The following is a 57,671-nucleotide window of genomic DNA, read 5'->3' as shown; positions in this document are numbered from 1 at the left end:
GTCCTAGACACCAAATATCTGGCGAATGTTTCCCCCTTATAAAATATTTTTTGATTCGCGGATTCTTCATGTTTTCTTAATCCGTTTTCGGAAACAATGATACGAGAAGTCCTTCCGGAAAAGTTTCGGATGCGTGGTTCCCAATAACCGAGGATTTCGTTTTTCTGCTTTAGATTTCTTTCCGGTTTTTCTTCCCAGAAGACGATCTGATCGCATTGTTGTACTAACTTATCTAGCTCCGGTTGGATCACCGGGTTCTTAAAATAAAGATGTAGTATGGAAGACTTTTTTCTAAGTCCTGCGATTGTTCGGATCATGTCGGAAACCGATTTTCCTTTAAACGTATCCATTCTCAAAAGAGAAACATGACCTTCGTGGGATTTTCTCCCGTTATCGACTATGGATTCCAAATGGATCTTAAAATCTTCTACTTCTTCTATAGGGATATGGCATACAAGTCTTCTGGAAGTATGGACGGGGCTGGAAGAATCTTCCATCACCTCTCTCATTCTCATTCCCATCAGCCTCATTAAGTTTTGGGAAAGTATTCTTTCTTTAGCGGCTAATTTTAGAAAATATTCACCATCCAAAACATACAATAATGTATCCAGTATCGCGGTTGCCGAACCTGTATGAGCCGTCCTTGTAAGAACACTATTCTCTGCGAATACGTCGCCTTCTCCCAGATATCGAACCGTTTTGCCTGCCTCGCCTAAGGTAATCATCACCTCGCCATGTCGGATTAGGTAGAGTTCCTTGGAGATCTCTCCCTTATAATAAAGGACAGTGTGATTATGGATATTTCGTTCTTCTATGTGACCATAAAGTAAGACTAGTAATTTTCTCGGGAGACCCTTGAACAAGGGGATAGACGCTAAAAATTGCAACGCTTCCGGAGGAACTATTTTTTTCATGCGGGCAAAATCCTAACCTGGGAAATTTATTTTGTAAAGCGGAACTAGATCGAACTCTGGTATTAGCCGACGGACTTCCAGTAGGAAATCCTCTTGATTTTTGGTCTATCGCGTAAATTCTAGCTCCGATGAAGTTAGAATCGGCCAAAGTGGTTGAGATATTCAAAAATTCCGTCTCGGATTGGCATAAAGAGGAATCTCATTCTGCTAATCCTTTCCCTCCATCCTCCCTAGAATTCCTTTTTTACCAAAAAAACCAGATAGATACCATTCAATGGCATGTGGAGGACGAGATCAGAAGACCGGATCTTCCTGATAAAGACCTCGTACAGTTCAAAAGAAGAATCGACGCTCTGAACCAGGAAAGAACCGACCTAGTTGAGCAGATTGACGATCAGATCTCCGCTATGTTCAAGTCCGTGGAGAAAAAGCCGAACGCCAGAATGAACTCGGAAACCCCGGCTTGGTTGATCGATAGGATGAGTATCCTGGAACTTAAAATTTATCACATGAAAGAACAAACGGAAAGAAAGGATGTAAGCCCCGAACATATCCAAACCTGCCAAAACAAATTGAATGTTTTGCTGGAACAGAGGGCCGATCTTTCCAAATGTTTGGATGAATTGTTGGACGATCTTGCCAAAGGAGATAAATTCTATAAGGTGTATAGACAGATGAAAATGTATAACGACAAAAATCTGAACCCATCCTTATATACAAAACAAGCATGAATCTTTTGGTGCTAAGATTCTCAGCGATGGGAGATGTCGCCTTGATGGCTCCGGCATTGATCGCCGTGGCCGCCAAGTATACGAATATACAACTTACCGTAGTAACCAGAGGGAATTACGCTCCCTTCTTCTATAATATCCCGAACGTTCATGTGATCGGGATCAATCTTAAAAAATACAAAGGTCTTTCGGGCTTATATCGTTTATTCAAAGAATTGAATAAGTTAGGTCCGTACGAAAAGATCGTGGACTTACATTCTAGCGTTAGATCCCGTTTTATCAGTTTTTTCTTTTGGGTCAGAGGAGTTTCCGTTTTTAGGATCATTAAGGGGAGAAGGGAGAAAATGCGCCAAATTCGCAGGACCCGTAAGGTTTTGCGTAAACTTCCCCATACGGTGGACAGATACCTAAAAGTTTTTGAAAAAGCGGGATTTCCTGCGGTCGTGCGAAAAGGTCCTTGGATCAATGTGGACCCTGAATCCAAAATTTACGCCAAGGACTTCCTCCTTGCGAGAAAGATAGACAAAAAAGAAGGTCTTTGGGTGGGATACGCACCTTTTGCAGGCCATAAATTGAAAGAATGGCCGTTGGAAAAAAGCCTAGAACTACTCAAACTGCTAAAAGAAGAATTTCCTAATATTCGGATTTTCTTATTCGGTTCCTCCCAAGAAGCCGTTCAAATGGAAGAATGGAGAAACGGAGACCAGTCCATGACGATCGTTTCCGGAGGTAAACTGGGAATACGAGGCGAATTGGGCATTATGGAAAGAATGGATGTGATCATCGGAATGGATTCTTCCAATATACATATCGCAGCGCTTCTCAAACGCCCCGTGATCGCATTATTCGGGACCACTCACCCGCTTTCCGGATTTGCACCTTTCGGTCAGGAAGATACCGGGGTGCTGCAGATAGAAGATCTACCTTGCAGGCCATGTAGTATTTACGGAAATACGACATGTTACCGAAAAGATTTTGCCTGTATGGAAAGAATTACTCCGGAAGACGTAATCAAACGGATCAACGTCATTAAGAATATCAATACACTTTTCTGAATCAGCCCATGATCCCGAAAGGATCCAAAGAGAAGATCGTATTCAGTAAAGATCTCTTTTTCTTCTTATTTTTTTGTTCTGCGACCGATTTATAAACTTCTTCCATTCTATCCACGCAAGCCTTCATTTCATGACTTTGGGAAATTTTAAGGGATTCCTTAGAGAAAGAAGCATACATCTCGGGATCGTGCAAAATACGAATGGTTTTCTCGGCGATATCCTTTACGTCGAACGGTTTTGCGATAAATCCGTTTACTCCATCATGGACTAATTCCGGGATCGCAAATGAATCCACACCAACCGCCGGAAGACCGCAGGCCACGGATTCTAGGATCACAAGTCCTTGGGTTTCCATAGTAGAAGCCGTTAAGAACAAATCGTATTTCGGATAATGTTTAGGAAGTTCGGCCCTATCTATAAATCCGGTAAAAGTAATCGCATGGTCGATCCCAAGCTTTTGGGCCTGGACCTTTAGAGAAGGTAAAGCGGGCCCATCCCCGATGATCGTAAGAGTTGCGGTCGGGATCTTTTCTAAGATCAATTTGAAAGAATTAATGATCACATCGCAATTTTTCTCGTAGGAAATCCTACCGACGTGTAGAAGTTTAGGACTTTCCGTAAGAGTTTTAGGACTTCCCTTAAATTGAGAAAGGTCCAGACCGTTTGAAATTACAGCGACTGGCTTCTTTAATCCGAACTCCTCTAATTGTTTTTTGATCAGATGAGAAGGAGAAATGATCAAATCGCAACGATCGTATAAATTATTCGTAATTTTCAAAATGATTTTTTTGCGTATGTTGAACTTGTCGAATTTTTCGAACTTCACCAAGTCCTTTATTTTGATCTTCTTATTTAACTTTCCGATCCTCATGAAAAGTTTGTCCAGCTTGAGAAGGCGATAAAAAGAAAGATACATATCCTGTTCGGACATCAATGTATGATAAGTCCCTATGCTTGGGATCCCGTATTTTTCGGTAGCATTGATCCCATAAACTCCCATAAGCCCGGGAGTGTGAATATGCACCAGATCCGGTTGGAATTCCTTGATTGCCCTTTTAATTTTGGAAGGAGATGGTAAAACTACCTTGATATCAGGGTAACTCGGTAGATATCCGCTTCTGAATCTTTCCAATCGGATACGATCCCCCATCCTGTCGAAATCACCTTCTCCATAACGTGGACAACAAATCAAAAATTCATGTCCCCTTTCGGCGAGGGCTTCCGCAAAATTTTTCATCGAAATAGCGACCCCGTCAATTTTGGGTAAAAAGGTGTCCGAAAAATAAAGAATCTTCATCTAGGTTCCTAATGCGGAACCAATCTCGTTTATAATATGGATTTTGCTACTCCATTCCAGAAATCTATGTGAAAAATAATCGAATTTACAAAGAATAGATCGGTGAGATTCTTTCCAGAAACCGGATGAAAGAGTTTTTGAAAAAGGCACATCTATTCTGTTTACTCGCTACCCTTCCTTCGATCGGAATTTCAGTCAGCCTCAGCCAGGGGTTTTTAGTTCTTTCCTTTTTTTTCGGACTAGCGGATCAACTCAAAGTTGGGAATTGGAAGGAGATCCTACCGAATCATCCTGTTTCCAAAATTTCCATTTCCCTTTTTTTTTGGTATGGGATCGTATTTCTGATCCACCTTGTTTTTGGTAATTCCGGACCGGAATACACAAAGTCTGCTTGGAACGGAGAACTTAAAGACTTCTTTTTATTTTTCGGATTACTCTCCGTAGGATTTACTACAAAAGAGGATCTACCCAAAGTATATCGTGCACTCTTTTGGCTATTTTTACTCCTGGTTTTCACTGGAGTGGTGGGAGGTTTTACCCCAGTCCGACTTTCCAGGCTCATCACAGATCTATACAAAACTTCCACAAGTTATAGATTCACTCATCCGTTAGGGTCTATTTCTTCTATCCCTCTGTATATTTCCATAGGTTTGATGAACACACATTTGACCTTCGGAGGTTTGCTCCAATTTTTCTCCGCGTTTGCGGTATTCGGTTTTTTACGAACACTTATCCAAGGAGATAAAAAGAAGATACTCATCGCGGGACTGTTACTCTTTTTATACTGCCTCGTATTCTTATTGAACCAGGCCAGGTCCAGTATGATCGGAGCCGGAGTGACTATCTTCTTTGCAGGAATTCATTTATTCTTTATCCGAAAAGAATTTTCGAAATCCTTTTTAATCAAAGGTGCCTCGTTTTTTTTAGGACTTTTGTTTTTGATCGTGCTCGTGTTGGCATTCAGTCCAGCCGGTAAAAAGATAATAGGCCCACTCTTCGGAAAAGAAAAACATACGGACTCTGGTAGGACTTTTATCTGGGATTCAAGTTTTCCGTTGATCCAAGAACACCCGATCATCGGGGTCGGTCCTGGAAATTATAATAAGGAGATCGAAAAAGTACGAATTGCTCATTCCGAAAAATATCCGGAACTCGCTTACTTTTACGAAGTCACCCAAAGAGGACATGCCCATAACGATTATTTTCATTTAGCATCCGTATTTGGGCTCCCGGCTGTATTGATCTACCTGGGATTGGGTGCCATTCTACTCGGGTATCTATTTCAATCCAGGCAAGACTTTCAGGTTATAATATTCTTTTATGGACTGATCGGATTTTTTGTCTCGGGATTATTCCAATGTTATTTCCAGGATGACGAAGTAGTCATCCTGTTCTGGATCTTACTTGGACTTTTCGTCAAGGGAGAGATCCTTTTATCAAAGAGAGATAACGCATAAATTTTCCTTTCTTTGGTTCGAAAGCCCGGGTTCGGCAAAATATTCCAAATTGGATTTAGAGTATTTTTCCAGAAGGACGGAACCCTCATGGAAATTATAAGCTGCAAATAAGATCTGCTCCGGCCAGTTCAAAGAATAATTAATAGATTTATAACAAAAATACAAACCAAAGTTCTCATATTCGACTAGAACCACACCCGAATTTGAACTTATACTTTCCGAAAGATAAAAAACACGATCTTCTACCGAGATCCCCAATTTCTTAGGGAGTTTTCCCCTTTCTAAGAGCCAAACTTGTTTCGGAGAATTTTCAAAATGAAGAAGGTCCGTTAGTTCCGAGTTTTCCGGAAAAACCCAGGCTCCTTCCGCCGCTAAAAATTGGAATGGTCTTAAAAAATGAGAAGGTTTTAAGATAGCAGTACGGAACTCGGACATCAAATCCGATCTTTGGATAGAAAATCCGATCTTTCCCTTTCGGGAAAAATGCCGAATTCCAAGGTCTTCTGCCTGCGAGCCAGGAAACTCGTTTTTGCCTCCAAAATAACGGGAACTAATGGATTCATAATCTCCCATAGGTTTACAAACTTCTTCTTTCCATTTGTAGAAATGATTCCACCGAAACCAGGCAAACCCGATCTCTAAGAAAGTATCCTCCTGTCGTCTTTCCAATCTACAAATCTGATCATTCTCCGGATCAAAAGTAAAAGTGTTCGATAACAAATCGACTGCCGAGGCTTCGATTCGTTTGGATTTACTCCGTATATTCTCCCATTCTTTTATAAATTCGTTTGCAATACGCGCATCTTTTATTCGGAGTAATATCTCCCGATTGGAATCCCTGGCATTTAAAGAATAATTATAAGATCCTGTCAAAACTTCCAGATTATCAATGATCATAGTTTTATGATGTAGGAGTCCTCCTTTACCGATTGTAGGATCGTCTAAAATATCTTCATTCCCATCTTCCAATATTTCGATCTCAGGAAGGCTCGATAGAATATTTCCTTCCGGATCCACTGGACGATTATAGATTCCGCTAATAGATCCATGATTTATTCGAGTAAGTCCCGAACTTAAAATCGGATCATAATGATCGAAAATCAGATACCGGATAGAATGCCGAGAAGACAAAACGGAATCCAAAAGTCGATTCTGGATGAGGTCTCCTTCTAAAGGAGAATTCCAAAATTCTAATCCGGCAATTCTCAAAACAGGAAATGGATATTCTTCTTTGAGAAAAGAATAAAATTTCTCCCAGTCTCTGGAATCCAATTTGAATTCCAAATATGCGTTATGATCCTGTTCCAAACCATAATAGGTAAAATTACCTGTTCCGATAAACACTAAGGACTGATCTGCAATTAAAACCTTAGTATGCTGCAATCCGGTTCCTTTCCAATATTTCAAAAAAGGAAGAATTGAATCCGGATATACTTTTCCCCATTCTCCCATGAGCTCCAGACGGACCCCTCTGTGGTTTGCTTGGACGAGTTCCGATTCTATCTCGGGTTCATCGAAAGAATAGATATGCATGTAGATTGAATCTTTCGCTTCTCGGATAATACGTAAGATCTCTTCTTTTACATTTCTCTTTTTGCCGACCGGAACAAATCTGCCGGGATAGGAAAAGAAGACCTTAGGATAGAATTCCTCTTCCCAGAAAATAGAAACCTCTTCATCCGTTCTTTCGCAACGAACGAAATAAAGGACCGTAAATAAGAGTAAAAGGAACTTCTTCATTTCCAAACTCCTCCGATTCGAAAGAGCATATACCATTGTTTCAGTCCGGTTGTTTGGTCCGACTCAAATCCTCCTAGATCCAATTCGATCTTGGCGGATCCATCTTCCAAAGGTGACCATGCGATACTTACACCCGCTTCTCTTATAAATTTGTTTTTCATGTTTCCGGAAATTGACCAAAGACCGGAGGAAGAATTCTCCTCTTTTAAAAATCCGATATAAGTAAAATGGATCCCTGGAGAAATTCCGAAAAACGTACCTTCCGCTTTCCAACCGAATAGATTTGCAGGCCGTTTGCCAGGAAAATCGGTTTCTTCTCTTTCTAATCCTCGGTCCGTAATCCAAGCAGAAGGGTAAAATCCCCAGACCTGCTGTAAGATCGGATTCGAAACGGGAGAAGCCCCCATTCCTATAAAACCCGTTTCCAAAATTTCGCCCTGAGAGGATCTTTTTTCTCGATCCGGTACAAATCCAAAAATGGAAATTTTCCCGTAAGTATTATAAAAACCTAAATCGATCCGAAGGGCTTCTCCACTGATCGGGATGGATCGTTCCGTTCGAGAAGGATGATAACCGGTTTTGTCCAATCCTCTGGAAAGGAAAAGATCCCCGGAAATATAAAGGAACTTCCAGAGAAATCCAAATCCGAGCCTCCATTCAACTAAATAGTCTTTGTCCCCTTCTATACTTTCGGCCTTGGATTCTTTCGTATCGGAACCGAACCTTCCCCAGTCTCCCAAAGAAAGATAACGCACCCTACATCGATATACAAAACGATCTTCGATGTTTCCGGTTAAGCTGATTCCGGCTCTATACCTTGCCTGGGAAGAAAACGCAGGATCTTTTTCGGAAATCAGATCATCTCTTGCTTGTTTCGGAAGAAATGACTCTCTTCCTTGTAGTTTCAACCATTGATTTTCGAATAAAGGAAATCCTCTGTATAGATCCAAAGCATCGAACCTGATCTTGATCCGATCCGATTCGGTCTCCGCAAACAGACCTTCCACCCCGTCTTTCCAAGAAGACCATGCTGGAAATTCTTCCGAGTCGGATTTTCTTCCCGCTCCCCATAAAAATCCCTTATAAAGGATCCCAAAATAAGAGTTTTTTCCCGGTAAAAACACCACTCCCGAGGTCGAAGTGGTTATCATTGTCCATTCTAAATTTGTAATGAATTTTTCGTTATACTTCTCGAATTTAAAACCAAGGACTGCTGGAGACGCCAAAGCAGCGATACGAGAATTTTCCTTTTCTTCAGAGATCCGTCCTTGGGTTCGAAATAAGACCCATTGGAAATAAAGCTCCAAAGAGGGATCCCGAACTTCTTGGGAAGATACGATTTGTGCGTATAAAAAAAGAAATAAGAAGACCAATTTTTTCATAAACGAACTTCTTATTCCAGAATTCCCGGATGAGCATCCGTCAAAGCGCAATTCGGGTCTCTGACGGGGCGCCCCGCATAGGAACTTACCGACCAAACTCGAACGTCCGATACTAATTTAGAATATGCAGATTTTCGAATTTTATTCCTTGTATCGTTGATCCCCGGACCGGAAGAACTATAAGAAAACTCGTCCCAAAATTCTCCGGTATACGGATCAAACACTCTGAGAAGATTTGATCCGGAAGAAGGTAAACTAAAACTTGTATCCTGCCAAAACTCGGTTTGTGGAAAACAAATCGCTTTCCCGGAGGAAAGTAAGGTCAAACCTTCTTTTTCTAACGGTAGAAGGATAGAGACTATACTTCCGTTGCCTTGGATGATCTCTAAATACGCGGAATCGGGAGAATTTTCCGTAACGGATGCAAACTCTATAAATCGATCTTTTGAGATAGGTTCGATCCCTTGGTAAGAACCCATCCACGACACTTCTGAAAAATATACCTTGTTTGGGATCTCTGTTTTGGAACAAAATGTTCGCCCGATAGAAGTCCTAGGGTTTTCGGAAAAAATTTCTATACCGGAATAAGAAGTTAGATTCGTATCTGGATCGGCTGCCGTATATGGATGCAAAAACGGCTTTCCATTCCGAAAACAAATACTTACGGTTTCCCCATTTGTTTTTTCGAGTATGATTTTCGTCGGAATTCCTTTGGAAGTCCTAAAGATCCCGTCCCAGAGAACCTTCTCTTTTCCGTTAGAATTCGATAGAGAAACAATATCGATAACGGCGACTGATTTAATATTGGAAAAAGAATATAAAGGATTTCCTAGAAGAAAAGGAAGGTTCCCAACGCTAAGAATCTCACCTTCTGCAATTCGATTCGAACTTTTGATCGGGAAAATATTTTTTCCCCAACGCATTCTTAAAGAAGAAGGATCACAAATTTTCCTTCCTTTATAGATCAGATCTAAATACTTCCAATCATCCTGAAAAATTCCTTTATACAATAATCCGTTCGGGTTGAGCTCTTCGATTTCGAAATCGTTTGGATCGCAGGCAAAATCACTCGCAGAGGTAGAGGTACCATTCTCTCCCGGATCCATACAGAATTTAGAAGTTGTTTCACAGTGAGAGAAAGAAGTCCCCTTCCAAGAATAGTATGTTTCTCCGAATAAATATCCCGCTCCAGGAAGATGGAACTCAAAGGATTGATCCACTCGGGCAAGGTAAATTTTTCCAGACTTCTTCAGATCCCCCCATTTCAGTCCGCTAAGAGATATCCTTTCTAAAGAAGCAGAATCCTCCGCATAGATCCTAGTCTCATAAGGTGAAATAAAACCGGTCGTTATAGGAAGGGAAACCTTGTTTTCGAATAAACTTAATTCCAAACCTTCTTCACAGATCGGAAAAGTATTCGGATTATAGATCTCAATCCATCTGCCAATACTCGAATTCGTTTCTCCGAAAATTTCCGTAATGATCGGTAGAGAAGTTAAACAGTTTTCCGATCCGATTTGGTTTTTGGCTCGGATCAGATTTTGGATCTCTTTTTGTAAGTCGGTTGCATTGAAAGAAATTCCTAAGTAAATTTCAGATCCTTCCGATGGAGAAACCACCAAGAAGGAGGTTCCATTAGAAAGAAAGAATATACTGAAAGTTTTAAAATGATTTTTGAGATTGAATCGAGCCCTATCCCAAACGACTTCTCGAGCGATCAAGGATTTAAGTTGTCTGTCCCCAATCAGGGCAAATTTGGAACCTTCTACCTTCTTCTTGATTTCGGAAAATGGATAGGTTCCGATCCTATATTCTGATCCGTCCGAAAGAACGGAACCGAACTCGGAGACCAATGCACTGTCTTTCCAAGCAGAAAAAATTTGCAAAAATTCGGAAATTCCTTCTTTAGAAATGCAGAGCTGAATTTGAAAATTTGGATCTTCTCCCGAGACAAAACAAGTATTACCATTTTTTTGGACCAGATCTGAAATCGATTTCGGGTTTTTCTTAAAGAATGGATCGTATTGGAATTGGATAGATTTTTCTGCGTCTTCCCAAAGGTGTTCGGAACCGGAGTCCTGCGTACAGGACACCGAAATGAAAAGGATGGCTAAGCCGAAACTGTAAATTGTTGTTCGCATTTTTTCCTCCAGAGCTACTTGTCTGGAGAAAAACGAATCACTCGCGATTTTTAGGAATTAGTTGGAGAATTTTCCGGAATTATGGTTCCGTCAGCACCGGTGTCGGAGCTTCGGATAGCAGAAGATTGGAAATAATTATAAATTTTTTCTGCGAGCGCCTCCCCTATACCAGGGACTTTCATGAGTTCAGCGATATTTGCGTCTTCTATCTTTTTCTGCCCGGAAAATGATTGTAGAAGTAGTTTACTTCTTTTTAAACCAATGTCCGGGACTTCTCGGATGAGACCGGTCAATGCTTCTCGATTTCTACGGGAACGATGATGCTCCACCCCGAATCTATGAGCCTCGTCCCTAAGATGGCGTAATAATCTCATCCCAGTTGAATTCATGTCGAAACTATAAGGAGAATTTTCTCCCGGGAAATATATCTCTTCTCTTTTTTTGGCAAGCCCTACCATAGGTAGATTCGCTGCACCTGCTTCCACAGCAGCCTCGCAGGCTTTCCCGAGCTGTGTAGGCCCTCCATCAATCACGATCAGATCGGGCATTACCCCGTCTTCGTTAATGATCCTTTGCAGTCTTCGGGAAATCACCTCGTGCATCATTCCAGGATCGTTAATCCCTTCATATCCTCGAATATTATACTTTCTATATCCTTGTTTGAAAGGTTTTCCTTCCACAAACATCACACCGCTTGCCACAGGAAAAGATCCCTGGAAATGGGAAATATCATAACATTCTATAATATGAGGAGGTTCCTTCAATTGGAACATTTCCTGTATTTCTTTTAAAGCGACGGTTTGGTCCTTATAATGAGTTGCGAGAAGTCTTTCCGTAAGCCCGAGTTCCGCATTTTTTTCCGCGATCTTTAAAAGGGATTTTTTCTCTCCTGCTTTAGGAAATCTTAATTTAGGTCTAAATCCCGTTTTTTCCTGTAAGAAGTCCAACACCGTTTCCCCTTCTTCTTTTAAACCGAAAGGAACTACGATACTGGCAGGGATCAATCCTGCACCCATATAATAATCCCGGAAGAAGGAGGATAATATTTCCTCTTCCGTGGAATTCTGCACACCTTGCAGAGGAAAAGATTTTTTATTATCCAGAAGTCCGCCCCGAACTTCCATAAGAACGACCTGGCCTTCGTCCTCTTTACGAGCGAACGCAATCACATCCTCGTCCCCGCCGTCCATACTCACCACGGTTTGTTTTTGCCGGAAAGTCTGGAGTCTTCCAAGCATGTCTCTGTATCTGGCTGCGATCTCGAATTCCAGTTTTCCGGAATATTCGTCCATACGTTTCGTGAGCTCGCTTGCTAAGATCTCCTTTTTACCTTCTAAAAATTGAATGATCTGATTTACAATAACTGCATATTCTTCTTCCGGAACCGTTCCTTGGCAGGGCCCTAGGCATCGTCCCATTTGGAAATTCAAACAAGGGCGTTTCGGTTTAGGAAGTGGGAGTTTTTGTCTGACTTTTCGGATCGGGAAAATACGAAGGATCACGTCTAAAATTTCTCGAGTGGTCCTTACGTCCGTATAAGGTCCGAAATATCTATCCCCATTATCCTTTATTTTGCGAGTGATAAACACCATTGGATACGGTTCGGAAAGAGAAACACAGATATACGGATATTTTTTATCGTCCTTTAAACGAACGTTGTAACGTGGATTATGTTTTTTGATCAGTGTAGCTTCTAAAATTAAAGCTTCTTTTTCGGTCGAGGTGGCAAACCAATCCAGATCGAAAATTTCTCTCTGAAGATATCTGGTTTTTAGATCCGTCTGTTTTTCCTTTAAATAGTTACGGATCCTTTTATCTAGATTTTTGGCCTTGCCTACATAGATCACCTCTCCTTCCGAATTTTTCCAGAGATAACAACCTGGAGAACCCGTAAGGTTTTTGAGTTTTTCTACTATCAGAGTATGATTGACTACTTCCGGCATCTTGGACTATTCTTCGCCCCAATCTATTTTTGGAGAGGTTTTTCTTTTTAGACCTGCCAAAGTTTTGGAAGCAGCCTTTCTTTTGGCTTTTCTCGCCTTATCGGCTTTGGCCTTTCTGATCTTTGCAAGTTTTGGATCTTCTATTTTGGAAGCTTCTAAAAGTTCTGCCTCCAATTTTTCGCAGAGAAGGATTCTCGCCTTATATCTGTTTAATCCTTGGGTGCGATGAATGGAACATTTAATTTCGAGACCTGTTTTTTTATACACTAATCGGACAGCAGTCGAAACCTTGTTTACGTTTTGTCCACCCTTGCCGCCGCTTCTTACAAAAGTTTCTTCCAAATCGGATTCTTGGATGCCCAGCTTTTTCATTCTGGAAAGAAGAAGGTTTGCTTTTTCCGGAGAGACAGGGAATTGGAAAGCCATTTTATTTGTTCAAAAATTCTTCCGGATCGAATTGACTGAAATAAGGGAACGGTTTTCCGGAATCGTCCAAACAGACGTAGGTTACCCTACAATCTATAATTTCTCTTATCTCTTTTTTCATTTGGTTTTTGGCAATGGCGGCACTTCGAATGGTAATGGAACTTTTTCCTACTTTTTCTATTTTAGAAAAAATTTGAATGATCTCACCAAGCAAACCGGGACTTTTAAAGATCACGTTATCCATCGTTACCGTAACAAGATTTGAATATCCGATTTTTTCGATGACGAACATCGCACAACCCTCGTCGATCCAGGCAAGCATCTGACCTCCGAAAAGGAAACCGTGTTGGTTTAAGTCCCTAGACATGACTATATGTTGTGTGCTTAATTCCATCCCTTGGAGTTTTTCATCTAAAAAGACTTCTACGCTCATTTTGGCCTCTCTAATCTTTGGGTGAAGTGGAAGAAGGACATTCTTTTCTAAGAATACATGTCTCGCAGAATGTCCTATGCGCCTTACAGTATTTTCTTCCTAAAAATATAAAATACAAGGACAGATCCATCCAGTATTCAGGTTGTACATTTTGTATTAGGTCCTTCTCCACTTTTACCGGATCGGTTTGTTTGGTAAGACCTAACTTTTTAGAAACCCTTTTTACATGAGTGTCTACTACGAATCCTTCCGAAATATGATGGATCTCGTTTAATACGACGTTTGCAGTTTTTCTTCCTATGCCTGGAAGTTTGGTCAATTCCTTGATACTCTTCGGCAATTTGCCGTCGTATTCTTTGAGAAGAAGGTTCGCAAAACCGGAAACCGACTTTGCCTTATTCTTATAAAAACCGGTAGAATAAATAAGCTTTTCTATCTTCTTTAAAGGAGCAGAAGCAAGAGATTCCAGAGTGGGAAACTCGGCAAAAAGAAGAGGGCTTACCTGGTTTACCCTTTCGTCAGTACATTGAGCGGAAAGGATTACAGAGATCGCAAATTCGTAGTCTTTGGAATATTGGAGAGGAGAATTTACGTCCCCGAATTCCTTCCTGAGTAGGAAGTAAATTCGGGATACATATTCAGGGGTCGGAGAAAAAGAAGGACTAGACTGCCTTTTTCTGGATTCCGACGTACTTTTTGGGGGCAAGTGCTTTTAGTGATTCGCCGTTATCTTTGATCGCAGCCTTGATCCCTTTCTTTTTCAGGGTTCTTAAAGCGCGAGTGGAGATACGAACGGTTACCCAACGATTCTCATCTTCTAAGAAGATACGTTTTTTGATCAGGTTGATTTTCCAGGTTCTACGGGTTTTAAGGTGAGAGTGGGAAACATTGTTTCCGGATATCGTTCCTTTCCCTGTCACAACACATTTTCTGGCCATACGCGACCATAATTTTCTCTAAGCCGGGTCTGTCAAGGAATCCAAAAAGATTCGAGAAAAATCCTCGAATTTCTCCCATTTTGGATCTAATCCAGATCCAATGGGACCTTTCTCTTTAATGTTTCTAGGACATCTTCAGGAGTATCACAGTAGGTGATTAGGTCCAAGTCTTCGGCATCTACGAGTCCGTATTCTAACATACTTTCCAAATGGAGTAATCCTTTCCAATATTCGGTCCCGTAAAAGATCACAGGGATTTTCCGATTATTCCGACCGGTTTGGATGAGAGTTAAGGTCTCGAATAATTCATCCACAGTTCCGAATCCTCCCGGAAAGGCCACCACTCCCATGGATAATCGTAGGAACCAAAGTTTTCTCATGAAAAAATAATGAAATTCCACACTTACTTCCGGATCCACATACGGGTTTACGAATTGTTCGAAAGGAAGTCTGATATTCAATCCAAGGCTTGGGCCTCCCGCTTCTTTGGCTCCACGGTTCGCCGCTTCCATGATCCCCGGCCCACCACCTGTGCAGACTGCCATTCTTCTGGTATCTTTCGAAATTTCTTTTCCCCATTCGGTGATGAGGCTTGCCGTTTTTCTGGCATCCTCGTAATAAACCGACATCTCTTTTTGTTTTTGAAATAATTTCTTTTCCGATTCGGAGAGATTTTCAGTTTCTTTTTCTCTACATTCTTCGGGGCTTAAGATCCGAGCGGACCCGAATATACAGATCGTATCCTTGATCTTACCTTCTCTAAAAAGGGATTGGGGATAATCAATTTCCGCGAGCACCCTTAGATGGAACGCATCTATGGATTTTAAAAACTCTTCATGTTCTAAGGACGTTCTTCCCATATTTCTTTCCTTTTTTTTAGGGGAAGTTAGGCTTGCCTTTCCCAACTCTATCTACTAACCTATCTCCAAGAATGATCGGACTAAGAAGTTTAAAAGAAAAAATTTTCTCCTGGTTCCGGTCCTTGTTTTTCCACTTTTCCATCAAATGGGAAGCGGGATGGATCAGACTCCAAAAAAGACTCGATCCTTACGTTACCAGAGAATCTCAATCCTGGTTTTTTCGCAATGTAAACGGAAGGGAATCTGCAACGACCGAGGACTGGTCCGAAAACCTACCGCCCTTCTCCTTCACGGAAACCGAAACAGAAGAGGTATTTCCGAACGCAAAAAGAAAATTCCATAGAGTCCGAAAACATAGGGTATCTCTTTGGTCCTTGCTCTTTTTTCTTCCTTGGAAATCTAAGATCCAGGAATCCGAACCATCTTTTAGAGCGTTTCATCCGGGAGAAAATTTATTCCAAGAAGAACCAAAGAAGAAGGTCCGCAAAAAAGAAAACTTTCACCTCCGAAACAAGCCCTATTTCTGGGAAGTTTGGTTTCCCCAAACAAGCACTCTTACACTTTCTCCATTCGTAATTTGGGAGACCTCCGTTGGTTCCGATCTGTTCCAAGATTGTTTGCCTGAATCCGTTCTTCCTGTAGGCGAACCCGGAAAATGGAAGGTCCGGATCCAATCCATGAGAGTTCTTTCTCACCAATTGGGAAATTTATACGAGGACACTTATCCAAGTCCAAACAGAGTTTATAGAACGGAAGTCTGGGTCTATGGACACACAAAAGAAGAAGAAACCGATCCGGAAAGACCCTTACTATTTCCGTTAGGAGTTTGGATCTCTCCGGAACTTTTAAAAGAAGAAGATCCTAGAGTTAGACAGGGTTTGCCTTTTAGAACAGGCGAGACTTATTGGAAAATCCAAGGAGAATTTCTAAAAATAGGGATCCGAGGTTTGGAATGGAGCTGGAAACCTGCCAGAGAAAATTCTCAGTTCGAAAGTATATTAGAAAGTCCTCATATATTCTTAGGAAAATCCTATTTTACTCTGGAGTCCGAAACTTTTACCCGGGACAGACAGATCGCCTACTTATTCAAAAGAGCGATCAGTTCGGATCCTAAATTACTCCAACGTGCAAGGCCTAGACGAAATCTTTCTTCCGTTTCCCCGAATCCCAGTCGGATATAACCTTCCGTTTCAAAATCAGCGGAAGGTAAAACGAATACTCCCGCCTTTTCATAGAGAAGGTCCGCAAATTTTCTGGAATCTAAGCCTGGTTGCAATTTTGCAAAACCGACAACTCCGCCTCTGGGTTCTTTGAAACTTTCGACGCCTGGGAGTTTGCCTTCGACTGCATGGGCGAAAGTTCGCACATTGGCCCGCAATGTTTCTCTAATCTTACTTTGTAGCACTTTACGATTCTGCAAAAGTTTCAAGGTCAGAAATTCGGAAATGGGAGAAACGGTATGGGTCAAATAATCCTTCATGGATCTTGCTTTTTGTATCCAATCTTTTGGACCGATGAGCCAACCGATCCTTAGTCCCATCACACCAAAACATTTTGTGATCGAGCCGGTAGAGATTGAATTTTCGCAAATTCCAAAACCGCTCCAACCCAGGTCTTCTTCTTCCGAAAGAAATCTGTAATGTTCATCGAATAAGATCCAATTCGGAAAATTTGCGGTGAGTCTCTGGAGTTCTTTTTTATCATCTTCTTCCGCTATGATCCCGGTCGGATTATGAGGGTGATTGAATACGATTAGCTTAGGAGAATTTTGAAAGAGTTTGATAAGGTTCTCTTGTCCAAATCCTAATTTCTCATTTTCTAATCTTGGCAGAAGATCCACTTTTTGGAGATTGGCACCGAGTGATCTTGGGACTTCATACAATGCCTGAAAGGCTGGCCAAAATAAGGAAGTAGTGTCCCCTTTTTGTAAAAGTAAATGAAATGCGATGAATAGCGCTTCTCCGGTTCCGGTAGTTACCAAAACCTGATCCGGAGAAACATGATGATATAATTTTGAAATTTCTTCCCGGAGATCCTTTCTACCTGAATTGGGTGAATCGGCTAGGGAGAGTTTCCCCAATTCTTTTAGATCCAAATCCAGATATTCCGAGAGCACACCCAGGTCCAAATTCCGGATCCCACTTTCTCCCAGATTACAAGGTGCTTCCGTCCTAAATTTTTCCAGACGATCTTCTATGAAAAATTCTCTTAAATCCACGCGATACCTAATTTTCGATCTTGATTCAGTTATTATCTAAAGTCGCGAAGTTTTTTTTCACATAGAGACACAAAGACTTAAGAGGTATTGGCGTTTTAACTCTGTGTGCTCCGTGCCTCTGTGCGAAAAATTGAAAGTATTTGAATTACGTGCATAGTTTGAAAGGAGAGACGAATGAAAAAGGTCTTCTTCTTCATCCTTCCCCTTCTAACTCAGGAAAGAAGCAATGCAAAAGCCCCAAAAAAGGAAAGTAAAAAGAGACCGAGTAAGATCCAACCTAACCCACTTAAGAAAAATCGTAGATCCTTGAGAGCGAATAAGATCTGCTCCGGGTCCTTCTCCTCCAAAACCAAGGATTTACGGAAAGAAAGTGAAGCTCCGTATCCCAAAATCCCCAAGATAAAAAACAAAACCGCCGACACAGCTTGGATTACAATCTTTCCAGGGGCTTCTTTCAAAAAGGCTCCGAATGTTAAAATTCCGGAAAGTAAAAAGAGAAGAAAGGAAATGTTTCTTAAAACCGCTCTCAGTGAGTCCAGTTCTCTATGTTGTTCTCGGGAAATTTCATTAGATTCCATACTAATAGAATCGGCGAAAAAACGTCTTGAACCAGGAAGAACTAGATTTTTTATTCCAAGTATAGGGTGAACTAGAGAAATATATGAGCACAGAATCCCACATAGAATCCTGGACCAAAGCCCCGTTTTCCCCCCAGGTGCAAAAAGAAGCAAAAGAGATCCTGGAAAGATACAAAAAGGGAGAAACAAGCGGTTTAGAGATCGAAGCATTTACCGTCCCCTTAGAATTCGGGACCGGAGGAATGCGGGGAAGGATCGGTAACGGGATCGGCAGAATGAACGAATTCACCGTTGGAAAAGCGGCCCTCGGCTTTTCCAGATACCTGGTCCAAAAATCCAAAAAGCCGATCTTAGTCATTGCATACGACTCCAGAAGGAGATCTAGAGAATTCGCAGAGGTTACAGCCGGTGTGGCTGCCTCTTTCGGGATCAAGGTCATCTTATTTTCCGAAGTAGCTCCTACACCGTTACTATCGTACGCAGTCCGTTATTATAAGGCAACGGGAGGTGTGGTCCTAACCGCTTCGCATAACCCCCCGGAATACAACGGCTTCAAGGCTTACCTTTCCAAAGGAGAGCAGCTTGCTCCTCCCGACGATAAAAAGATCATTTCCTTGATCGATAAGGTGCAAGATTGGAATGAGATCCCGTTTCTTTCTTCCAAAGATCCTAAATACAAGAAGCTCGTCCAAAAAGCGGGAGAAGATTGTTTTTCTTCTTATCTAAAAGCTCTTAAAAAATCCGGGATCGTATCCACAAAGGTGACTCCAAAAGAAAGATCCCAAACTAAACTAGTATATTCTCCCCTCCATGGAACCGGAGGAAAATATATGAAGAAGTTATTACAAAACTTCGGATACAAAAACGTAACCCTGGTCCCGGAACAAAAAGATCCGGATGGAGAATTTCCAACAGTGAAATTCCCCAACCCGGAAGAACCGGAAGCCTTGGAACTAAGTAGAAAACTTTCCGAAAAGATAGGAGCAGATGCTTTCATCGCGACTGATCCGGATGCGGATAGACTTGGTATCGGTGTCAAAAATCCAAAAGGCGGATATACACTTCTGAATGGAAACCAGATCGGTTCTATTCTTGCAGCGTACTTAGCGGAGAAGGTCGGCTCCAAACCTAAAAAGGGAAAAAAACCAGTCCTTGTAAAAACCGTTGTAACTACAGACCTACAAGCCGAGATTGCAAAGAACAACAAGATCGCACTGAAAAACGTTTTAACCGGTTTCAAGTTTATCGCGGAAGTGATGGGAAAACTGGACAAGAGCAAGACTCAGTATTTCCTATTCGGCGGAGAAGAATCCTATGGGTATCTACCTGTGGATTTTGTTAGAGACAAGGACAGCTTGTCTTCTGCACTTCTACTCATGGAAGTTCTTTCCGAAAAAAAAGACCTTCTTTCCTATATGGACGATATATATTTAAAATATGGGTTGTATCAAGAAAGTCTAAAGTCTTTAACATTAGAGGGACTAGCAGGCAAAAAAAAGATCCAAGACTCGCTCCAATCTCTCCGAGACAACGATCTGATCGGGAAATCGATCGGAAAAAGAAAGGTCACCGGATTTTTGGATTTTAAGAATAAGACCGCAAAAGGTAGCGCTTCTAAATCGGCCTTTTCTGGACTTCCTTCTTCCGATGTGATCCAATTAGAATTAGAAAACCAGGCAAAGTTGACCATCCGTCCCTCCGGGACTGAGCCTAAGATCAAAATTTATTCTTCTTTCAAGAGTAGGACTTCTCCTAAGACCAAAGCTGAGCTCCCTAAACTCACGGAAGGTTTACTAGAAGAATTGAAAGAAACAGAGTCCTTATTTTTACAATTGGCGGGTTTATCATGAACGAAACTGCATCCGAATTCCAAAAGACAAAAGAACTTACAGACAAGTATCTTATAGATTTATTCAATCGTTACCCGGTGGCGTTCCGGTACGGAGTGAACGAATTATTATTCGATCAAAACAATAAACAATACATAGACTTTTTAGCGGGAGTCGCAGTTACAAATTTGGGTCATAGCGATCCGGATATTATAGAGGTGATCCGCAACCAAATAGACAAACTGATGCATACTTCCAATTGGTTCTATTCGGAAGAGGCATCTCGTTTAGCGGAACTTCTCATCCTAAATACCTTTCCTGGAAAAGTATTCCTATGTAATTCCGGAACGGAAGCAACCGAAGCCGCATTCAAACTGGCAAGGGCTTATGCGGAACAGAAACAGATCCATGATCCGATCATTATTTCTCTCCACAAAAGTTTTCACGGAAGATCCGTTTCCGGTATCAGTTTGACCGGTCAGAAAAAAATGCATACAGGTTTCGGAAAGTTATTGGATGGAATAGAATTCGTCAGCCCGAACAGTGAAGAAGAATTGGTGGAACCTTTCGAAAGATTTGCCGGTAGAGTGGTGGCATTCATCGCAGAACCCATCATTGGAGAAAGCGGGATCATTCCACTTACTCACGGTTATATGAACCTAGTGAGGGAATTAACCTTGGAGAATGAGGCTCTTCTCATTCTAGACGAGATCCAAACCGGTTTCGGAAGAACTGGTACCATGTTCGCTTTCGAAACTTTCGGCTTTTCTCCGGATGTAATGACTCTTGCAAAAGGCCTTGGTTCCGGATTTCCGATCGGCGCCTTGATCGTTGCGGAAAAATACGAAAACGTTTTAGCGAAAGGCACTCATGGCAGTACATTTGGCGGGAACCATTTAGCTGCAGCGATCGCTTATGAAACGATTAGAGTTATTCAAACCAGGGACGTTCTTGCGAATGTGAACTCTTGTTCTGAGATCGCGTTCAGCCGCCTGAACCAGATGAAACAAAAAAATAAGATCATAAAAGAGATCAGAGGAAAGGGTCTGCATATCGGAATCGAATTAACCGTTCCGTCTAGACCGATCGCGGAACTGTGTCTGGAAAAAGGACTGATCGTAAATGCAACGGGAGATACCGTCATTCGGATCATGCCTCCGCTTACGATCTCCACTCAATATTTGAATGAGGGATTGGATATTTTAGAATCCGTCCTCGAATCACAGAAATAAAAAGGAAAACATATTCTCTATGAAAAAAGTAGCCGTATTAGCAGGGGACGGAATCGGCCCCGAGGTCATGAAGGTAGCCCTATCCGTTCTGAAAAAAGCGCTCGGCTCCAAAGCTTCCGACTTCCAATTTACGGAAAGCTTAGTAGGAGGAATTGCAATCGATAAAACCGGTAGCCCTCTTCCTCCGGAAACATTAAAACTTTGTGAAGAATCGGATGCGATCCTGTTCGGATCCGTTGGTGGTCCTAAATGGGAATCTCTTCCCCCGGAAAAACAACCGGAAAGAGGAGCACTTCTTCCCTTACGTAAACATTTCGATCTATTCGCAAATTTACGACCTGCAATCATTTATCCGGAACTCAGGGGAGCTTCTCCGATCAAACCGGAAATCATTGGAGAAGGTTTGGACATTCTTATCCTAAGAGAATTAACCTCCGGGATCTATTTCGGTCAGCCTAAAGGTAGAGAAGGAAGCGGAGCGGAAGAATTCGCATACGATACGATGAGATATTCCCGCAGAGAGATCGAAAGAGCGGCAAGAGTCGCTTTCGAAGCCGCAAGAAAAAGAAATAATAAGGTCACAAGTATCGATAAGGCAAACGTATTAACCACTTCCGTTTTTTGGAAAGAAGTGGTGATCGATCTGCACAAAAGGGAATTTTCAGACGTCCAATTATCCCATCTTTACGTAGACAATGCGGCGATGCAGCTGATCGTAAATCCGAAACAATTCGACGTGATACTTTGCGAGAATATGTTCGGGGACATTCTTTCCGACGAGGCTTCTATTATCACTGGTTCCATCGGAATGCTTCCTTCCGCTTCCCTTTCGGAATCCGGTTTCGGTTTGTATGAGCCTTCCGGCGGTTCCGCTCCGGACATCGCAGGCAAAGGAATTGCGAATCCGATCGCTCAGATCTTGAGTGGTGCCCTACTCTTACGTTATTCTTTCTCTATGGAAGAAGAAGCACAAAAGATAGAATCGGCAGTCCGTAAAGTGATTTCCGCAGGAAAACGTACCAGGGATATCGCCGAGAAAGGTGCCGAAATTTTGGGAACGGAAGAAATCGGAATAGAAATTGAGAAGGTTTTATAAAGCCTGGAATTGAATTCCATGCTTGGAAAATTTCATATTTTTACGTATATAAATACTAAATATGCGAAACTTTCTGGAAATTTCTTGAATTAACGGGGACGGTGACTGGATGAAAGGCGGAGTAGCTCCATCGGGAAGACCTTATCAGGTAATCATTGCGGAAAATTCTAAATTCCAAGCCAAACAATTGGCTCAGATCCTGGAATCCGAAGGTTACGAAGTGGTTGGTTTTGCGGAAACGGGTAAAGAACTCCTAAACATGTACAAGGAAAACCGAAAGGTAGATTTGATTACCTTAGACCTTCACCTCCCTGTAATAGACGGCTTTGCGGCTTTTTACGAAATGAAAGATATGGGAGTTCTTCCCCGAGTGATCGTGATCACTGATGAAAACACACCTGCAGTCATCAAGGCCCTAACGGAAGACGGTATTATGGACTATCTAGTAAAACCGATCAAAAGGGAGAAGGTTCTAGAAAAAGCAAACGCTACCGTCAGAAAAACGATCAAGATCTGATCCTGATACAATTCGTCCGATCTTATTCCAACCAGATACAATTCAAATTCCTACCGGTATCTCCCCTTCTATGACTGAAAAACTTAGAATTAGGAGACATGGTGCAAACACCGGCAGTTTCCAAAAAAGGTTGGATCCCTAGACTTTTAATCCTATGAAGTAAGAAAGTTTTTTGTTCCAGTAGAAACTTTCCAGGCTCTTCCAAAACTTTCAGCGAGTTTGGGACTTCTTTTCTAAATAGAGAAGCTACATCTTCTCCGACTTCGTAATGTTTGCCGGTCGCATACGGTCCTAAATAGAAATGGACCAATTCAGGATCCACTCCATATCGTTTTTGCACATGGGCCAGGGTTTTTTCCGTAATTCCTGCAAGAGTGCCTTTCCAACCGGAATGGATCACTCCAACTAGTGCAGGCCTTCCTGTCCAAAAGAAGATAGGCATACAATCAGCCGTTTTTACGACTAAGATCTTCTTAGGTTCCGTGGTAAAGAGTGCGTCCCCAGTGGGAATTTCGGCGCTCGGTGATCCGTTTGCCTCCAGGACAGTAGTTCCATGCTCCTGATTCATAAAGAATATATCTGCGCCCGCAACTCCGGAGGCCTGGGCAACCCTTTCCCGGATAAAATTGGGATCGTTCGGATCTCCGGTAGCTTCTCTGTTTCCCAGGATCAAAAGCCTCAGGCTTCTTTTGTCTTCTAGAAAAAATCTATGGTCGATCATACTTGACTTGGGGAAGTCCTGGTCTTGTATAGAAAAGAGAGGAAATATTTCGAGCCGGAAACGGAACCAAAATATAATCCCGGAAAAAAAGTCCCATGTCCCAAACCCCTAAAGTAAAAATCTGCGGTATACGAAAAGTAGACGATCTGAAGGTATGTGTGGAAGAAGGAGCCGACCTAATCGGCATCAATTTTGTTTCTTCCAGTCCAAGACTTGTTTCTCCAAATGAAGCGGAGATACTGATTACCTATTTGTATACTTCCGTTCCTACTTTTTTACGTCCAAAGATCGTATTCCTTTTTTATAAATCTTCAACCCATTATATAGAATCGATTTTAAAAAATTTGCAACACAACTATGTCCAATACGTTAGCGACGACTCTTTGGCTCCCGGGGAAACTTCTCCACTGTATCAAAGTAAAGACACAAGAATAATTTCCTATCGTGTTCGGGGAAAAGTAAACGATGATTCTCTCCATTTCCTAAATTCAGATTTATTGATATTAGATAGTTATAAATCGGATGCAGGCGGCGGAACAGGGGAAAGTTTTCCTTGGGAACAAGTCTCCGAAGTTCGCAGGCCTTATCTACTCGCAGGGGGCTTAACTCCGGAGAATGTGGCACAAGCTCTTGCTCAAACAAAGGCTTACGGAGTGGATGTGGCAAGTGGTGTGGAATCTTCTCCCGGAATTAAGGACCAAGAACTCATTCGGAATTTTATTAGAAATGCAAAAAGATTCTCTTACAACGGAAACTAATTCTCCAGACCTGACAGAGGCCCTAGATACTCCTATGATGAGGCAGTATCTGGAGATCAAAGCCAAGTTTCCTGATTCTATCCTATTCTTCCGGATGGGCGATTTTTATGAGATGTTTTTGGAAGATGCTAAAATTGCTTCCGCAATCCTGGATATAGCGCTAACCAAAAGACAAAACTCCGTTCCGATGTGCGGTATCCCATTCCATAGCAAGGATGGTTATATTTCTAGATTACTAACTGCTGGAAAGAAGATAGCGGTTTGTGAACAATCCAGACCGGAAGATGGGAACACAAAGCTCATGACGAGAGATGTGGTGAGAATCATCACTCCCGGCACAGTCATCGAAGAACATTTACTCTCCGGTTTCCAAAACAATTATTTATGCGTCTTGGTCCCGAAAGCCGCTTTGATCTTTGTGGGAATGGCCGACGTTTCCACGGGAGAAGTTTTACATTTTGCCGTTCCGATCTCCAGGACACAAGTATTGGAGTCGGAGTTCGTAAAATTTAGGCCCAGTGAGATCTGTGTATTCTCCCAAGACCTAGAAAGGATCAGGGCCTGGCAGAACTTCGGGGAAAGAGAACTAACCGTTTTAGACGCATCTAATATCGGATCGGAAAACTCTAACGATCCATTCCAAACGGTTACTAAAACATTAGAATATTATATTAGAGAAAACTACAGGGATGGAACTCTTTCCTTAAGAGAGCCGCGTATTTTGCAAACAGGTTCTTACCTGGAGATGGATAGAGAGACCATCTTGAACCTGGAACTCATCGAAAACGAAAAAGAAGAAAAAGGCCATACCCTATTTTCAGTTCTGAATTTTTGCAGTACCGCCAAGGGAAAGCGGGTATTAAAACAAAGGATCTTATTTCCGGAAACGGATCCAGCCATCCTAAAATCCAGATGGGAAAAACAGGATATCATTAAAAAGATCCCTTTTGCTCATCTAACCCAGGCACTCAAAGATTTAGGAGATTTAGAAAGGATCCTTGGCAGATTTAGAGGAAACAAAGCTTATCCTCGTGATTTTAAATCCATTCTTTCTTCTATCCAAACCCTGGATTCTTTAATCGGTTACCTTTCCCCTCTTGGCTATCCGATCTCTAAACCGGATAAATTGGAAAAACTGAAGAGTTACATAGAAGAAAGGATCCATACCGACGAACTGCCTGTTATATTAGGAAACGGTAAATTTTTAAAAGACGGATTCGATAAAAACCTGGATAGAGCTAGAGAGGCTGGTTCGAAAGGAGCAGACTGGATATTAGAATTAGAAACGGAAGAGAAAAAGAAAACAGGGCTTTCTACTCTTAAGATCAAATACAATAAGATCGTCGGGTATTTTATAGAGATCTCCCGTGTACAGGCGGAACAGGCACCTAAAGAATATCTCAAAAAACAAACTCTAGTTACCTCGGAAAGATTTACCACTGCCCGATTAGAAGAGATAGAAAGAACTATTTTAGAAGCGGACGAGATCATCCAAAAAGTGGAGAAAGCGGAATTCGAAAAAATGGTCCAAACCGTTTTGGAATATTCTTCCGAACTGTTAATCGTCTCCGAAGAATTCGGAGATCTGGATTTCCAAATCTCCCTCTTAAAAGCGGAGGAGAAATTCGGTTGGATCCGCCCCGAACTAAGCGAAGATTCCACTTTGGAAATGAAATCTTCCAGACACCCGGTAGTAGAAGCAAGTCTCCCGGTAGGCACAAAATTCACTCCGAATGATGTAGGTTTGGATGGAAAGGAAAACTCAATCGCCATCTTGACGGGTCCGAATATGGCCGGTAAGTCCACATTTATGCGGCAGATCGCGATCAACCAGATCTTATTCCAGATCGGCGGGAGTGTGGCCGCTGAAACCGCAAAACTCCCGATTTTGGACAAATTATTCACTCGAATCGGAGCCGGAGATAATCTGAATGCGGGAGAGTCTACATTCTACGTGGAAATGAAAGAAACTGCGAATATTCTAAAGAACTGCACTTCTCAATCATTATTACTTTTTGATGAAGTAGGAAGAGGAACTTCCACGTACGACGGGATGAGCATTGCCTGGGCGATCTTGGAATCTCTTTCCGAAATGCATCCAAGGCCTAAAACGGTATTTGCAACCCACTATCACGAACTTACGGAACTTTCCAGGCTCCCAGGTGTTTGGAACCTTCATATGGAAACGGTGGAGAAGGATGATAAGGTAATTTTCTTACGAAAGGTAAAACCGGGTAAGGCTAAAAAATCCTTCGGAATTTATGTGGCACAACTTGCGGGAGTTCCGGAATCCGTCGTCAAACGTGCTGCGGAAATTCTCACAGACATGGAATCCAGGAAGAAGGAAATCCGCATCCAAACCAGAGAACCTTCTCTATTTCAGGATATAGGTTCTCCAAATTCGGACAATCAATTCTGGCAGGACTTTAAAAAGGAGATTACGGATCTTCCGATCGATTCGATGACTCCGATAGAAGCGCTGAAACTTTTGGACGATTGGAAGAAGAGAGTCAGCTCGCGTACTTAAGACTTCGTTGTGGGAATTGCAACGTTTATTTCAAATATCGTGTTGAAGTTCCTACATACATTTTACAGATACTTGTTGGAATTCCTAGATGTGTTCAAACATCTTACTCTTCAAATAAATACAAAAGAACATCCATAGACGCAAAGTCGATCCAATTGGAAATATTGGCTTTAAGACCATCTTTCGCATGAAATCCGATCCCAATCCCGGCAGCCTCTAACATAAGTTGGTCGTTTGCACCGTCACCCACAGCTACGACATTTTCTTTCCTCATTTGGAAACGGGATTGAAGTTCTAAAAGAGAATCCCTTTTGATATTTTTATCCACCACAGTTCCGGAAACAGTACCCAGCAGTTTATCCCCTGCTCTATCCAGATAATTTGCTCGGACCTCGTCTATGGAATATTCTTGTTTAAATCTTTCTAATATGTCGGAGAAGCCGCCGCTGAAGACCGCGGTTTTTGCATTCTTCTTCCTAAGTTCCTGGAATAATTCAGGAACTCCATAATTCGGATGTAATTTAAAATACAAGTCGTCGAAAATGGAAACAGGAAGATCTTTCAGATAAGAACACCTTTTATGGAGAGCTTCATGGAAGTTTAGATTTCCTTCCATAGCTTCCTTGGTCACTTGCGCTACTTCTTCATAAACGCCTGCGTATCTTGCTAATTCATCAATGACTTCTTCCTTAATCAAAGTGGAATCCATATCGAAACAAAATAAGGAAGCATCTTTTAAAAAAGAAGAGATCTGGATGAGATCAATTTTTCTGAATCTTTGTAGTTCTTGTCTTAGATAGATTAGCTCTTCTCTTGGAAGTGTACGATCCGTTTTCCAGACATCGCATACGAAATCTTTGGAAACTTCGGACCTTCTTTCTATAAAAACAGCCTGTCCGAATCTATCGGAAAGTGCTTCGGATAATCTTTGGGGATCCGAATCTTTTTTAGGACTAAAAAATAAAATCACGGAAATTATCGAACGAGAGATTTAATTTTGCGAAGCCAGATGATATAGGCATCTCTATTGATATGGATCGGGTCTTTTTTTCCATCATAAGAAAATGCCAATTCTTCTCGGATGAATGGGATCTCTTTTTGTCGGAACTCCGGCCAGATATCCAAAAACTGGACGTTCTGGTTCTCGTTTGCGATCCTCAACAGCCAGGAATTGACGATAGGAGATACGGAGTTCACATTTCGACTCAAAACCGGCGGGATCCCGAGTATAAGCAGCTTTGTATTCGGCAGACTGGTCCTGATCTTTTGGACCAACTGCTTATGGATCCCTTCTATATAATCCAGACATTTCCCGTCCCGGATATCATTTCCGCCAATCTCTAGGATAATGGTAGAAGGTTTTAGATTTAGTACAGTCGAGTCCAGGCGATTCAAGAGAAGTTCGGTCATATCACCTGCAATCCCACGATTCACGGAACCTGGAAAGTAGGTCTGGATCAGATCGGGCGGAATTGCGGCGATCAGACTATTGCCCACGAAAACTATATTCGCCTTTTTTAATTTTTCGTTCTCATTCGTATAGATCAGAACCGCTTCCTGATACAATTTCTGGTAGGATTCCCATTCTTCCGAATCCCTGATCCCAACCTTATCCACACATTTGAAAGAAGGATTGTAATAATCGTATACTGTCCGGGTTTGGAAAACGGAACAAGAGATTAGGGAAAGGAGAAAAAAACAAATCCCTAATACTTTCATTTAATTTTAGGTCCCTCTAAAATTCTCAGTTCTCGGATTCTTTCATGTGAAATCGTTTATGCCAGTCGGCGATCTGAGCCTGCAGATATTCTTCCGTGTCACAAATACGAAATTCAATTGGGTTGTTGGAAACTGTATCGATCAATTTGGCTTCTATATAGCCGTTTTTTAGTTTATTGATCTCTATTTTATATTTCATCCGACAATCTCCGTTATATCCAGGATTTTCATCCCTACCAGAGTTTCAATCTATTCCGAAATTAATATTGGAAAACCACCAAGCTTGGGAATCTTCCCATACTCGGTCTGAAAATGCTATACGATTTTTGGCTCTCAATTCAAAAAAACTATTTCAAGGATTTCCGATATTTATAAAGTTCCGGGAAATTTTCAGGCGCATATGGATGGTCTTTTCCAAGAGCGGATTCCCAATCGATTTCTTCTCCTACCCCGGAAGAAAATTCAGGATAAAATCCTGAGTCTAAGATCATTCGGATCGTGTCTGCTGCATCGGAACCTTTTACGTTCAAATAGCCGCTTGCAAACAAAGAATTCGCGGCATATAAAGCCATTCCTTGTAAGCCTCTGAGATGCCCCTCTCTCCCGGCAGCAATTCGAACCTCTGAATCGGGATTCACTAACCGAAAAGCGATTAGAGTTCTGAGACAAAATTCAGGAGTTAAACTTTGAGGATTTTTGATCGCATGCCCTGCCACCGGTATGAAAAAATTCACAGGAATAGAGATCACTTTTAAGTTTTTGATCTCGTATATAACATCCGTTAGATCCCAAAGAGATTCTCCCATCCCGACGATCACGCCGGAACACATTCCCACTCCTGCTTTCATCAAATGGGTAATGGTCTCCACTCTTTGTTCGTAGGTGTGGGTGTCACAGATTTCGGGATAGTGTGCTTTAGAAGTATTCAGATTATGATTGTATCTGTCTAGACCGGCAGCCTTTAAACGTTCGGCCTTTTCTCTGTCCAAGAGACCCGCGGACAAACATACTTTTAAGCCTAACTCTTTGCTGATCTTTTCTATCGTGAATGCCAATTTTTCAGTCGCTAAGGAATTTGGTCCGGTCCCCGCAGTGACCATACAAAAACGATATGCGCCGTTCTCCTTGGCTTGGACCGCGTCTTGGAAGATTTCCTCAGGAGACTTCATGGAATATTCCTGAACGCCGGAGCCCGCGTTCTTTCTTTGAGCGCAGTAACCGCAATCTTCCGGACAATGTCCGTTCTTAATATTGTCTAGAACGTGGATACGGACCGTTTTACCGAAGTATTTTTCACGGACCTTGAATGCCTTGTCCAATGCCTCAGTCAACGGGATCTGACCGCTTAGAATAGCATACGTTTCCTCCCGGTCGATTATACTCGGGACCTCCGAAAATACTTTCTCTTCGGTAACTGGGGGAGTTTCTAGACTAAGTTTCATTCTGCCGATAGCTTCCGAGGCAGTGTTTTTCTTGGCAATCTATATTCAGGTTAAAAAACGGGCGTTCGTCAATCTACGATTTTATAAGCGGAAAGACCTTCTCGGATCGCCTGGAATACCCGATCTAAAGACGATTTAGAAATATTGTATGGAGGGGTTATATATATTACATTCCCAAGCGGTCGGACAATCACTCCTCTTTCTTGGCAGATCCTTCGGAACTCTCTAGCGAACGGGTTCACGTAACCTGGTTTCAATTTACCGGTAAAAACCTCTCCCACTCCTACGGAACCAAGGACCCTTGTATTTTTGATCTTGTCGGGAAATTCCGCCCTTAGTCTGGCCCAACCTTCTTCCAAATAGGACTCCAATCGTTTTACGTCGGCTAACCTATTTTCTTCTTTATAAATCCGTAATGATGCAAGCGCGGAAGCGCAACCCGGAGGATATCCCGTCATAGTATGTCCATGATAGAATGCCTTCATAGGTTCCGAGGATAAGAATTCTTTGTAAATTTCCTCCCTAACAAGAGTGACTGCTAAGGGTAAAATTCCGGCTGTAAGTCCTTTTGCAAGAGCAATCATGTCAGGTCGGATCCCCGCTTTTTGGTAGGCAAAATCGGTCCCGGTCCTTCCAAAACCGGTAAATACTTCGTCCAGAAGAAGAAGTACATCGTAACGTTCCGTGATCTCTCTCAGTCTTGCCAGAACGCTCGGCTTATGAAATAACATTCCACCGGCTCCTGCGATCAAAGGTTCCATCACCACACCCACTACTTCCTCCGAGTGAGCGGATAAATATGCCTCTAATTCGTCCAAACAATCTTCCGCACAGGAATGCGGAGATTTGGAAACGGGACAATCGTGGCATGCGGGAGAAGGAAAATTTTTAGTCTGGAATAAAAGGCTTTGGAAAACTCTATTAAATACGGAGTCTCCTCCTACGCTCATCGCTCCGATCGTGTCCCCGTGGTACGAATAGGAGAAGTTGATGAATATTTTTTTCTTTTCTCTACCTTGATTCCTAAAATACTGAAGAGCGATCTTAAGCATGATCTCGAGTGCAGTGGAACCGTTGTCCGAATAGACTACCTTATGAAAATTCCAACCCGTAAATTCTAAAAGTTCATGGGCAAGCTCCAGGGCGGGAGGATGGGTAAAACCTGCGAGAAGTACATGGTCCAAAGACTCCAATTGTTTTTTAACTGCGTCCACAAGTTTGGGATGGTTATGACCGTGGATGCTTACCCACCAAGAAGAGATCGCATCTATATATTCTTTACCGTTTTCATCATATAGAAATTCTCCCTTTGCGGAAACGATCTTTAAAGGAGGATCGGAATCTAGTTGGATTGTATACGGATGCCAGATCAAGGGAAAAGTAATTCCGGGAGGATTCTATCCGGATCGAATTCTTTTGCAACCTTATCCAAGAATTGCTTTCGAGACAATATCCTATCCGGAAGAAGAAATGTCCCTAAAAGTCCGATTTCAGCTGCTTCTATTATGGTCCGGATATTGTCAGACCGAAGAGGGTTTTCAGGACCGATAAAATATACACCCAAAACCTTGATCTCCCTTTTTCGAAGCGCCTCTAAAGATAATAACGTGTGATTGATCGTTCCGAGCTCAGTGGATGCCACCAATACCAATGGTAGTTTTGCCTGTTCCACTAAATCCGCAGTAAAAAAATAACGTTTGATCGGAACGTATACACCTCCGGCGCCTTCCACCAATATTTTAGCGTCCTTGATGCTGAAAAGATGCCTGGAAAGCTCGTCGGTCTCCACAGTCGTATTTTCCATTTCGGCGGCAAGATGAGGAGAAGCCGGTAACTCGAAGGTATAATAATTTTTTAAAAAATAAGACTCGTTTAGTCCGGTAAGATTCATGATCTTCACACGGTCGGAATCAGTACCGGTTTGGATCGGCTTTAGATATTTGAGTCCTAGCTCTTCCGCATATTTCGCCATCATAAGAGAGCAAAAAAAAGTTTTACCGATATCGGTCCCGGTTCCGGTTACAAAAATGGACAAACCTAATTCTCCCGAATCAATTGTACAAACTTTTCCAGATCATTTCTTTGGATCTTCGAATTGAGAGAGACTCTGATCCTGGAAATTTCAACCGTTGGAGGTCGGATTGCCTTGGCCTGGAATCCGTTCCGGGCTAGAATAGAAGAAAGTTCCAATGCTTCTTCTTCCGAACCCAAAAGTATCGGTACAATTTGAGTATTAGAATTTCCTGTATTATATCCTATCCGGTGGAGAGAAGTTCTAAAGAATTCGGAATTTTCCGCCAATATTCTTCTCTCATTCTCCATCCGTTTTGCCAAACGTATTGCAACCCTTCCCGCATGAGCGATCGCAGGAAGTGGGCCGGTCGAAAACACGAAAGTCCGAGCGGAATGAAGTAAATACTTTCTAGCATCCTTAGTTGTGGAGATCACTGCTCCTTCTAACCCTAATGCTTTTCCAAAAGTAGACATTCTAAAATCTATTTCGGAAACTCTGGAAATTTTTTCTTCTAAAGAAACTCCCGCGCCTTCTTTCCCGAAGAGCCCGATTGCATGTGCTTCATCAATGTAGAGAATAGCACCGTATTTTTCTTTCAGATCAATGAGTGCATTTATATCGGTTTTGTCACCGTCCATACTGAATACGGACTCGGTCACGATCATTTTATGTTTGGTTCCGGAATATTTTTTTAAGGAGTTTTCCAGATCGTTTAGGTCGGAATGTTTATAATATACTTTTTTTGCTCCGGAAAGCCGAACCCCATCCATTAGAGAAGCATGATTTTTTCGATCACAAAAGATCGTATAAGAAGGATCGGCAACACAGGAAATCGCTCCTAAATTCGCGGCATATCCGTTCGCAAAAAAGAGAGAATCTTCCGCGTGGACCCAGTTCGAAAAATCGTTTTCCAATTCCTCGAATACCTTTCTATGACCTCGAACTAAACGGCTTGCAGTGGAACCCGCACCGTAGATATCGATACCTTCTTTTAAAGCTTGGATGATCTCAGGATGATTTGAAAGCCCCAAATAATCATTGGAGCATAGGTCTAGGCCGGAAGGAGGATCCAAAACTCGGATCCTATTATGAGATTCTAACCTGGAAAAGAAGGCAGGAAGCTCCGAAAAGAAAGGAAGTTTCGTGGATGGAGATTCCTGCACGGGATTTCCGAGGGATTATAACATCCCTTTAACTTCGTCTCTTTCCGATTTAAGTTCGTCATGAGTGATATTGAACTTCTCTTTTGCAAAGTCGTTCAATTCCAATCCCTTAACGATCTCAATTTTCGTTCCATCGGATTTCACAGGGTATCCGAAAATGAGTCCCTTGTCCGCGCCGTAAGAGCCGTCGGAAGCCACAGCTACGCTGAACCAATCTCCTGCAGGAGTAGGAGTGATGATCTGGCGAACAGTATCCACAACTCCATTTGCAGCAGATGCAGCGGAAGAAGCTCCTCTAGCTTTGATGATCTCCGCTCCACGTTGTTGAACGTTCTTAATAAAATCGCCTTTTAACCAATCATGGTCTTTGATCACGTCTGTTGCTACTTTTCCGCCGATTTTTGCGTTATAGAAATCAGGGTACTGAGTGGAAGAGTGGTTTCCCCAGATTGCAACATTTGTAACGTCTTTAACTAAATTTCCCGATTTGATCGCAAGTTGGGATTTTGCACGGTTTTCATCCAACTTGGTCATTGCAAACCAACGTTCAGTAGGAACTCCTTTCGCGTTATTCATAGCGATAAGGCAGTTCGTATTACAAGGATTACCTACTACTAAAACCCTTACATCGGAAGCGGCGTTCTTTTCGATCGCTTTTCCTTGGTTTACGAAAATCCCACCGTTAATTTTGAGAAGGTCGCTTCTTTCCATTCCCGCTTTTCTTGGAACGGAACCGACGAGTAGCGCCCAATTGATATCTTTAAAAGCTACATCCAGATCCGCGGAAACACTTACTTTTTGCAAAAGAGGAAAGGCGCAGTCTTCCAATTCCATGATCACACCTTTAGCTGCAGGAAGAGCAGCCTCCAGTTCCAACATTTGGATCTCTACGGGAGTATCCGCACCGAACATTTGACCGGAGGCGATCCTGAATAATAGAGAATATCCGATCTGCCCTGCGGCACCCGTAACTGCTACCTTAACTGTTTTTGCCATTTGAAACTCCTAACTTTTTATATACTTGAGCTTAGTTGTTTTTCAGCTCTTCGTCGATGATTTTCGTGAAATTTTGGATCGGCATATTGCCTTCCACTAAAATACCGTTAATGAAGAATGCAGGTGTTCCATTCACACCGTAACTTTGTCCTGCCTCCATATCCGCTTCGATCTCGCTTTTGATCTTGTCTTCGTCTGCGATACAACGATTGAACGCTCCCATGTCCAAACCGACTTGTTGTGCCAATCGGATCACATTCGCTTTTTCTAATTTTCTTCCGTTTTCGAAAAGGAGACTATTGTATTGCCAGTATTTTCCCTGAGGAATAGAACAGTTTGCAGCAACGTGAGCAAACATTGCATTTCTATGGAAATCCATAGGAAAATCCCTAAAGACCCATTTTATTTTATCCTTATATTGTTCTCTAAGAGCCTTAGTTGTGGTTTGGCTCATAGCACAGTAAGGACATTCGAAATCCGAAAATTCCACGATTGTAACTTTTGCATCCGAAGGCCCAATGGTTGGATTTTCACTAGGCTCGATCACAACACGGGTAGGAGGAGGAAGTTCCGGTCCGATAATCTCGGTATTGTATTGTTCTCTCATTCTTCCGAAGAAGGATTGTCTTTCTCTATCAGCCTGAACCGCTTTTAAATATTTTACGATCTCGTCTTGAACAGCAGCTAAAGGTTTACCTTTTAAGCTAGGCTCATTCTTAAATTGATTATAAGCTGCAATAATTTCGTCCTGCACAGGCTCGTAACCTCTTCCGAACTTAGTCAGTTCTTCCACAGGAACTCCTCTATCGGCCGCTTCTTTTTTTAGGATCTCTTGGGAAGCAAGTTGGGAGAAAAGTCTGTACATCTGCTGGTTGTTTTCTTGCAAATACTTACGATAAGCAGCCGGGTTCTCCCTTTTTACATCCGAAAGAGTATAAAATCCGAATGTTCCGATCCTCATATAATGTTCCGGGAGAAAGAACTTCACAATAGGATAAATCGATAATAGAACGTAAGCTAAAAAGATCCAAGGAATTACATCCTTGAATTTCTGACCGAAAAGTCGATCGAACTGAGCGGAAGAAGTTTCTTCAGACATAATATCCTTTCCAAGGGGAGAAAAGTTCCCCTAGCTGCCAATTTAGAAAGCTGAGTAATGGAGGCAAACGAATAATTCAGGGGCTGAAACAGGCCGAAATCCATTCGAATCCCTGAGAAAAAAACAGTTCAAATTCACTCTTATAAAGGAATTATTTCGAAAAAAAATTAAGCAAGCGATTGGATTTCCGATAGGAATTAATAGGGACCTGAAAACGGAGGTTTAGGTTTATGAACATAAATGGGATACATTCGGGACAGTATCCGGCGACTTGGTCTCCGGTGCAGAAAGAAACGAAACCCGAACTAGAACCTGTCGGCGACGTCCTGGAGATCCAAGGCGCCGATTGGAAAGGAATCAAACTCAAAAATGAGCTTGGAACGGATGAATTGGTAATGAAACCGAGCCCAGTAAGTGCAGAGGAAAGAATGAGTCAAGTGATCAGCCCGGAACAAATGAAAGATCTTTTATCTATGATCGTAAGTTCCAGATTTAGCTCCTTCTCCGAAACGAAAACCGGTCGCGGTAAAATAGATCTAAAAGGATAAAAATTGGCTTTCGAGTTAGGCCTTGTATTTTCACCTAAACTGGATTTAGCCTTAGGTGTCCTGACACTCATTGCAGTTTCAGGAATGGGATTCTTTTTTTATTGGGAAGTACTACGTCCTTACGCCGCCAAAACACGTCCAGGCCAAATGGACCCTCCTGAAGAAGGAGACATCTACGAGATCGTAGTTCCGGAAAGTACAAGAATTTATAAATTTTCGGTAGGCCAAGTTTACGGAGATATCCCTACCCTCTGCAAGTCCATACAGGACGAACATCTTGTATTCGTTTTAAAAAAAGGGAAAGATACGGAAGATTACGATATTCTAATCAATCGCTCAGGCCCTGCGATTATGAAACCTCCTCGTATGCAACATTTCGCCAAAATGGAATCCCAGGAAAAACTGGAAAGTCATGAGATCATAGGACAAACCGCGTCTTTCAGGATCTCGGACAAGATCATCAAAGATCGTATGACCCAATACTTCGAGATAGGACTCACTTCCAACTTCTTTATGAATAAGTTAGGAAAAGAAAGAATGAGATTCGTATTCTCCGTCGCAAAGATCCATCCTGGGCTTGCCACCAGATCCAGAGATAAAAAAGGTCTGTATTCTTTCGGAAAAGAAAGAGCTTCGGAAGAAGATTAAGATATTTTTTTAAAAGTTATCTTCGCACCGGTTGTATCCGGAGAAAGTCGCACTAATCTGCAAGAAATCCCCGATTTTTCAGTAAATTGTTTCGTAATCTCTGAGAATTTTTTCTCCAGCCTTTTGGAATCCTTTCTTCTGGTATAAATTAGAACGGCAGGACCACTCCCGGAAAGCGAAACACCGATCGAAAATTTCTGGATCTCTTCTACCAACGGTAAAAGTGGAAATTCGGAATTCATTCTATACGGAGTATGGATCTTATCTTCCAAAGCTCTTTTGAGAAGTCCAGGTTCTCCGGATTCTAAGAACTCCCACCAAGTGGAAATTCTACTCATATTAAAAATGATATCGGAAACCGGATACGTATCCGGAAGGCATTTCCTGGAATGATTGGTCGCGATCTCTAATTCGGGAATGAGAAAGAAACAATGTATATTTTTAGGGAACTTTCTTTTAAAATAATATAGTTTCTCCTCGGCAAAATAAGAGAAAACGAATCCGCCTAAATATGCGGGAGTTGTATTATCCGGATGACCCTCTAATAATGCGAGCTGATACAAGAACTCAGACTCACTCGGAAGTTTTGTATCCGGAAAATACACACTTTGCGCAAACCTTGCGGCAGAAAATCCCGCAACCACGGCGCTTGCACTCGAACCCAAACCGCCCTTTAAAGGAAGTCCAAGCTCCATAGTCACGGAATAAGGAATAGGAGAAGCAGCGGACACGGTTTGCGGAGAAACAAATATGGAAAAATACGTTTTATAAGATTGTAAAACTAAGTCCTCCTCATCGGTAAATACAGGAGCGGAAGAACCTTTGATCTTTCTTTTAAACTCGGTAGTTTTTCCGAATTCAAAACTGAACTCATTGTAAATCTGGAAGGCCAATCCCAATAGATCGAAACCGGAACCTAAATTAGCGGAAGTTCCCGGGACCTTAATCTGGAATTTGTACTTTGGCGCGCTCATAACCGAGTATCCGGATTTTCTGCCATCTTTTGGGAAATTGTCCGATCGTCATTTGCTTTTCTAAAACAAAAAGAATTCTGATTTGCGCTTAGTCTCCCGGAAGAAAGAATGCTCGCGTATGCAATTTGCTTGGTCAGACGCTTTGGTTTTATTTTTCTATTTTGGGATCATTCTCTACTCCGGTTTCAAATCCGGACGTAAAAGTTCCGAATCCAAGGAATTCTTCTTAGCGAACAGATCTCTTTCTTGGGTTCCGCTTTCACTTTCCATTGTAGCGACGGAAACCTCTGCATTGACCTTTCTTTCCGTACCAGGAATTGCTTATGCGGGAAACTTCACATTTTTGCAAGTTGTCTTCGGATATATTTTAGGAAGAACGGTTGTCGCCTTAGTTCTCATTCCACTTACCTATCATCATAATTTTCTTTCCGTGTATGAGTGGGTGGGGACCAGATTCGGAAGAAGATCCCAAAAAACAATGTCGGGGCTTTTTTCCGTAACCCGGATCTTAGGCGATGGGGTCAGACTTTACGCGTCTACACTTCCAGTGGCAATGTTATTAGAATTAGGACTTCCTAAAATTCTACCGTATACATTCAATCAATACTCGATCGGAGTTTGGACCTTAGCGATCGTAACCTTGATCACCGTTTTATACACGATGCAAGGTGGATTCAGATCGGTCGTATGGGTGGATACATTACAATATTTTGTTTATGTATTCGGAGGAGTATTCGCATTACTTCTACTCTACCAATCAAGTCCCGACCCTGTAACGGTTCTCACTTCCGCTTGGGAAGGAAACAAACTGAAAGTTCTAGAATGGGAAAATCCTTCCGCGACTTACTTCCTGCCTTGGGCTGTTTTGGGTGGGGCATTACTCAGCTTAGGAACTCACGGTGCGGACCAGATGTTTATCCAAAGATCACTTGCTGCAAGAAACGTAAAAGATGCCCAAAAGGCGATGATTAGCTCGGGTATCGCGGTATTTTTTCAGATGATCTTATTTTTAGGAATCGGGACATTCTTATTCTACAAATTTAACGGACAAACAATCGTTCAAGACAAGGTATTTTCCAAATTTCTAATAGAAGAAGTTCCTACCCCGTTTTTAGGACTTCTACTTTCCGGGATATTGGCATCTACTATGTCAACATTATCCAGTTCGATAAATTCCCTTTCACTTACTGCAAAAGCGGATTTCGGTTGGAATCTAGGAGGACAAAAGCTTTCTTCTCTATTCTTCGGGATCTTACTTTTTTTTAGTTCCTTCTTCTTTTTTTCCCTACCAGAAAATTATACAAAAGGACTCCTAGAGTTAGGATTAAAAATTTCCTCATTTACCGTAGGTTCTATGGTTGCCGTATTTTTAACGGAAGTAATCCCGTTCTTAAGAAAAAGGGTCATTGTTTCGGATCTGGGTTTGGCGATTGCGTTAGCAGGCTCTATCTTGGTGACCGGGATTTCAGGAACGGTAAAAAACTATAATTTTACGGTTCTTGTTCCGCTTGGAATGGTCTTATTCTGGACTTTCGCGTTATTCGCAGGATTTATTTTTCCGAACCGGAAACGATAGAATCCATAAAGGAAGCGAGTATCTTTCGAAATTCTTCCGCCTTCGTAAAATGGATATAATGATCCCCGCCGGGAATCGTCTCAAACATAGCGTTTGGAAAATACTCCAAACATACGATCTTATCGCTTGTATGGAAATATTCGGAATCGCCCCCTATGATAAATATTACTTTTCCGGAATATTGATTGACTCTTCCGGAAAACTCCGAACGGAACATATTTTTGGAGCGAGAGATGGCATCCACATTCAATTTCCAACGATACTGTCCGGATTCGGCTCGGTCCAGGTTCATGAGTAAAAAATTCCGGATAAACGGATTTGTAACGAACTGAGAAGTAGCCGAATCTATTTCCTGTCTATTTTTAAAGGAAGAAAGATCGGTTCTTAAAAGTGTAAGTTCCCCTTCATACTTGAAATCATAATCTCTGGGAGCGATATCCTGGATGACCAGGTCTTCTACTTTTTCAGGATACCTGAGTGTGAATGTCATGGCGACTAGGCCGCCCATGGAATGCCCAAGTAGAATCACTTTCTCAAGTCCGTGATCCTCTAAAAATTCTTTTATATCTTCCGCCATTACACTCAAAGAATGTTCCGAAGAATGTGGAGAATCTCCGTGGTTTCTAAGATCTAGGCTGTACACTTTGGAATACTTGCTTAAAAAATCGGAAACACTGACCCAGTTTTTGGAAGAACCGAATAACCCGTGTAAAATTAAGATAGGAGTGGTAAGAGTTGCCGTTTCTTTGGGTGGATATTCTTTAAAGAAAAGTTTCACTTCTTTAAACATTCCTCTTCTATCACTCTGAGTTTGGAATAGAACTTTTTTCCATATCTTGCAGGGAGTTCTTGCACTTTATTCCTGAAATTTTTGAGCACTGCTTCTTTAGGAAGTTTGGTATCACAAACCAAGGTTTCCCTATCCTTGGAAAAATGAAGGAGTCTCTTTTCCAAATGGGAAGAGAAGATAGGAGCATAGTTCCCGTTCGGTTGTAAAAGTAGATATTTTAGTCTGCGGTTTTCTTCGTCTTGCAAAACGCAGATCGGGTCTCTTCCACATCTGACCTCGGGCGTGTATTTTACGGCCAGGTATGCTGCAAAGTCACCCGGTTTGGAATTCGGGTACGCTTCCGCTACTTTCCAAAAAGTTTCCGGTCTGACTTTTAATTTAGATCCTTCCGGTGCATTGGAAAGTGTATCCGTCCAGTTTCCTGTTTTGGAATATACTCCGAGTTCCGCGGGATTGTTCTTCAAAAGATCTTCCAGCTTTTGTCTGGCTTTAGATCTGTATTCAGGGGATTGTAAAACTTCCGCGTATCTTTGTAGAACCACTAACCTACGGATTTTCAGGAATAAATACTCGTTTCCTTGGAAGATAGGACCTTCTTCTATTTTTGTTAAATAGGTAAAAACGGATTCTAATTCGTTCGGTCCTGAATCTTGGTAAAGTAGTTTTTCAATTGCCTTAGTGATGACAGGATAACTTCCTTTACTTCCCATTCTAAATAAAGCACGGGAATCCACCCAACCGGTGAGTCCATCCTTGTCCGTAAGTAATTGGAATTTAGAGTCTGCTTCTTTTTGATTTTCAGAAGAGAGTATCTCTCCGAAGGAAAGTTTGCGTAATACTTCCGATTTTTTTTCCGGGAACAGATAGAGCTCGGTTCCCGGATCCAAAACGATGTACTGCTTTCTGCCTTGCGCAAAAATGGAGAATGTACAGCTTACGATCAGTATGAGAACTACTAACCGTCGCAAATACATTCTTTTAAAGGGACAAGTCCTTTACCATTTCGGAGATACGAGAGACACCTTTTTTGATATCTTCTTCTCCCATGGCATAAGATAGACGAAGTGCATTATCGTCCCCGAATGCGATTCCCGGAACTGCGGCCACTTTATACTTATCTAAAAGATGAGCGCAGAATAATTTACTCTTGCTTTTCTCCGAACTAGTAGCCTGCAATTTTTTAAAACCTTCCGTTTCGTAAACTCCTGTGAGGTAAGGGAATACATAAAATGCACCTTGAGGCATATTTACTTCCACACCCGGGATTACGTTTAAAAGTCCTACGATCAAATCCCTTCTCTTTTGGAATGCTTTTGCCATCTCGCCTACACAAGCCTGGTCTCCTGTAAGTGCAGCTTCTGCGGCAGCTTGAGAGATAGAAGAAGGATTGGATGTGGACTGGCTTTGGATGGTATCCATGTTCTGGATAATATGCAAAGGTCCTGCACCGTAACCGATCCTCCAACCTGTCATAGAGTATGCTTTGGATACACCATTCGCAACGAATGTAAGTTCCTTTAGTTCGGGAGAAAGCATTGCCAGATTCGAAAATTGGAATCCGTCAAAAACGATACTCTCATAAATATCGTCGCTTAAAACCATGACCTTATGCTTTAAGATCACTTCTCCGATGGCTTCCAATTCCTTTCTCGAATATGCGGAGCCGGTCGGGTTAGAAGGAGAATTGATTACCACTACCTTTGTTTTAGGTGTGATCGCTTTTTCTAATTGGGCTGGAGAAATACGGAAATTATCTTCTTTGCTAGTAGGAACTATGACTGCCTTACCTTCCGCAAGGCGTACAATATCCGCATAGCTTACCCAATAGGGAGCCGGGATCACGACCTCGTCTCCAGGGTTTAAGGTAGCTAAGAAGAAATTATAGATAACCTGCTTACCGCCTGTTCCTACAATGATCTGGTTTCTGGTATATTCCAGTCCATTATCTCTTTTGAATTTAGTGATGATTGCGTCTCGGAGTTCCACCGTACCGGAAACGGCAGTGTATCGGGTCTGACCCTTATCGATCGCCTTTTTAGCAGCCTCTTTAATATGGGCCGGTGTCTCGAAGTCGGGCTCTCCCGCGCCGAAACTAACGATGTCTTCGCCTTTCTTTTTTAGTTCTGCCGCCTTAGCGCTGATTGCTAGGGTGGGTGAAGGCTCGATCACATCTAGCCTTCTTGCGTTCCATTCCATTTGGACCTCTCTTTTTATTTAAGCTCCGACTTTTTCTTCGAGGGATTCTCTGAATTGGTCTAGAGTGTATATTTCGTATTCGTATCCTTGTTCCGTAAGGAAAAGTTGTCTATTCTGACCGAATCTTTCTTCGTTCGTATCTCTCGAGATCAAAGAATAGAAAACCGCAGTATTGTCCTCACCTTTCGGTCTTAAGATCCGGCCAAGACGCTGTGCCTCTTCCTGACGAGAACCGAAAGTTCCGGAAACCTGGATGGCGATATTCGCATCCGGTAGGTCGATGGAGAAGTTTGCAACCTTACTCACAACAAGTGACTTGATCCTACCCGATCTGAACGCATCGTACAATTCCTGTCTTTCTCCCAAAGGAGTTTTTCCGGTAATCAGTGGAATTTTGAATGTTTTAGAGATTTCTTCCAACTGATTGATGTATTGTCCGATCACGAGCAGATGCGACTCGGAGTGTTTTTTCATGATCATGCCGATCGCTTTCAATTTCTCCGGATTTTCGGAGGCGAGACGGAATTTCTCCCTATCGTCTGCGATAGAATATCTCATACGAAGATCGTCTTCCATAGATACACGGATCTCTTTACATTTTGCTTCCGCGATCCAGGATTTGCTTTCCAATTCCTTCCAAGGCACATCGTACTTTTTAGGTCCGATCAAACTGAATACGTCCTCTTCCAGTCCGTCTTCTCGGACTAGAGTTGCGGTAAGTCCCAATCTTCTTTTTGCCTGTAATTCGGAAGTCATTCTGAAGACAGGAGCAGGAAGTAAGTGAACCTCGTCATACACGATGAGTCCCCAGTTATTCGCACTGAATAGATGGAAATGGGTGAAATCCCCACCCTTCTTCTTTCTATGCGTTAGAATATTATAAGTCGCGATGGTGATCGGTTTGATCTCCTTCACTTCTCCGGAATATTCCCCGATATCCGATTCAGGAATATCGGTTTTGTCTAAAATTTCGTTTTTCCACTGACGGATAGAAAGTGTGTTTGTGACCAGGATAAGAGTTTCCGCTCCCACGATCTGCATCACACCGATCCCTACGATCGTTTTCCCCGCACCGCAAGGAAGAACTACCACTCCGGATCCACCTTCGTTACCACCACCCGCATGGAAAACTTCCACAGAGGCTCTTTGGTAGTCTCTCATTCCGAACTTTCTACCCGACTTGGTAGTTGGCCTGAGATTGAATCCGTATTTGTTTCCCTCGTCGTAACCTGCAAGGTCCTCTACAGGGAAACCGATCTTGATCAGAGCCTGTTTGATATGACCTCTGAATTCCTTTTTGATATAGATCTTTTCGTTCTCTGTCTTTTCGATATACGGCTGGACCGCTCTATGATTAGAGATCTCTTGCAAAAATCCTTTTTCATTGGAGATGATACAAAGATCTCCGTTCTCTTCCTTGACCAGTTTTACTTTTCCGTATCTTCCGATCTGCTCTCTGATCTCGTTGACTACGTTTTTCGGAACGGAGTATCTAGAATATTTTTCTAAACATTCTACGATCTCATCTGCGCTCATCTTAATCGATGCGGCATTCCACAAGGAAAGAGGAGAAATTCTATAAGTGTGTAGATATTCGGGACTTTTTTCTAACTCCGCGAATTTGGATACGACTAGCTGGCAGGCTTCGAATTCAGGATTGTCCACCTCTAAAAGCATAGTCTTATCACTTTGTACGATTAACGGTTTACTCACGGCGTGGAATCTCCCCTAAAACTTAGACTGAAAATGACCCCTTCCTTGTCAAGAAGAAAGCGATTATACGGCCGAATCATAACGATCTCACCAAAATCCTGAATTCTCCGAATGCCTCGGAGTGACCTTTTAGCTCTTTTAGATCCTGTCCGGACAAAAGTGCATTACCCGGCGAGCTACAAGGTTCGACAGCGATCGCGGAACGATCCGGTTTTGTATAAATTTGATAATACTTTAATGGTATTTGTCCTTCTTCCGGTGGAGGACTTAAAACTGTGATAGAGTACTTTTTGATACGGTTTTCCAAAATTACTCTCGGTTCTTTCCCGTAGAATAAATGATCTAGGTTCGGGATCTTTTCTCCATCCAAAATGGAAGAAATTGGATTGGAAAGCAAAGGTTGGATCGGAACTAAGTTCTCCCCTAATTCCAAATTTTTATCCAACTGTATATGTAGTTTCCAATCTTCATCATTTTTTCCTAAATTTAGGTACGGGTGATAACCGTATGCAAATCGGATAGAATCGGATCTTAAATTATTAAATCGAGTCTTCACACTTAGAAGAGTCCCGGAAGAAGTCTCTTCGACTGAATATTCTTCTCGGATGGCAACTCCGGAAAGCGGAGAATCCTTCCATTCTTCCGGGAAGATCACTCTGAACTCCGCACCCTTCTGGTTATTCTTGAGTTTCAAAACTTTTCTTTCTAAAGAATGTACTAAACCGTGAACCGGAAAGCCGTTGGAATCACGGATCAATTCCTTTGCATGCCACTCTTTTCCGTTTAGAACGAATTCGGAGGATGCATGGCGGTTCACCCAAGGGAACATGAGAAAATTACCGGATTCGAATATACTTAAACTTTTATCATACGGGAGAATGATGGGAAAACTTTCCTTGGTAATCGGATGGGTCCAGTCCCAGGAAAGCCATTGGGTACCGTCGGTCAAAAAACGAGAGTTCTCCGTCCGAAATTCATACATTGCGGGAAGGAGGTTGGGAAAACTAGCTGAGAGGGAAAGTAAAAAACGGATCTGAGACTTTTTTTTGGGCGCCAAACAAAATGGAAAGGAATTGAAGCGATACCTAGGCCTCCCAGAATGGGCCCGAGGCTCTCAGATGAAATTCCTATTGCGCAAATCCCTACTATTTGTATTAGGAATCTTGTTCTTAAGCCAATGTTTGTTCCTTTCGTTTCCGAACCAAACTTCACCTATCCCGAAAGAAAAATTAGTCACCGGTTCTTCTACGGATAGCCCTGATAAAATTCTACTTATTCCGATCGAAGGCGAAATTTCCGATAAAAAATCCTCAGGCGGACTTTTATCCGGAGAAAAGGACAGTATTGTCAGCAGGGTCAAAACCTATTTGTCCATGGCATCTAGAGATCCTGAGATCAAAGGAGTGATCCTAAAAATAGATTCTCCCGGCGGATCTGTAACTGCAAGCGATCTAATCCATCATGAAATTTTAGAATTCAAAAAGAAGAAAAATGTCCCTGTTCTTTCCCTATTCATGGACACGGCAGCTTCCGGTGCATATTATTTAAGTATGGCCACGGATCATATCCAGGCCCATCCGACTACGATCACAGGATCCATCGGGGTTCTTAGATTCGGGATCAATGCGAAGGAAGCATTGGATAAATTAGGAATTAAAAGCAGCACGATCCGTTCCGGTCCGAACAAGGCCACCGGAAATCCTGTAGAAGAATTTACTCCGGAACAAAAGAAAGTTTTCCAAGACATTATCATGGAGAATTACGAAAGGTTTTTGAGTATTATCAAAAAAGGAAGACCTAAATTAAAGGAATCGGAACTTAGAAAACTAGCCGATGGAAGAATTTACTCTGCAAACCAAGCGTTGGAAACCGGACTCATAGATTCTATCGGTTATTTCGAAGACGCGGTAGTGCAAGTGACCAAACTTCCGGGTTATAGAGCTTCATCTTCGCAAACTCCAAGGATCGTTTTCTATTCTTATAAAGGAGCTCAGCCGGAAAACTTCTACCAGATAGATAGCGATACCGGCACCGGTCCTACGATATTGGAATCATTATTACCTTTCCGTATCTCTCCGGACCATAAATTGCATTATCTATTCTCACCCGAATAAGGTTCTCATAAAAAAAATCTAAAATGCTTTTTAACTCCCTACCCTATCTAGCTTTATTTTCGCTCACTTTCTTATTGTATTGGTCTCTTCCTCAAAAAGCGAGAAAACCCCTACTTTTAGTTTCTTCTCTTCTTTTCTATTTTTACTCGGGACCTGCTTTTTCCATTCACTTCTTGATAGTGATCGCGCTAAACTTTTATTTTTCACTCATACTTTGGAAGTATAAAAGAGAAGGAAAATCCACGACAAAACCTCTGGTTTGGATCATAATTCTTAATTTTATTAACCTAGCCTTCTTTAAATATTTTTACTTTTTCCTGGACACTCTGGATTTCTTTACAGGTTCTTTGCAGTTTTCCGAATTCGGAAAAGGGATCCATATTCCTCTTCCACTCGCGATTAGTTTTTATACATTCCAGTTGATCGCTCTTCAGGTGGATATTCACAGGGATCATGTTCCGGAAAGGATCTCTGCTTTAGATTATTTCTTATTCATTCTATTCTTCCCGCAATTGATCGCTGGCCCGATCATGAGAACCACGGACTTCCTTCCGAAACTGGACAAACCGGCTATCGATTTCAGTCGAGTACAATGGGGGATCTTTCTCATTCTGTCGGGTCTGTTTAAGAAGGTAGTGATTGCGGATAATATCGCAGGTATCATTTCCGGGATTTATCAGCACCCGGGAGAATATAATTTTTTCAGTTTATATATTTCCACATTGGGATTTATCTGCCAAGTTTATTGCGATTTCAGCGGGTATACGGATATCGCAAGAGGATCAGCATACCTTCTAGGTTATGAGATCCCGGAAAATTTCAGAGGGCCTTTCCTTTCTCCAAGTTTTAGGGAATTCTGGGGACGCTGGCATGTTACCTTATCCACTTGGCTAAGAGACTATCTTTATATTCCGTTAGGTGGAAGCAGAGGCGGTTTTTGGCGAACCCAAATGAATTCCATGATCACTATGACTTTGGGAGGTCTATGGCATGGAGCAAATTTCGGTTATATAATTTGGGGTGCCTATTTAGGTCTAATCTTGGGAGTGGAAAGATTTTTCTCACCAGGAGATCCTAAAAAAGAAGAAGAACCGAAAGGCTGGAAACGGTTCTGGAAAGTTGCATTGATCGTTCATTTATTTGCGATCTCAGGTATCTTCTTCCGAACGGCAGCAGCCGGTAAAAATTCCCTGAATTTAGCTTGGGACTATTTTACAGGATTTTTAAATATCATAGGCGGAAAAGCATTGGTACGCTGGGAAGAATTGGCTGCATTCATTCTATTCACGTTTCTCTGGAATGCCGTTCAATATTACCCGAACATCAAAGAGAAAATACAGATCAGATTCCGCTGGTTATTACCTTCTTTCTCCATCATTATACTTTTATTAATGGGTATATTCGGGGATGGAGGCGGAGAATTTATTTACTTCCAGTTTTAAAATTTGTTCCTAAATCTCCAAGTTTCCTAGTCCGATGAGGAAGGAGAATAATTTCCGGTTTGCCTTTCTCCGGCATTGGAAGGAATTTGGAAGTAGAAGCTGAAAAGGAAACTTTCAAATAATGTAATTTTCTTTTTCTCGGATTTTCCTATGAAAGATAGACTTCGACTCCTCGGAATAATTGTACTTCTTTCACATGTCATTGGATGTTTTCCTCCTTCCTGGATCCGAGAACTACCGGAAAGGCCCGAATCTTCTAACGATATAGTATTAAAAGGTATCTATAACAAAAACCTCCCTCCCTTCTCCCCTTTGACCTCGGTCACTTATAAGGAAAACCAAACGGAAAGATTGGAATTTTCGCATTCGGAAAAAACTTTCCAAAAATACTACTTTAGGGAGATCGAAGAAAAGGGAGAAATCCGTCGGATAAAAATAGAAGGTACCGGACAATACGAGTCCAGAGGAAATTGGCTTCTTCTGGAGACACGAAAGATCAAAAAAGAAGAATCCGTTTGGAAAGATGGAAAACAAATCTCGGGTCCGGAAATAAATTTCCTGGAAACTTCTCACAAACTATTATATCATTACGATCCTTCAAACGATTCATTGATACCTATGATCTATGAATCCGGATATAGGGAAAAACCTTTCGGAGTTGTAGAAGGTACAAATTCTCCGTATGCGGAAGACGAGTTTTTCCGGATTGCTCGCAGGAATTATTCCAAGAAGGAATACCAAGGCCACGCTTATTTTAAGGTAAAATGAGAAGTTCCACTACGATCAAACAATACGTGAAAGATGCCTGGCCGGTTTTGATCGTCCTAAATCTTTCCATTCTTGGCTGTTTAGGAATAGGATTGAAATTTTATACGCCGCCTGTCAAAATACCGATCGTTCTGATCTTAGTATGTTGTTTTACCATATTCATTAATTTTTCCGCATTCGTTTTATTTCTAACCGAGAAGATCCTACCAAGAGAACAGGAATTCGGCAAGATCATCAAACGTTTTCGCAGAGGGGATAGTAGAATGCAAAACTACGTTCTACCTTTGGACTACGTGGATGAAAATTACGAGATCCGCGGAAGATGTATGACCTATAACCCGATCGGCGGCGACTTCTATAATTTCTTAAAGGACAAAGAAGGAAATTATTGGATGGGGATCGGAGATACTTCCGGTCACGGCTATGTCGCCGGTCTATTCAGCCTAATGATCATGAACCAAATGAGCCATCTCGTCCATAAGTTCGAGACCCCTCATGAGATCATAGACCAGATACTGGAACATCTGGAAGAAAGGACGAATACCTATCCCCATATCCACCGAAGCCTATACGCTACTTTCTTATTGATGAAGGCGGATCATAAGGGAAATTTTACTCATTCAGGGATCCACCCAAGTCTCGTTCTATATAAGAGAAAAGAAGATAAAACTCAGGTAGTAGGTACGGACGGAAAATTCCTTTCCACTGTAATGAATTCTCCTTTGAAAAAACCGAAACTTTCTCAAAGTTTCAAAATGGATAGAGACGATATCTTATTCTGTTTTACGGACGGTCTATTTGAACAAAAGAATCGAAGTATCGGCGGATATTATGGAGAAAATTTGTATAAGTTTCTGGAAACCGCTCCGAAGAAGAATATTCGCAAATTGATAGACGATCTGTTTTTAGACGTGGTGAAACATACTGGTGGAAGGATTCAGGACGATATGAGTCTTTTGGTGATCAGAAAATTTTAAGATCCTAATTTACTCTTGAAGAAAGTCAATAAATCCGCGATCCTGTAAGAATGGACCATGAATATTGGGTCGTAAGACTTTCCGGAATCCTACTCTGGAACGAGAGAGATATTCGTAAAATTTTAAGGGTGGTTTCCGACAGTAGTCTTGTCACAGGACTCACGGAAGAAGAAACACTGGACTTTTTACAGTACGGTTTCGAAGAAGAATTGGATTCCTTAAAAGAAACCTATGACTGGACAAATTTTAAAAAACAACTGGTTTCCAAACTTTCCAAAAGAGAAACGAAGGCACCAGGTCTTTCCGTTTTACATCCGGACCTATTAATAGAAGAAGATTAACCTTTTCGTAAGTTCCCATGATTTATTTCGAGGGAGAGAATTATCATTTTCTATTTTGTAATCCGGATTCGGTAGCAAGGGTCCATTCTAAAATTTCTCCTTTTTACGACTTTCCAGTCGCCGAGATCGAAGAACTTCCTTATTTATATTCCCAACCTGCAATTATTCCTAAATTTTTATATGAGCTGGAGTATGATCGTAAAACAACTCCAAGCTCTGCGATACAAACACCTCCCTATTTGAAGTTTACGAATGGGCTACTTTATTCTGAAGATTCGAAATTCCCGAAAGAGTCGGAGGAAGTTTTTGAAGGAGATCGATATCCCATTCGTTCCAATCCCTACAGGGTTGTAGGAACTCCAACAACTCCTATTCTAATCCTTAGGGAAAATCAACAAACCCAAATAGGAAGCGTTCAGACAGGAACGTTTACACTCTACAGAATGTTCCGAAAAAGAATGTTCTCCACCAAATATCTTTCTCTCAGAGATATAGTGAATCCTGAACTGAACGAAGAGAAAGTAATCCAAAAAATAGAAGATTTGTATTTTGATCGGGAAAGTAAAACCTATCTATTTCGTTTGGTAAAGATCTTGTATGCAGGAACTCCAACGGAAGAACAAAGTTTAGTCTCCAATCTTTTCACGTACGAAATAGAATTCGCAAAATTTTTAAGGGATAGGATCTTCTCCATTGAAATACTTCCGCTTATTCACGGACCATTCTTAAATTCTATTTTAAATAAATTGGATGAAAGGATCTTAAAATATTCGGTTCCAAAACTTTCCCCTCCTGTCCGAAAAATCGTAGAGAAAAATGTTTCTAAAAACAAATGGAAACAGATCTTAGAAAGTCCGAGTAAAAAACCGGAACCGGGAGAATCTTTTCCGGAAATCGTGGAAAAAGAGATTTTCCGTCGTTTTTCCAGAAGGATCTATTATGAAGAAGGGACGTTCCCCGTGTATAAGAGTCCTTCCCCAAAAGTAGAGGCCCTTGAAATCAACGTCGCGGATTATAAACATTCCGCCGAAGAGGAAACTTCTAAAATAGAAATAGAATTCAAGGCAATCTCCGGAGAAAAATACAATCTGAATCGCAGTTCTAACCAAATAGAACTCTATACAATTACAAATGACAAGATCCTACTGCGCTTCCTAAAATATATGGAAGTGATCCGGATCGATATTTATCTTTCCAAAAAGGAAAGAGTCCAGTATGAGTTTTTTAAAATATCGGCGGATTCAATTTTGGAAATCCCAAGGTACGATCAGGCGAAATTGATCGTAGGAGCAGGCATCAACTCCGAAAGAAAGCCCTTGGAGTTTAGCCTGCTCTCTTTTTCATACTAATTAGGTTTCGGAAGTAAGAATCCTTTTTACGGCATTTTTCCAAATTCGGATCTCTTTTTCTCTCAAACTGGCGCTTAACTTTGGAGAAAATTCCTTACTCGTTTTTTGGGTCTTTTTCAGATCGTTTACGGAGGAATAAAAACCTCTTTCCAGTCCGGCAAGATACGCCGCACCCAAAACGGTTGTGTCAAGATTAGAAGGTCTTACGATCTTCTTTCCTAAAATGTCCGCTTGGTACTGCATGAGCCAGTTATTGGCAGTAGCTCCCCCATCCACTTTTAGGACTTTCAATTTGGAACCGGTATCATTCTCCATCGCTTCCACTAATTCATAAGATTGTAATGCGATGGATTTTAAGGCCGCTCTGGTGATCTGCTCTTGGGTGGTATCTCTTGTCAGCCCTAAGATCGCACCTCGAGCGTTCATATCCCAATAAGGCGCTCCTAAACCGGAGAATGCAGGCACAAATACTACCTCATCCTCCTTGGTCACGGAAGCAGCCATCTTTTCGGAAAGTTTGGATTCCTTAAAGAATCTGAGATTATCCCGGAGATACTGGATCACTGCCCCACCGATAAAGATGGAACCTTCTAAACAATAGACCGTTTTTCCTTCCGGCCCGCAGGCAAGAGTTGTGATCAGATTATTTTTAGAAATTTGTAATTTGTTTCCCGTGTTGAAAAGTAAAAAACATCCCGTTCCGTACGTATTCTTTGCTTCTCCGGGCTCTGTACATAATTGGCCGAATAGCGCTCCCTGTTGGTCTCCTACGAGAGAAGAAATCGGAATTCCATCCGGCAGACCTTTTACACCTTCCGTTCTTCCGAATAGGCTTGAGGAATTATGAGTTTCCGGCAAGATCGCTTCCGGTATTTGCAGGATCTTTAATAGTTCCTTATCCCATTCTTTCTTTTCAATATTGAAAATGAGAGTTCTACTCGCGTTTGTATGATCCGTTTTATGCGCTTTACCCGCCGTCAAACGATACAATAAATAAGTGTCAATGGTCCCGAATAGAACCTTTCCTTTTTCCGCTTTTGCACGAACACCTTTTACATTGTCCAAGATCCATCGGATCTTTGTACCGCTGAAATAAGCGTCGACGACAAGGCCTGTCTTTCTTCGGAAGATGGGTTCTAAACCTTCTTTTTTTAATCCGGAGCAGAAGTCGGAGGTCCTACGGCATTGCCATACAATCGCATTGTAAACCGGAACTCCGGTATCCTTATCGAATAATACGGTGGTCTCTCTTTGGTTGGTGATCCCGATAGCTACCGCTTTTTCCGGTTTTAACTTCCCGTTGCGGATCGCCTTCAGAATGAGCTTTTCCGTTTTAGCCCAGATCTCTTCAGGATCATGTTCCACCCAACCTGGTTTTGGAAAGTATTGTTTAAATTCGGAATACGCACTTGAGATCACTGTTCCGGATTTATTAAAACAAAAAGTACGTATACCGGTGGTTCCGGCATCTATACCGATAATATATTCACTCATTCGATATCTCCCTGATCGATTGAATTAAAGATTAAATTTGGATTTCCAGACCTTCTCTTGCCATGATGATCTCCAATTGGTTGTCCGGATCAAACATTTCTTTGTATTTAATCGCGCGCAGATATACTGCATCCAATTTTTCGTCATCGTAAGAAGGATCATGATGGAACATTACTAATTTTTTAACATTCGCCCTAAGCGCGATATCCGTCGCCATGGAAGCTGTGCTATGCCCCCAATCGATCTTTTGTAAAGACTCTTCGAAAGTATATTGAGTATCGAATACCAGAACGTCCGCACCTCTGAAATAATTCAGATAATCTTCTATATTTTCCATCTCGTCCAAATTGAATTCGGCATCGGATGCGAAGATCAGTGCCTTACCGTCTTCTTCAAATCGATAGGAAAAACTCCCTCCCGGATGGCGCACCGCTTTGGAAATTGCAGTGACTGAATCCGTTACTCGAAAGGCCCTTCCTTCGGGTACATGACGAAACGTCTTTTCTGCTTGGAAACCGTCGAAAGGAACAGGGAAATGAGTGAACGTATGTTGGTATCTCAATCTTTCTTCCAGATTTTCTACGGAACTTACAAACTCAAATTTATTGCCTGGAGTATACAAAGGAACGAAGAATGGAATACCTTGGATATGGTCCCAATGAGTGTGTGTGAAGATCCAAATCGCTTTTCCTCTTCCGGAGCCGTAACCCTCATGTAAGATGGAGTTTCCCAGTTCTCTGAGTCCTGTTCCTCCGTCTATGATAACAAGTTTATCTTCCTTATCCCGGATCTCGATACAGGTAGTATTTCCACCGTAGGTGCTCCAGTTGGAAAGCGCCAAGGAATCCAAAAAATCCTCGATCGCTTCCGGACTTTGCAGGTCGGACGGAGATGCTAGACTTAGTATCCTCAAAATTTTCGATCGAATCAGGTCTCCCTGAACGGGGGAAGAAATGGAGCCCCGCACTCCCCAGAATTTGATCCGCATACAGTTTTAAATATCGTCCGAAACCTCTAGTTTCGCTACAAAATCGAGCACTTAGTTTTCCCGAATCAGTAGTTTTTGCGAGCGATTTCTTATTTTATTTGAAATAGATTTAGATCGGATTTTGCTCTAAAAAAGAGTTTACCTCCGCTTTGCCACAATTTAGTCTAATGGATCGGGTTCCCTCCCGGTTTGGAAATTTATTCTCAGTTTTCTGAGAAGATCCGTTGTTTTCTTAGCCCGAGGATAGTCAGAGAAATAGAGATCGGAGCCACTCATTGGAAGGTTTTCAAACAGACGTATCCCTGGAACAAGGGTCTTGTGTAGTCAAGATCCAAGGGAATGTAAGCCTAAAGAACGCATTTGCGTTAAAGGAACTCATCATCCGCCAGTTTGACGAGGGGCATAAAGATATCATCTTAGACTTCGAAGGGGATGTTTACTTGGACTCTTCCGGGATCGGCGCCATCTTCAATACCCAAAAATACGTCACAGAAAGGCACGGGCATCTCAAACTCAGAAACCTGAGTAGAGACGTGATGACTATCTTAAGGATCGCGAATCTAGACAAACACCTGGACATTATCCAATAATCACTTTTCTACTCTTGTCTAAAACCCATGTTGGAAGTTCTAAGGATCTATACGGATAGTCCTCTCCGAAATTTTACGTATCTAGTCAGAGAACCGAATTCCAAAAAAACACTTTCTATTGATCCCTATGATCCGGATCAGATCACCCAAGTTCTGGAAAACAAGTCCTGGGGTCTGGATTATATTCTAAACACTCACGAACATAATGATCATACTTGTGGAAACGACGGGCTTGTTTCCAAATATGGAGCCCAAGTTTTGGCTCACCCCGCTGGACTTGGAAAAATCCCTCATGCTTCTTACTCGTTAAAAGAAGGAGAAAAAATTCTAGAAAGTCCGGACGGAAATTCGTATCTAAAAGTTATGTACACTCCCGGACATACTTTCGCGCATGTTTGCCTTTTGCAGATACAGAACGGCTCCCCATATGCGGCATTTACAGGAGATACGATCTTTAATTCAGGGGTAGGAAATTGTACTAGAGGCGGTGATCCTAAAACTCTATACGAAACTGTTCTGAAAGAATTTAAAGATCTTCCCGGACACGTTAGATTATATCCAGGTCATGATTATCTTAAAAACAATCTGAAATTCAGTCTTTCGATTGATCCTTATAATGAAGCGGCTTCAAAGGCATTGTCCAAGGCGGAAAAATTAAAGGAAGACCAAGAATTTTGGACCACAAATTTCTCGGAAGAAAGAACATTCAATCCCTTCTTCCTTGTATTTGACCCGAAAGAAAATTTAGTCTCAGGAATACGTAATAAAATGCAAGACCCATCCTTAGCTTCGGATCCTAAAACATTATTCATTGCACTTCGAACTTTGCGGGATAAATGGTAAAAGATCTTCTTTTTTATTTTTCCGAATTCGGTACAAACAATATCTAATACTATATAATAGCCTGTCCCAGACAAGGGACCAGGCTATCGAAGCCAGCGCAGCGGACTATAAATAAGAGAGAATACTCCGGTAAATTTTTAGGAATTATCTGTGGTTCTCTTTAAAAGAATCCTTTTCGTTTAAAAGCTTCTCCTTCTCCATTGAATTAACCCCATGAAAAAGTATGATATTCTCGTAATAGGCTCAGGAGGAGGAACAAAACTAGTCACACCTCCTTCTAAACTAGGTTATAAGGTAGCCATTTTAGAAAAAGATCGTTTGGGAGGAACCTGCTTGAACAGGGGTTGTATCCCTTCTAAGATGCTCATCCATCCTGCGGAAATTTTAGCCCAGGCAAAGGAAGCTTCTAAATTTCAGTTAGGGATCCCCGGTCCATTCACCGTAGATTTTAAAACTTTGGTGGAAAGGATCTCCGCCACAGTGGATGCCGACTCCGACAGTATCATCCCCGCTTATGAAAAAAATCCGAACATAGACTTTTATCCCTACGAAGGAAGGTTCGTGGAAAATAAGGTAGTAAAAGTAAACGGCGAGTTACTCACCGCTGATCGTATTTTTATCGCTGCGGGATGTAGGCCTTCTATCCCGGATCTTCCAGGCCTCGCGGGAACTCCTTATATGACTAGTAGAGAAGCGCTTAGAAGAACGGAACTTCCAAAAAAACTTTTAGTCCTTGGCGGAGGTTATATCGGTCTTGAACTTGGATTTGCATATTCTGCCTTCGGATCTAAAACCACTTTTATTGTTCGTAAAAGAATGCTCTCTCATGAAGACAAGGATATCATCGACGGTTTCGAAAAAGCATTTTCTAAAAGAGAAGATGTTCGTTTAGGAACGGAAGTAAAGAAGGTAGACTACCAAAACGGGATCTTCCGTTTAGAATGCAAAAATTCTAAAGAAACGTATACTTTAGAAGGAGATGCACTTCTTATTGCTACCGGCATCAAACCGAATACGGATTGGTTAGACCTCCAAAATACGGATATCCAAACCGATGAAAAAGGATATATCAAAACCAACGAATATCTGGAAACTACTGCGGACGGAGTTTATGCTCTGGGGGATATCAACGGAAAGTATTTCTTCCGCCACTCCGTTAATTTTGAAGGAGAGTTTCTATTTAACTCCTTATACGTAGAAAAACATAGAACTCCGGTCGAATATCCTCCCGTTCCTCACTCCGTCTTCACACACCCTCAAGTGGCAGCCGTGGGAAAAACGGAGCAACAATTAAAGGAAGAAGGGATCGAATATATCTCTGCAATCAATCCTTATTCCAGTAGCGCCACCGGAATGGCTAGACTATCCGAAGACCAATTCGTCAAAATATTGGTAAGTCCTAAATCCAGAAAAATACTAGGAGCCCATATATTAGGAGAAGAGGCGTCAAATCTCATTCATCTTTTTATACTCCTGATGACTATGGGTGGGACTCTAGAAGACTTGCTAAAGATGATTTATGTTCATCCCGCTTTGCCTGAAATCGCAAGAAACGCTGCCAGGAAAGCCAAAGAAATCTTAAGCTCTTCCTAAAGCCAAAAGATTGTCGAAACAGGGCTTGTTCAAAATCATAGAATTGGAGCGTTTTTTCGCGGATGAATAAAGCTTTAGAAATAAAAAATTTGGTGAAGACCTACGCCGGGGGAGTGCAGGCCTTAAAAGGGATCGATCTGACTGTGGACGAAGGGGACTTTTTTGCCCTTTTAGGTCCGAACGGTGCGGGTAAATCCACTACGATCGGTATCTTAAGTTCCTTAGTGAACAAAACTTCCGGAAAAGTGAAAATTTACGGAGCGGATATAGACACGGACCTTACATTAGCAAAATCTTATATCGGTGTGGTACCCCAAGAATTCAATTTTAATATATTCGAGAAAGTAGAAGATATAGTTATCAACCAAGGGGGATATTACGGTCTTTCCAGAAAAGTGGCGGTAGAAAGAACCCGTAATTATTTAAGACAACTTGGACTCTACGAGAAAAGAAGAGAAGGTGCAGGCAGACTGTCCGGTGGAATGAAAAGAAGGCTTATGATCGCAAGAGCCTTAGTGCATAATCCGAAAGTTTTGATCTTGGATGAGCCGACCGCCGGTGTTGATATAGAATTCAGACGTTCTCTTTGGGACTTCTTAGTAAAACTGAACGAATCCGGGATCACGATCATTCTTACCACACATTACTTAGAAGAAGCCGAAAATCTTTGTAAGAAGATAGCGATCATAGACCAAGGAAAGATCGTGGAGAATACTTCCATGAAAGAACTTTTGGTAAAACTGGATACTCAAACGTTCGTATTGGATCTACAACAACCGCTCTCATCCGCGATAGATCTGAACGGATTCCATTTGAACAAAGTGGATGATCTCACCTTGGAAGTGGACGTCGGAAAGAACAATTCATTAAACGAACTATTTCGACTTTTAGACAAAAGTGGGATCCAAATCACAAGTATGAGAAATAAGTCGAATCGATTGGAGGAATTATTTTTGAAACTCGTGGAGAAAAAACTGTGAACTTCCAAGAAAAATTCAACGCATTCTCCACAATCGTTCGAAAAGAAACGGTCCGCATCCTAAGGATCTGGATCCAAACATTGATCCCGCCGGGTATTACAATTTCCTTATACTTCCTGATCTTCGGAAAATTAGTGGGTTCTCAGATCGGAGATGTAGGAGGTCATACCTATATCCAGTTTATCGTTCCCGGACTAGTAATGATGTCGGTCATACTGAACGCTTACAATAATGTGGTATCTTCCTTTTTCGGAGCGAAATTCGGAAAGAATATAGAGGAACTTCTAGTTTCCCCTACTCCGGCTTATTTGATCGTGCTTGGATATTCTATAGGTGGAGTGATCCGCGGTGTTTTAGTAGGATTTATCGTAACGTTGGTGTCCTTATTTTTCACCGAATTAAAACTGTACGACGCGGGAATAGTAGTGATCACAGTAGCACTTTCCGCTTTGATGTTCTCTATGGGAGGATTTTTGAATGCTTTATATGCCAAAAAATTCGACGATGTAACCATCATTCCC

General features: G+C 41.8%; 55 protein-coding genes (2 of these 55 running past the window's edge). 24 read left to right on the top strand and 31 right to left on the bottom strand.

Going from position 1 to position 57,671, the window contains the following annotated elements:
* A protein-coding gene (locus tag AB3N61_RS08345; RefSeq protein WP_020768479.1) for a patatin-like phospholipase family protein crosses the window boundary here: on the bottom strand, positions 1 to 914 show its 5' portion. Its footprint begins 841 nt before the window's first position; only the first 914 of its 1,755 coding nucleotides appear in the window; its start codon is at positions 912 to 914; the stop codon falls past the left edge of the window.
* 128 nt (positions 915 to 1,042) lie between these two features.
* Here AB3N61_RS08345 and AB3N61_RS08340 point away from each other — a divergent pair, with 128 nt between their 5' ends.
* Together AB3N61_RS08340 and AB3N61_RS08335 are read left to right on the top strand one after the other, a co-directional pair.
* Entirely contained in the window at positions 1,043 to 1,645 is a 603-nt protein-coding gene (locus tag AB3N61_RS08340; protein WP_367899023.1) for a DUF4254 domain-containing protein, read from the top strand.
* The gene (locus AB3N61_RS08335; RefSeq protein WP_085988898.1) at positions 1,642 to 2,700 is read left to right on the top strand and encodes a glycosyltransferase family 9 protein; all 1,059 of its coding nucleotides are present in this window, start codon (positions 1,642 to 1,644) and stop codon (positions 2,698 to 2,700) included. The genes AB3N61_RS08340 and AB3N61_RS08335 overlap by 4 nt, the downstream gene beginning before the upstream one ends.
* 1 nt (position 2,701) lies before the next feature.
* On the opposite strand, the gene AB3N61_RS08330 is transcribed toward AB3N61_RS08335, so the two are convergent.
* Entirely contained in the window at positions 2,702 to 3,997 is a 1,296-nt protein-coding gene (locus AB3N61_RS08330) for a glycosyltransferase (RefSeq protein ID WP_020768452.1), read from the bottom strand.
* Between the two features lie 125 nt (positions 3,998 to 4,122).
* On the opposite strand from AB3N61_RS08330, the gene AB3N61_RS08325 reads away from it, so the two are divergent.
* The gene (locus AB3N61_RS08325) at positions 4,123 to 5,454 is read left to right on the top strand and encodes an O-antigen ligase family protein (protein WP_367899022.1); all 1,332 of its coding nucleotides are present in this window, start codon (positions 4,123 to 4,125) and stop codon (positions 5,452 to 5,454) included.
* Here AB3N61_RS08325 and AB3N61_RS08320 read toward each other — a convergent pair.
* From AB3N61_RS08320 to AB3N61_RS08280, 9 genes are all read right to left on the bottom strand, one after another.
* Complete coding sequence (locus AB3N61_RS08320) at positions 5,434 to 7,194, bottom strand: phospholipase D-like domain-containing protein (RefSeq protein ID WP_367899021.1); 1,761 nt, start codon at positions 7,192 to 7,194, stop codon at positions 5,434 to 5,436. The two genes, AB3N61_RS08325 and AB3N61_RS08320, sit on opposite strands and share 21 nt — an antisense overlap.
* A complete protein-coding gene (locus tag AB3N61_RS08315) occupies positions 7,191 to 8,576 on the bottom strand; it encodes an LA_2168 family protein (RefSeq protein WP_367899020.1) in 1,386 nt (461 codons plus the stop codon). Before AB3N61_RS08315 ends, AB3N61_RS08320 begins: the two co-directional genes overlap by 4 nt.
* An 11-nt stretch (positions 8,577 to 8,587) precedes the next feature.
* Positions 8,588 to 10,717 carry an LIC11755 family lipoprotein gene (locus AB3N61_RS08310; protein ID WP_367899019.1) on the bottom strand — a complete coding sequence of 710 codons (2,130 nt, stop codon included), beginning with the start codon at positions 10,715 to 10,717 and terminating at the stop codon, positions 8,588 to 8,590.
* A 50-nt stretch (positions 10,718 to 10,767) separates the two neighbouring features.
* Entirely contained in the window at positions 10,768 to 12,660 is a 1,893-nt protein-coding gene (gene uvrC, locus AB3N61_RS08305; RefSeq protein ID WP_367899018.1) for an excinuclease ABC subunit UvrC, read from the bottom strand.
* A 6-nt stretch (positions 12,661 to 12,666) separates the two neighbouring features.
* Positions 12,667 to 13,086, bottom strand: coding sequence for a peptide chain release factor family protein (locus AB3N61_RS08300; protein WP_020768127.1), 420 nt, complete (start codon positions 13,084 to 13,086; stop codon positions 12,667 to 12,669).
* A 1-nt stretch (position 13,087) separates the two neighbouring features.
* Positions 13,088 to 13,519 (bottom strand): acyl-CoA thioesterase, encoded by a 432-nt coding sequence (locus tag AB3N61_RS08295; protein WP_020768424.1) that lies wholly within the window; start codon positions 13,517 to 13,519, stop codon positions 13,088 to 13,090.
* 10 nt (positions 13,520 to 13,529) lie between these two features.
* On the bottom strand, positions 13,530 to 14,225 hold the full coding sequence (locus AB3N61_RS08290; protein ID WP_367899017.1) for an endonuclease III domain-containing protein: 696 nt from the start codon (positions 14,223 to 14,225) through the stop codon (positions 13,530 to 13,532).
* Positions 14,182 to 14,457, bottom strand: coding sequence for a 50S ribosomal protein L28 (rpmB, locus tag AB3N61_RS08285; RefSeq protein ID WP_020768365.1), 276 nt, complete (start codon positions 14,455 to 14,457; stop codon positions 14,182 to 14,184). The genes AB3N61_RS08290 and rpmB overlap by 44 nt, the downstream gene beginning before the upstream one ends.
* An 86-nt stretch (positions 14,458 to 14,543) precedes the next feature.
* Positions 14,544 to 15,317: a TIGR00730 family Rossman fold protein gene (locus AB3N61_RS08280; protein ID WP_367899016.1), complete on the bottom strand. Its 774-nt coding sequence runs from the start codon at positions 15,315 to 15,317 to the stop codon at positions 14,544 to 14,546.
* 71 nt (positions 15,318 to 15,388) lie between these two features.
* Here AB3N61_RS08280 and AB3N61_RS08275 point away from each other — a divergent pair, with 71 nt between their 5' ends.
* On the top strand, positions 15,389 to 16,498 hold the full coding sequence (locus AB3N61_RS08275; protein WP_367899015.1) for a hypothetical protein: 1,110 nt from the start codon (positions 15,389 to 15,391) through the stop codon (positions 16,496 to 16,498).
* Here AB3N61_RS08275 and AB3N61_RS08270 read toward each other — a convergent pair.
* Both AB3N61_RS08270 and AB3N61_RS08265 read right to left on the bottom strand, forming a co-directional pair.
* Positions 16,396 to 17,535 carry an aminotransferase class I/II-fold pyridoxal phosphate-dependent enzyme gene (locus tag AB3N61_RS08270; RefSeq protein ID WP_367899014.1) on the bottom strand — a complete coding sequence of 380 codons (1,140 nt, stop codon included), beginning with the start codon at positions 17,533 to 17,535 and terminating at the stop codon, positions 16,396 to 16,398. The two genes, AB3N61_RS08275 and AB3N61_RS08270, sit on opposite strands and share 103 nt — an antisense overlap.
* Positions 17,536 to 17,747: 212 nt before the next feature.
* Complete coding sequence (locus AB3N61_RS08265) at positions 17,748 to 18,113, bottom strand: hypothetical protein (protein WP_020768199.1); 366 nt, start codon at positions 18,111 to 18,113, stop codon at positions 17,748 to 17,750.
* A gap of 83 nt (positions 18,114 to 18,196) precedes the next feature.
* On the opposite strand from AB3N61_RS08265, the gene AB3N61_RS08260 reads away from it, so the two are divergent.
* The 4 genes from AB3N61_RS08260 (at position 18,197) to AB3N61_RS08245 (ending at position 22,787) form a co-directional block, all read left to right on the top strand.
* On the top strand, positions 18,197 to 19,963 hold the full coding sequence (locus AB3N61_RS08260) for a phospho-sugar mutase (protein WP_367899013.1): 1,767 nt from the start codon (positions 18,197 to 18,199) through the stop codon (positions 19,961 to 19,963).
* Positions 19,960 to 21,174: an aspartate aminotransferase family protein gene (locus AB3N61_RS08255; protein ID WP_367899012.1), complete on the top strand. Its 1,215-nt coding sequence runs from the start codon at positions 19,960 to 19,962 to the stop codon at positions 21,172 to 21,174. Before AB3N61_RS08260 ends, AB3N61_RS08255 begins: the two co-directional genes overlap by 4 nt.
* 19 nt (positions 21,175 to 21,193) lie before the next feature.
* Positions 21,194 to 22,270, top strand: a complete 1,077-nt coding sequence (leuB, locus tag AB3N61_RS08250) for a 3-isopropylmalate dehydrogenase (RefSeq protein WP_020768412.1) — start codon at positions 21,194 to 21,196, stop codon at positions 22,268 to 22,270.
* Between the two features lie 109 nt (positions 22,271 to 22,379).
* Positions 22,380 to 22,787 carry a response regulator gene (locus tag AB3N61_RS08245; protein ID WP_020768332.1) on the top strand — a complete coding sequence of 136 codons (408 nt, stop codon included), beginning with the start codon at positions 22,380 to 22,382 and terminating at the stop codon, positions 22,785 to 22,787.
* Positions 22,788 to 22,809: 22 nt separating this feature from the next.
* Here AB3N61_RS08245 and AB3N61_RS08240 read toward each other — a convergent pair whose 3' ends face one another.
* Positions 22,810 to 23,508 carry a polyphenol oxidase family protein gene (locus AB3N61_RS08240; RefSeq protein WP_367899011.1) on the bottom strand — a complete coding sequence of 233 codons (699 nt, stop codon included), beginning with the start codon at positions 23,506 to 23,508 and terminating at the stop codon, positions 22,810 to 22,812.
* A gap of 95 nt (positions 23,509 to 23,603) precedes the next feature.
* On the opposite strand from AB3N61_RS08240, the gene AB3N61_RS08235 reads away from it, so the two are divergent.
* Positions 23,604 to 24,266 (top strand): phosphoribosylanthranilate isomerase, encoded by a 663-nt coding sequence (locus tag AB3N61_RS08235; RefSeq protein WP_367899010.1) that lies wholly within the window; start codon positions 23,604 to 23,606, stop codon positions 24,264 to 24,266.
* The gene (gene mutS / locus AB3N61_RS08230; protein ID WP_367899009.1) at positions 24,235 to 26,793 is read left to right on the top strand and encodes a DNA mismatch repair protein MutS; all 2,559 of its coding nucleotides are present in this window, start codon (positions 24,235 to 24,237) and stop codon (positions 26,791 to 26,793) included. The genes AB3N61_RS08235 and mutS overlap by 32 nt, the downstream gene beginning before the upstream one ends.
* A 103-nt stretch (positions 26,794 to 26,896) precedes the next feature.
* Here mutS and serB read toward each other — a convergent pair whose 3' ends face one another.
* The 9 genes from serB to AB3N61_RS08185 all read right to left on the bottom strand — a co-directional run bounded on the left by serB (position 26,897) and on the right by AB3N61_RS08185 (position 35,226).
* Positions 26,897 to 27,676 (bottom strand): phosphoserine phosphatase SerB, encoded by a 780-nt coding sequence (gene serB, locus AB3N61_RS08225; protein WP_367899072.1) that lies wholly within the window; start codon positions 27,674 to 27,676, stop codon positions 26,897 to 26,899.
* A 92-nt stretch (positions 27,677 to 27,768) separates the two neighbouring features.
* Positions 27,769 to 28,512, bottom strand: a complete 744-nt coding sequence (locus AB3N61_RS08220; RefSeq protein ID WP_367899008.1) for a GDSL-type esterase/lipase family protein — start codon at positions 28,510 to 28,512, stop codon at positions 27,769 to 27,771.
* 25 nt (positions 28,513 to 28,537) lie between these two features.
* Complete coding sequence (locus AB3N61_RS08215; protein ID WP_008591702.1) at positions 28,538 to 28,711, bottom strand: hypothetical protein; 174 nt, start codon at positions 28,709 to 28,711, stop codon at positions 28,538 to 28,540.
* A 148-nt stretch (positions 28,712 to 28,859) separates the two neighbouring features.
* Positions 28,860 to 29,954 (bottom strand): biotin synthase BioB, encoded by a 1,095-nt coding sequence (gene bioB, locus AB3N61_RS08210; RefSeq protein ID WP_367899007.1) that lies wholly within the window; start codon positions 29,952 to 29,954, stop codon positions 28,860 to 28,862.
* Between the two features lie 68 nt (positions 29,955 to 30,022).
* Positions 30,023 to 31,327 (bottom strand): adenosylmethionine--8-amino-7-oxononanoate transaminase, encoded by a 1,305-nt coding sequence (gene bioA / locus AB3N61_RS08205; RefSeq protein ID WP_367899006.1) that lies wholly within the window; start codon positions 31,325 to 31,327, stop codon positions 30,023 to 30,025.
* Positions 31,324 to 31,989, bottom strand: a complete 666-nt coding sequence (gene bioD, locus AB3N61_RS08200) for a dethiobiotin synthase (protein WP_020768404.1) — start codon at positions 31,987 to 31,989, stop codon at positions 31,324 to 31,326. The genes bioA and bioD overlap by 4 nt, the downstream gene beginning before the upstream one ends.
* A gap of 2 nt (positions 31,990 to 31,991) precedes the next feature.
* Positions 31,992 to 33,131, bottom strand: coding sequence for an aminotransferase class I/II-fold pyridoxal phosphate-dependent enzyme (locus AB3N61_RS08195; RefSeq protein ID WP_367899005.1), 1,140 nt, complete (start codon positions 33,129 to 33,131; stop codon positions 31,992 to 31,994).
* Between the two features lie 15 nt (positions 33,132 to 33,146).
* On the bottom strand, positions 33,147 to 34,127 hold the full coding sequence (locus AB3N61_RS08190; RefSeq protein WP_020768255.1) for a malate dehydrogenase: 981 nt from the start codon (positions 34,125 to 34,127) through the stop codon (positions 33,147 to 33,149).
* A gap of 31 nt (positions 34,128 to 34,158) precedes the next feature.
* Positions 34,159 to 35,226 (bottom strand): DsbA family protein, encoded by a 1,068-nt coding sequence (locus tag AB3N61_RS08185; RefSeq protein ID WP_367899004.1) that lies wholly within the window; start codon positions 35,224 to 35,226, stop codon positions 34,159 to 34,161.
* Positions 35,227 to 35,456: 230 nt separating this feature from the next.
* Here AB3N61_RS08185 and AB3N61_RS08180 point away from each other — a divergent pair, with 230 nt between their 5' ends.
* Both AB3N61_RS08180 and AB3N61_RS08175 read left to right on the top strand, forming a co-directional pair.
* On the top strand, positions 35,457 to 35,774 hold the full coding sequence (locus AB3N61_RS08180; protein ID WP_367899003.1) for a hypothetical protein: 318 nt from the start codon (positions 35,457 to 35,459) through the stop codon (positions 35,772 to 35,774).
* 3 nt (positions 35,775 to 35,777) lie between these two features.
* Positions 35,778 to 36,422 carry a hypothetical protein gene (locus AB3N61_RS08175; protein WP_020768139.1) on the top strand — a complete coding sequence of 215 codons (645 nt, stop codon included), beginning with the start codon at positions 35,778 to 35,780 and terminating at the stop codon, positions 36,420 to 36,422.
* Here the strand turns inward: AB3N61_RS08175 and thrB are convergent.
* Positions 36,419 to 37,396, bottom strand: coding sequence for a homoserine kinase (gene thrB, locus AB3N61_RS08170; RefSeq protein WP_367899002.1), 978 nt, complete (start codon positions 37,394 to 37,396; stop codon positions 36,419 to 36,421). The two genes, AB3N61_RS08175 and thrB, sit on opposite strands and share 4 nt — an antisense overlap.
* A gap of 118 nt (positions 37,397 to 37,514) precedes the next feature.
* Here thrB and AB3N61_RS08165 point away from each other — a divergent pair, with 118 nt between their 5' ends.
* A complete protein-coding gene (locus AB3N61_RS08165; RefSeq protein WP_367899001.1) occupies positions 37,515 to 38,972 on the top strand; it encodes a sodium:solute symporter family transporter in 1,458 nt (485 codons plus the stop codon).
* Here the strand turns inward: AB3N61_RS08165 and AB3N61_RS08160 are convergent.
* The 5 genes from AB3N61_RS08160 to AB3N61_RS08140 form a co-directional block, all read right to left on the bottom strand.
* Positions 38,947 to 39,762 (bottom strand): alpha/beta fold hydrolase, encoded by an 816-nt coding sequence (locus AB3N61_RS08160; RefSeq protein WP_367899000.1) that lies wholly within the window; start codon positions 39,760 to 39,762, stop codon positions 38,947 to 38,949. The two genes, AB3N61_RS08165 and AB3N61_RS08160, sit on opposite strands and share 26 nt — an antisense overlap.
* Positions 39,747 to 40,736, bottom strand: a complete 990-nt coding sequence (locus AB3N61_RS08155) for an SH3 domain-containing protein (RefSeq protein ID WP_367898999.1) — start codon at positions 40,734 to 40,736, stop codon at positions 39,747 to 39,749. The genes AB3N61_RS08160 and AB3N61_RS08155 overlap by 16 nt, the downstream gene beginning before the upstream one ends.
* A 4-nt stretch (positions 40,737 to 40,740) precedes the next feature.
* A complete protein-coding gene (locus AB3N61_RS08150) occupies positions 40,741 to 41,958 on the bottom strand; it encodes a pyridoxal phosphate-dependent aminotransferase (RefSeq protein WP_367898998.1) in 1,218 nt (405 codons plus the stop codon).
* Between the two features lie 18 nt (positions 41,959 to 41,976).
* Positions 41,977 to 43,671, bottom strand: a complete 1,695-nt coding sequence (locus tag AB3N61_RS08145; protein WP_367898997.1) for a DNA repair helicase XPB — start codon at positions 43,669 to 43,671, stop codon at positions 41,977 to 41,979.
* A 76-nt stretch (positions 43,672 to 43,747) separates the two neighbouring features.
* Positions 43,748 to 44,620 (bottom strand): aldose 1-epimerase, encoded by an 873-nt coding sequence (locus tag AB3N61_RS08140; protein WP_036088823.1) that lies wholly within the window; start codon positions 44,618 to 44,620, stop codon positions 43,748 to 43,750.
* Between the two features lie 169 nt (positions 44,621 to 44,789).
* On the opposite strand from AB3N61_RS08140, the gene sppA reads away from it, so the two are divergent.
* The 6 genes from sppA (at position 44,790) to AB3N61_RS08110 (ending at position 50,662) form a co-directional block, all read left to right on the top strand.
* Positions 44,790 to 45,785, top strand: coding sequence for a signal peptide peptidase SppA (gene sppA, locus AB3N61_RS08135; RefSeq protein WP_367898996.1), 996 nt, complete (start codon positions 44,790 to 44,792; stop codon positions 45,783 to 45,785).
* Positions 45,786 to 45,808: 23 nt separating this feature from the next.
* Positions 45,809 to 47,227, top strand: coding sequence for an MBOAT family O-acyltransferase (locus AB3N61_RS08130; RefSeq protein ID WP_367898995.1), 1,419 nt, complete (start codon positions 45,809 to 45,811; stop codon positions 47,225 to 47,227).
* 150 nt (positions 47,228 to 47,377) lie between these two features.
* Positions 47,378 to 47,995, top strand: a complete 618-nt coding sequence (locus AB3N61_RS08125) for a hypothetical protein (protein ID WP_367898994.1) — start codon at positions 47,378 to 47,380, stop codon at positions 47,993 to 47,995.
* Positions 47,992 to 48,972, top strand: coding sequence for a PP2C family protein-serine/threonine phosphatase (locus AB3N61_RS08120; RefSeq protein ID WP_020768383.1), 981 nt, complete (start codon positions 47,992 to 47,994; stop codon positions 48,970 to 48,972). The genes AB3N61_RS08125 and AB3N61_RS08120 overlap by 4 nt, the downstream gene beginning before the upstream one ends.
* Positions 48,973 to 49,022: 50 nt before the next feature.
* Positions 49,023 to 49,313, top strand: a complete 291-nt coding sequence (locus tag AB3N61_RS08115) for a hypothetical protein (RefSeq protein WP_020768382.1) — start codon at positions 49,023 to 49,025, stop codon at positions 49,311 to 49,313.
* A 17-nt stretch (positions 49,314 to 49,330) separates the two neighbouring features.
* Entirely contained in the window at positions 49,331 to 50,662 is a 1,332-nt protein-coding gene (locus tag AB3N61_RS08110) for a hypothetical protein (RefSeq protein WP_367898993.1), read from the top strand.
* Here the strand turns inward: AB3N61_RS08110 and glpK are convergent, their stop codons facing one another.
* Together glpK and AB3N61_RS08100 are read right to left on the bottom strand one after the other, a co-directional pair.
* Complete coding sequence (glpK, locus tag AB3N61_RS08105; protein ID WP_367898992.1) at positions 50,663 to 52,156, bottom strand: glycerol kinase GlpK; 1,494 nt, start codon at positions 52,154 to 52,156, stop codon at positions 50,663 to 50,665.
* Positions 52,157 to 52,187: 31 nt separating this feature from the next.
* On the bottom strand, positions 52,188 to 53,144 hold the full coding sequence (locus tag AB3N61_RS08100; protein WP_020768012.1) for an MBL fold metallo-hydrolase: 957 nt from the start codon (positions 53,142 to 53,144) through the stop codon (positions 52,188 to 52,190).
* Positions 53,145 to 53,419: 275 nt separating this feature from the next.
* On the opposite strand from AB3N61_RS08100, the gene AB3N61_RS08095 reads away from it, so the two are divergent.
* From AB3N61_RS08095 to AB3N61_RS08075, 5 genes are all read left to right on the top strand, one after another.
* Entirely contained in the window at positions 53,420 to 53,734 is a 315-nt protein-coding gene (locus tag AB3N61_RS08095; protein ID WP_020768055.1) for an STAS domain-containing protein, read from the top strand.
* Positions 53,735 to 53,761: 27 nt separating this feature from the next.
* Positions 53,762 to 54,577 (top strand): hydroxyacylglutathione hydrolase, encoded by an 816-nt coding sequence (locus AB3N61_RS08090; protein WP_367898991.1) that lies wholly within the window; start codon positions 53,762 to 53,764, stop codon positions 54,575 to 54,577.
* 213 nt (positions 54,578 to 54,790) lie between these two features.
* Positions 54,791 to 56,170: a dihydrolipoyl dehydrogenase gene (locus tag AB3N61_RS08085; RefSeq protein ID WP_367898990.1), complete on the top strand. Its 1,380-nt coding sequence runs from the start codon at positions 54,791 to 54,793 to the stop codon at positions 56,168 to 56,170.
* Between the two features lie 62 nt (positions 56,171 to 56,232).
* Positions 56,233 to 57,150 carry an ABC transporter ATP-binding protein gene (locus AB3N61_RS08080; RefSeq protein ID WP_367898989.1) on the top strand — a complete coding sequence of 306 codons (918 nt, stop codon included), beginning with the start codon at positions 56,233 to 56,235 and terminating at the stop codon, positions 57,148 to 57,150.
* Positions 57,147 to 57,671 carry the 5' portion of an ABC transporter permease gene (locus AB3N61_RS08075; protein ID WP_020768241.1) on the top strand. Its footprint extends 249 nt past the window's final position, so only the first 525 of its 774 coding nucleotides appear in the window; its start codon is at positions 57,147 to 57,149; its stop codon lies beyond the right edge, outside the window. Before AB3N61_RS08080 ends, AB3N61_RS08075 begins: the two co-directional genes overlap by 4 nt.

Source organism: Leptospira sp. WS58.C1 (assembly GCF_040833995.1).
In the GTDB taxonomy this organism is placed as follows: Bacteria; Spirochaetota; Leptospiria; order Leptospirales; family Leptospiraceae; genus Leptospira_B; species Leptospira_B cinconiae.
Note: the sequence above shows the minus strand (reverse complement) of the source record. Positions and strands in the feature narration are given on the sequence as shown.

What these genes read in the sequence shown, in the direction of transcription:
- AB3N61_RS08335 (WP_085988898.1), top strand. Translation starts at nt 1,642, where the DNA reads ATGAATCTTTTGGTGCTAAGATTCTCAGCGATGGGAGATGTCGCCTTG.
- leuB (WP_020768412.1), top strand. Translation starts at nt 21,194, where the DNA reads ATGAAAAAAGTAGCCGTATTAGCAGGGGACGGAATCGGCCCCGAGGTC.
- AB3N61_RS08100 (WP_020768012.1), bottom strand. Translation starts at nt 53,144, where the DNA reads ATGCGGATCAAATTCTGGGGAGTGCGGGGCTCCATTTCTTCCCCCGTT.
- AB3N61_RS08295 (WP_020768424.1), bottom strand. Translation starts at nt 13,519, where the DNA reads ATGAGCGTAGAAGTCTTTTTAGATGAAAAACTCCAAGGGATGGAATTA.
- bioB (WP_367899007.1), bottom strand. Translation starts at nt 29,954, where the DNA reads ATGAAACTTAGTCTAGAAACTCCCCCAGTTACCGAAGAGAAAGTATTT.
- AB3N61_RS08260 (WP_367899013.1), top strand. Translation starts at nt 18,197, where the DNA reads ATGAGCACAGAATCCCACATAGAATCCTGGACCAAAGCCCCGTTTTCC.
- AB3N61_RS08160 (WP_367899000.1), bottom strand. Translation starts at nt 39,762, where the DNA reads ATGTTTAAAGAAGTGAAACTTTTCTTTAAAGAATATCCACCCAAAGAA.
- AB3N61_RS08190 (WP_020768255.1), bottom strand. Translation starts at nt 34,127, where the DNA reads ATGGCAAAAACAGTTAAGGTAGCAGTTACGGGTGCCGCAGGGCAGATC.
- AB3N61_RS08280 (WP_367899016.1), bottom strand. Translation starts at nt 15,317, where the DNA reads ATGGGAAGAACGTCCTTAGAACATGAAGAGTTTTTAAAATCCATAGAT.
- mutS (WP_367899009.1), top strand. Translation starts at nt 24,235, where the DNA reads ATGCAAAAAGATTCTCTTACAACGGAAACTAATTCTCCAGACCTGACA.
- AB3N61_RS08220 (WP_367899008.1), bottom strand. Translation starts at nt 28,512, where the DNA reads ATGAAAGTATTAGGGATTTGTTTTTTTCTCCTTTCCCTAATCTCTTGT.
- AB3N61_RS08215 (WP_008591702.1), bottom strand. Translation starts at nt 28,711, where the DNA reads ATGAAATATAAAATAGAGATCAATAAACTAAAAAACGGCTATATAGAA.
- AB3N61_RS08245 (WP_020768332.1), top strand. Translation starts at nt 22,380, where the DNA reads ATGAAAGGCGGAGTAGCTCCATCGGGAAGACCTTATCAGGTAATCATT.
- AB3N61_RS08265 (WP_020768199.1), bottom strand. Translation starts at nt 18,113, where the DNA reads ATGGAATCTAATGAAATTTCCCGAGAACAACATAGAGAACTGGACTCA.
- glpK (WP_367898992.1), bottom strand. Translation starts at nt 52,156, where the DNA reads ATGAGTGAATATATTATCGGTATAGATGCCGGAACCACCGGTATACGT.
- AB3N61_RS08080 (WP_367898989.1), top strand. Translation starts at nt 56,233, where the DNA reads ATGAATAAAGCTTTAGAAATAAAAAATTTGGTGAAGACCTACGCCGGG.
- rpmB (WP_020768365.1), bottom strand. Translation starts at nt 14,457, where the DNA reads ATGGCCAGAAAATGTGTTGTGACAGGGAAAGGAACGATATCCGGAAAC.
- AB3N61_RS08340 (WP_367899023.1), top strand. Translation starts at nt 1,043, where the DNA reads ATGAAGTTAGAATCGGCCAAAGTGGTTGAGATATTCAAAAATTCCGTC.
- AB3N61_RS08110 (WP_367898993.1), top strand. Translation starts at nt 49,331, where the DNA reads ATGATTTATTTCGAGGGAGAGAATTATCATTTTCTATTTTGTAATCCG.
- AB3N61_RS08275 (WP_367899015.1), top strand. Translation starts at nt 15,389, where the DNA reads ATGATCGGACTAAGAAGTTTAAAAGAAAAAATTTTCTCCTGGTTCCGG.
- AB3N61_RS08155 (WP_367898999.1), bottom strand. Translation starts at nt 40,736, where the DNA reads ATGTATTTGCGACGGTTAGTAGTTCTCATACTGATCGTAAGCTGTACA.
- AB3N61_RS08240 (WP_367899011.1), bottom strand. Translation starts at nt 23,508, where the DNA reads ATGATCGACCATAGATTTTTTCTAGAAGACAAAAGAAGCCTGAGGCTT.
- AB3N61_RS08255 (WP_367899012.1), top strand. Translation starts at nt 19,960, where the DNA reads ATGAACGAAACTGCATCCGAATTCCAAAAGACAAAAGAACTTACAGAC.
- AB3N61_RS08085 (WP_367898990.1), top strand. Translation starts at nt 54,791, where the DNA reads ATGAAAAAGTATGATATTCTCGTAATAGGCTCAGGAGGAGGAACAAAA.
- AB3N61_RS08120 (WP_020768383.1), top strand. Translation starts at nt 47,992, where the DNA reads ATGAGAAGTTCCACTACGATCAAACAATACGTGAAAGATGCCTGGCCG.
- AB3N61_RS08150 (WP_367898998.1), bottom strand. Translation starts at nt 41,958, where the DNA reads ATGGAATGGAACGCAAGAAGGCTAGATGTGATCGAGCCTTCACCCACC.
- sppA (WP_367898996.1), top strand. Translation starts at nt 44,790, where the DNA reads ATGAAATTCCTATTGCGCAAATCCCTACTATTTGTATTAGGAATCTTG.
- AB3N61_RS08300 (WP_020768127.1), bottom strand. Translation starts at nt 13,086, where the DNA reads ATGGCTTTCCAATTCCCTGTCTCTCCGGAAAAAGCAAACCTTCTTCTT.
- AB3N61_RS08185 (WP_367899004.1), bottom strand. Translation starts at nt 35,226, where the DNA reads ATGTCTGAAGAAACTTCTTCCGCTCAGTTCGATCGACTTTTCGGTCAG.
- AB3N61_RS08325 (WP_367899022.1), top strand. Translation starts at nt 4,123, where the DNA reads ATGAAAGAGTTTTTGAAAAAGGCACATCTATTCTGTTTACTCGCTACC.
- AB3N61_RS08130 (WP_367898995.1), top strand. Translation starts at nt 45,809, where the DNA reads ATGCTTTTTAACTCCCTACCCTATCTAGCTTTATTTTCGCTCACTTTC.
- thrB (WP_367899002.1), bottom strand. Translation starts at nt 37,396, where the DNA reads ATGAGCGCGCCAAAGTACAAATTCCAGATTAAGGTCCCGGGAACTTCC.
- uvrC (WP_367899018.1), bottom strand. Translation starts at nt 12,660, where the DNA reads ATGCCGGAAGTAGTCAATCATACTCTGATAGTAGAAAAACTCAAAAAC.
- AB3N61_RS08310 (WP_367899019.1), bottom strand. Translation starts at nt 10,717, where the DNA reads ATGCGAACAACAATTTACAGTTTCGGCTTAGCCATCCTTTTCATTTCG.
- AB3N61_RS08315 (WP_367899020.1), bottom strand. Translation starts at nt 8,576, where the DNA reads ATGAAAAAATTGGTCTTCTTATTTCTTTTTTTATACGCACAAATCGTA.
- AB3N61_RS08330 (WP_020768452.1), bottom strand. Translation starts at nt 3,997, where the DNA reads ATGAAGATTCTTTATTTTTCGGACACCTTTTTACCCAAAATTGACGGG.
- AB3N61_RS08320 (WP_367899021.1), bottom strand. Translation starts at nt 7,194, where the DNA reads ATGAAGAAGTTCCTTTTACTCTTATTTACGGTCCTTTATTTCGTTCGT.
- AB3N61_RS08090 (WP_367898991.1), top strand. Translation starts at nt 53,762, where the DNA reads ATGTTGGAAGTTCTAAGGATCTATACGGATAGTCCTCTCCGAAATTTT.
- AB3N61_RS08180 (WP_367899003.1), top strand. Translation starts at nt 35,457, where the DNA reads ATGAACATAAATGGGATACATTCGGGACAGTATCCGGCGACTTGGTCT.
- AB3N61_RS08235 (WP_367899010.1), top strand. Translation starts at nt 23,604, where the DNA reads ATGTCCCAAACCCCTAAAGTAAAAATCTGCGGTATACGAAAAGTAGAC.
- AB3N61_RS08115 (WP_020768382.1), top strand. Translation starts at nt 49,023, where the DNA reads ATGGACCATGAATATTGGGTCGTAAGACTTTCCGGAATCCTACTCTGG.
- AB3N61_RS08125 (WP_367898994.1), top strand. Translation starts at nt 47,378, where the DNA reads ATGAAAGATAGACTTCGACTCCTCGGAATAATTGTACTTCTTTCACAT.
- AB3N61_RS08165 (WP_367899001.1), top strand. Translation starts at nt 37,515, where the DNA reads ATGCAATTTGCTTGGTCAGACGCTTTGGTTTTATTTTTCTATTTTGGG.